Genomic DNA, 56,371 nt, shown 5'->3' with positions numbered 1-56,371 from the left:
AAAATTTCTCTAATTTCTCTTGAATCTGTTTGCTTGTGATCGATTTATAGGCTACATCCTTCTCTAACAAATTCATTTCCTTTGGTTCCAATAAAATTTCTCCACTTTTAATCATTTCTGGCAGAAAACTTTCTACATATTTCAATGACCGAGTGACCACTTTTTTTAGATCAATCGTCATATTGGTAGCCAAATTCCAATAAAAAGATAAATATTGGAATGTGCCAAAAAAGACGACTGCACACTCATAATAATAGTGCTTTCCCTCTTCTCCATAAATATCATTGAATCTGTTTTTTAACCAGGTGATTTCATGAAAGCGATGTTCTGCAAGAATTTCTTGCAACTCTTCATCATGCAAAAAGGAGATTTCTCGAAATAAAGGCATTAAGTTATATTTTTCTTTAATTTTTAATGTAGCGATTAATTGTTCAATCAAAACGTCTACATCCTCTTTTTTCTTGCCAACTAAAATTTCCTCTTTTAAAACATTTCGTTCTTGGCGATTTTGCTCTAATACGGCTTTCAGACATTCATTTTTAGATGAAAAATAATTATAAAATGTCCCTTTAGAAATATTTGCTTTATCTAAAATATCCTGAACCGATGTATGCTGATACCCTTTTTCAGTAAATAATTGTAATGTTGATTCGATAACGATTTGTTTACGATCTTTCATACATTTCTCCAATCTCAAAACACAATAACGAACATACTACAATTATACTAGGAAAACTAGATTTCTTAAACTATGCAAATTGAAAGCTAGATGTCCTCATTATGTAGCCCCACCCAAAATCGGTTAGCTTTTTCTAAAATGTATGGATAGTAAAGCACCTTCTGTACACACTACTTTTCGGGAGGTGATTTTTAATGGCGACTAATAATAACAACCAAAATTTCAATTCGAAAATTCCTAATGCAACCCCAAACGCAATGAATTCAATGAACGTTGAATTCGGGAATGAGACTGATGTTAATGAAATCAGACAACAAATCCAACAAGCTGAAGCGAAAAAGCAACAGGCTTCTGGTTCTATGAATGCAATGAAATCAATGAACGTTGAATTCGGGAATGAAACTGATGTTAACCAAATCAGACAACAAATTCAACAAGCTGAAGCAAACAAAAAATTTGCTTCAGGTAAATTTGCTAATGAAAACAATCCACAATAGCTTTCCTTCAACATCCGCAGCCGGCATCCTTGCCGGTTTTTTGTTTCCTAAAATAACGGTATCAACATGCACTTTTAGCAAATTTTTTCATGACCCCTCTCAAGATAAAACTCTCGCTTTAGATTTTAATTCAGGTAAGATGGTTATTTTTCATCATTAAACCCAGTTGACATACATCTAAAAACCAATTTGAGTCTTACTTTCATTTGTCAGCTCCCTTTATCTCTCCCTTTAACGTGATGTTTAAGTGTAAGTTTAGAAAATAAAAAATTTCCCGGGTAAGCGCAAGAAAAAACAAATTCAATCCTACATTCCTGCATCAAGCGACTGATTTCTTCATTATCCTTGCCTTTTAAAATGCTAATAGAGGGCATTCTGGGTTGGGACTATAATTATTTTCTGTTGAGTAGGTTCATCTTGAATACCTTCAATAATCAAGTAATCAGTGATAGCTATATTATTCCCCATCATCTTGAAATTTCGGGGTACATGCTTTTTTCAGTATGGCATTTTCGCACAAAAAAACACTCGTTATGTAAACGAGTGCTTCGTACTTATTATGACAACCACTTAGGTGGTGTATTTTTTTCCCAATAGATATCGCCAAGGTTGTAATGTGCCATGAAGTCGTCCTCAGCACTGTGGTAGTGGAAGTTGTAGTAGTAGCCTTCCTGTGGTCTTTTTTCTGTACGTACATGGAAACGGATTAAATCTGTGCCCGTTTCATTGTTGAAGACATTGAAAATTTTCTCACCATAATTACCACTTGGCCTTTCAGAGATGGTTAAAGATGCGGCAGTTTGATCATCAAGATTAGCCACCGTCATGGCAATGGCTTCTTCCATTTTTGGAAAGATGATGCTGTCGAATTCATTACTAATTTTAGGACCAATTTTTGTGCCAAATTTTATGTACGATTGTTCTCTAGCTGCATCCACGAGCAAGGTATTATAATCGATCGCTTCCTCTTGAATTTGCATCTGTTCGTCACTGCTATCATCACGTTCAGCAGCTAAAGCAGTGCTTGTCCCTGACTCAGGGCCGATGGATGCACGGTTCGAGGGATTTTGATCAAATGCTTCCCAAATCTCATGTGTAGGCGTTATTAAGCCAAATGTTAAAAACGCAACCATGATGACTATACTTTTCTTAACCCACGTTTTCATTTATTGTCACCTACTCTTTATGTACAAATTGGTAATTCTCCTATTATTATATACGTTCTCGCCATTAAAAGGTTTCATATTTCTATAATTCATTGTACAATATTTATGAATAATGTGTCGGTTTTTTAAAGGAGGTACAAAGCATGAGCATCGTAATGGGTATTGGTCTTTTATTAATGTTAGGTTATTTATCATCTTTATGTTTCACGGACTAATTTTTATATTTTGCAATATGCACTCATTAAGCCCTCAAAAGCCTGTTGTATACAGTCTTTTGGGGTTTTTCATTTTTCTTTACAATGCATATTAACACAAAATAATGCACACAGTTGGGACTAATATAATATTACTAATACTTGGCAGCGTGTTAAGCAAAATTTTTAATTTATTTAGTAATGAGTATTAACTTTTGGTTGCATTAACTGTCCATCAACGTAACCAGTTACCTTATCTCCTATTAGTATGATTTCTGCATCTAAATTGTACTACCCCACCCGTCTTGTCTTCGGTTGAATTTCGTATAATGCTCATTTTTTTACCTCTTTCGAGAAGCTGGAATACGTTTATCTAAAGCAAATTCTATTGGTGAAATCTTTTAAAATCAAATTTTATTTGTATATAATCCTTTAAAAAATTTCTGAGTATATGCATTAGACCATTTTATTTCTGAGTGGTCTATTTTAAATTTTTATTACTTTTTTAAGTATCAGAATAATAATTATTTCTTTCTCATATATTGCACGGATGCAATTTAATTACAGAAGGGAGGATTTCATGTCTTCGCAATATAAGTATTGGAAACCTTACATCGGTCCATTTGATCCATGCCCACCTATAAAAATTAAAGTTTATGCTACACCCCCGCAATTATATATGGGCTTTCAACCACCTGGATTACCTCAATTCCCAACCCCTCAAGAAGTACTTCGAGCTGGAACTTTATGGCCTCAATTGTTTAGTCCCTACCCACCACCAAAAGGAGGGATGAAAAGTGAGTAAAAAGATGCCACCTGAATTTTATACTCTACTTGAAGAAATACAAGCCATCGATTTTGTCATTGTTGAATTAAACCTGTACTTGGATACTCATCCCAATGATTATGATGCAATTCAGCAATTTAATGAAAACACTGAAAAAAGTATGAAACTTAAAGTCAATTTTGAGCAAAAATTTGGTCCACTAATGAATTTTGGAAGAAGTTATTCGGACTATCCTTTCAATTGGGTTGATACACCTTGGCCATGGCAAGTCTAAAATATGAGTCTAGGAGGAATAATTTTTGTGGTATTATGAAAAGAAACTCCAATATCCAGTTAAGGTTAGTACATGTAATCCAATGCTCGCAAAGTATTTAACTGAGCAATATGGTGGTGCAGATGGGGAATTAGCTGCAGCTCTTAGATACATGAATCAGCGCTATACCATTCCTGACAAAGTAGTAGGGTTATTAACTGATATAGCAACAGAGGAATTTTCACATTTAGAAATGATTGCTACAATGATTTATAAACTAACTAAAGACGCTACTCCAGAAATGTTAAAAGAAGCTGGTCTTGGAGACCATTATGTAAATCATGATAAAGCATTATTTTATGAAAATGCCTCAGGGGTACCATTTACAGCAACCTATATACAGGCTAAAGGAGATCCGATAGCTGATTTGTATGAAGATATTGCTGCAGAAGAAAAGGCGCGTGCCACTTATCAATGGATTATCGATTTATCTGATGATACGGATTTAAATGATAGCTTAAAGTTTTTACGTGAGCGAGAAGTTGTCCATTCTCAGCGTTTTAGAGAAGCCGTAGAAATTTTAAAAGATGACAGAAATCAAAAGAAAATTTTCTAACAATATGTTAGACCACTTTTTCGAGGTGGTCTCTTTTTAATTTTTTGGGCTTTTTAAGTCACTCAAAGTTTTTTTGTTTATAAAAACTATTCATATTTTTCTTCCTTTGAATAAATAAAGGTATTCTCGGATGACTGACTCTGGTTATAAAAACCAAAGCATAATAACTATCCTTTTGTGTAGAATTTATAATTTATACATTGAAAAAAGCTGCAACGTCGTCGCACGCTACAGCTTAAAATATGTTAATTAATTATTCATATCTTTAAGGCCAGGGCTGTGTTCATTTGGCATCTCTGGCATAACTGGTACAGAGAATCCTTCAGGCGGTGGTGTCACATTTAGTTCTCTACCATTTCTACTAGGAGTTTGTCCTTGGAAGATTTCACCGATACGAGTTGGATCTAATCTAAAGTTAAACTGAGCATTATGATAGCCCATTTCAACGAACTTCCTACATTCAGGATATTTATTGATATCGTAGTTCGGAACAGGGAATAGTTTTCCCCAATCTACTCCTAAAGTTTCCAATGCTTTGGCAAAAGCGTTTTGATGAGCATTGTCACGAACTATTAGAAAAGCAAGTGTTTCCCTAAATGTCTGATTAGAACTCATTTCATATATACGTGTTTTTTGAAGTACACCAGTTGACTCAAGAACTAAGTTATCTAATAAATCTGCGATGAGGTTTCCGTGTGCATACACCCAAGAGCCATTCCAAGGGTTACCTGCAGCGTCGACAGGTAAAGATGATTGTGCTCCCACAATATAATGGTGTGGGTTTGCATGTCTAACGGCCTCGTCTAAAGGAGCTTGGTCCATACCGTTATTTCCTGGTGCAGAAGATTCACCAGAATCATTTAGTAATTGGTTAATTGTGTTTTGTACGAGCTCTACGTGAGCAATCTCTTCTAAGAAAACGCCACGAAGTAAATCACGATATTGTGTTTCTTTGCCCCTGAAATTAGAACTTTGGAAAAAATATTGCATCATGGTTCTCATTTCACCATAATGGCCACCTAGTATTTCTTGCATGACACGTGCTGCTTGTGGATCCGGTTTGTCAGGTTTAATGATGTTAATTAATTCTTCTTTATAATAATACATTTACATTCCTCGATTCGGGGAAATTTGCTTTATTTTTCAGGATAATTAACATGTAATGGTGGTGGAACTAACCATCCTTTGTTTTTGTTAAGTCGCAATAATTTACCCCCGATTAGAGCTTTTGAGGCATGGAATTGACCATACATTAACGCGATATCTTCCCGAATAGATGTCCCCATTGCTTGGCTACACCCTACTAATCCTGCAGCTAGGTCCGCAGAAAGAGCAGCACTTATCTCAGGATCATTAAATTTAGCTCCAGCAGGAATATCCTCCATTCTAGCTACAGGTCGTTCAGGCGACGCAGGGGGTAAAGCGATTCCATTTGTTTTAAGGATTTTTTCTAATTGTTTTACTTCGTCCCTACAAAGTTCGATGATATCTTCAATAATTTTTTTTAGATCTTCATCACCAGCGTGATTATAAAATGTTTGATAGCCTGAAATCATACCATAGTCAGCAATTAAGCTTGACCAAACAGCAAATACTTCACCGTAATGTAACGGTTCATCTTTTGGATTTCCACCAAGAATACCCATACTAACACATCCTTTTCTTTTTTATGGCTAAAGCATGGTTAGTATGGGTGAAATAATAATTATCATTCACTTTTTATAAAAGTATATAAGGTTGAGGTTATAATAAAAATTAAAAGGACCACCTTCTTTTTCAGAAAGTGATCAAGTAATTAAGTGAATGTTAGGAGTAACAATTCCTAGGATTATAATATGTATCCAAAACTGACCAAGGTAGGCATTTAATAAAAAAGCCACAGCGAGTGAAATCTCTGCAACTCCTAAGTAGTTGATCCCTACGAATATTTATTTTGGCTTTTTATTAAGTTTTTATACATCTAATTTATATTAGTGAGGGTTTAAAGGTATAGTTCATTCCAATAAGGATACTTTAAAGCTTATTGGAGGTGAGTATTTTGAAAAAAGAGAAAAAGAATGAGTTCGCGCAAGAAGAGATTGCTATTGAGTTTACCCCTAAAAATTTGAAGAAATAAAAGAAGAAAAAGAGCAAAAGAAAGAACAACAAAAAGAAAAGAAGTAATAATTATGCCATAATCTAATGGTTGTAGGTCTCCCATAAATAAACACATATCAGTAATGATATGCATAAAGCACAACAACGATTTAATTATAGAAAGTAGAGGAGATAATATGAGCAAGGAATTGAATTATGGTGAAGACTATATATTTATCCCTGCAACTTCTATTGGAAGTGGTATAGGTATAGAAGTTGTACCTGATTTATATCAATATACTATTCAAATTGTAAATATTGTTCTTTATGGCGACCCAGATACTAAAGAATTTGTGTTAATTGATGCAGGGATGCCAAAATGTGCTGAGAAAATAATTTCAGTTGTTGAAGAACGTTTTGGACCGAATGCTCGGCCAAAAGCGATAATTCTAACTCATGGTCATTTTGATCATGTAGGAGGAATTATTGAATTAGTTGAACGTTGGAATGTCTCCGTCTATGCGCATACTTTGGAAATGCCCTATTTAACTGGACAACTAAACTATCCAGAACCTGATCCATCTGTAAGTGATGGTCTTGTTGCGAAAATGTCGCCTATTTTTCCAAACAAAGCAATTAATCTAGGAGCGAACATCAAAGCAATTCCGTCAGATGGAAGTATCCCATTTATGCCAGGTTTTCGATGGATCCACACTCCTGGGCACTCGCCAGGACATATTTCATTATTCCGTAAAAAGGATCGAGTACTTATTGCGGGAGATGCATTTGTTACTGTCAAACAAGAATCTCTTTATAAAGTAGTTACACAAACAAAAGAAATCAGTGGTCCACCTAGATATCTAACAACGAATTGGGATGCTGCTCAGGACTCTGTCGAAAAATTAGAAGCATTAAAACCTTCTATTGCTATCACTGGTCATGGATTACCAATGAAAGGCGAAGAATTGATAAGGAATCTTAGAAAACTTGTTGATAACTTTGAACAAATTGCACTACCAAAACAAGGTAAATATCTAAATTAAACTAAAAAGCCGCAGCGTTTGCAGACGCTACAGCTCGAATTGATTTATGCCCTTTGAATTATGGCTTAGTCATTAGCATTATACTACAACTTAGGAGGGCAAACCTATGTTAAAAGGGCTAACAACAGTTTCGAAAGAGAAATTGTTACAGTGGATTGAGAATTATCGTTGGATGATTGAAACGATTCAGGGAGCACGGCAGCCAGTAGCTAAGGTTGATAACAATATTTACATGTTACATTGGAGCTAAGCTAGTCTAATATGCCATTATAGGCAGATAAATGATTGAAAATTTCCTCATCCTCCTAAATAATATAATCAGCTAGCGTACGTATAAATGATATTATCTATCCATATGTTTCTATTTTTAAATTTCGTTTATCATTCCCCTACTTATCATTTTTTCCAGGACTAATACTTAGTTAAAATTGCAACTATATATTTATACAAGTAGTATTTATTCTAATTAAACATGAAAAATGCAGACACTGAAAACACCTCTAAAACAGAAAATACAATTCCTACAATCCTATTAGAATTGCACTTTTAAATTGTCCTAAATGTTATAGCCTTCGAATAAAATGCAAGTACATTTGATTATTGGAGGCTATTTTATGAATTCTATATTTACCTTTATCTTTTTAGGTATATCAATGGCTGCAACAATTGGACCTGTTAAGACTGTCCTATTAAATACAGGTTTAAAAAATGGCTTTTTTCATGCATGGTTTTTTAGTCTGGGTGCCATAGCGACCGACATTATTTATATGTTTATCGTATATTTTGGAATTGGCCAATTTATCAATTCCAGCTGGTTGAAAACAATACTTTGGTCTTTCGGCTGCTTTGTTCTTTTGTACACCGGTATAGAAAATTTACTTTCGCTACATAAAATTGAAATGGATTCGAAAACCAGTAAAAGAACACGACTGAGACAATCCCTCATGACTGGATTTTTCATGTCTTTTTTGAATCCGCTAACAATCCTTTTCTGGCTGGGAATATACGGCTCCATACTTGCAAAAACAGCTGGTATTTCTACAGGATATGAAATCATTTTAGTAAGTATCGCCATTTTGATTGGCATTATTTTAGTGGATTTTATTTACGCCTTTTTATCCAGTGTCGCTCGAAAATTATTATCTACTATGCTTTTGAAAACAGTCTCTTTTATCTCGGCCATATTAATGATTGGTTTCGGAATCTATTTTGGCAAACAGGCTTACCAAGTGTTATTCCAATAAACTCAACAACAGCGAATAAAATGTACATGAAAGGAAACCATACCTTTAAAAGAATATTAGTTGAGGTGTGGTAATGGACAAAGAGAGGCTAAATGTAAGTGTCTGGTGTATTGTAAGTTTGACTTCTATTCCACTCATCATGACACTGGGAAATTCGATGCTTATTCCCGTGCTCCCAATACTGAAAGATAAGGTCGGAATCACATCATTTCAATCTAGCATGATCATAACAAGTTATTCAGTCGCAGCCATTTTTCTTATCCCAGTAGCTGGCTATTTATCGGACCGCTTAGGCAGAAAAATAGTAATATTACCGAGCTTAATTTTAGCTTTAATCGGTGGTCTGATTGCTGGATTTGCTTCATGGAAAATGAATGATCCGTACGCAATCATTATTTCCGGAAGAATTATCCAGGGGATAGGGGCCGCTGGTGCCATGCCGATCGTATTGCCTCTTGTAGGTGATCTTTATCAGGATGATGACGAAAAAATAAGTTCTACATTAGGAATAATTGAAACGTCTAACACGTTTGGAAAAGTATTAAGTCCCATATTAGGTTCATTATTAGCTGCTTTTTTATGGTTTCTGCCCTTCTTTTCCATTTCAGCGCTTAGTCTGATTTCGATTATGCTCATTTTTTTCTTCGTTAAAGCCCCTAAAGATGATGATGAACCATTGAAGCTCAAAGAGTTTTTGCGTAATACAAAAAAAGTTTTCAAGGAGGAAGGAAAGTGGTTGTATACCATATTCCTTAACGGGATCCTTGTGATGCTCATATTATTTAGTATGCTATTTTTCTTGTCAGAAAACCTCGAAAAAGTTCATGATATAAAAGGTATTAAAAAAGGATTTGTCTTGGCCATCCCGCTTTTATTACTTTGTATAGCTTCATTTATTTCCGGTCGGAAAATTAAAGGAAACCTGGGAAGGATAAAAAAAATAATCATTGCCTCCTTGATTGCAATGTCTGTCAGTATTGTCTTCGTTGGGATTATAAGCAAAAAACTCATTCTTTTATTAGTCGTAACGAGTATAGTGGGAATTGCTATCGGTGCATTATTGCCTGCACTTGACACAATTATTACTGACAATATTAGAAAAGAGTTAAGAGGAACAGTATCCTCTTTTTACAGCTCAGCACGATTTATAGGCGTTGCAGCCGGCCCTCCTATTATGTCACTTGTCATGAAAAACTATCTCAATGCCAGTTATATTACGGCAGGTGTATTGGGCTTCATTCTCCTGTTTGTTGTCTTGAAGTTTATCAAAGTAGAAGATATTGAAAAAACCAATGAAATGACCTAAAAAATAAGGACCTCACAGCTATAGACATTGAGTGTCCTTTTTTATATCCAATTCACATTAATCTTCTAGAAAAGTGTTGCTCCCTTCTTCCATTAAATTGCCCATTTATGAAGATGTGTAGAATGAAAATAATGGAGGAAATTCAATTTTAAATCAAAGTTCTATTTGCTTTTCATACAGTTATTTCAACCAAACCGCCATTTATTTTCTAGCAATCAATATAGTTTTAGAAAGACAATTTAACCCAATCTAAGACGTTTTGTATAAATAGACTTACTACAGGGCAGACTTTTTAAAGAAAATTTTGGAGGTGCGAATTACGTGTTTGAGAAAAAATTAGCACTTCATGAAACCATGGAATTTCATGAAGTTATTAACTTTATGACAACTAGTTTACTTAAATCGAAACTGAGTCAAGGTGTGGTCTTTGATGATGATTTAAGAGCATTATTGGACAAGAATGTGAAATTATCTATCCCAGCACTCACTGCTATGGTTAAGCTCTACTCTAAATCGGAATTAGAATATTAGGAGGGCAATTGTATGGAAGACTATTTAGATCCTATAAATTCAATTGGTATGCCTGAACTAACTGATTCGGGGATTGCTCTTGAGTTTTTACTAACAACCAAGACGGGTATTAGAAATCTTTCAATTGCCTTAACAGAAACAGCTTCTCCTGTACTTCGGAAAATCATGAGGACTCAGCTGGATGTCATGGTTGATTTATACTTTGAAATTTCTGAACTGATGCTAAAAAAAGAATGGTTAAAACCTTATGATCTAGAAGGCCAAAAAGAACTGGATATTAAATCTGCCGAAAATGCGATTAGTATTGCACAGTTAGATTTATTCCCTAAAAGCATGAATCGAAAAGGTATGTTCCCTACCCCACCGAAAAAATAAAAGAAAAAGAGGGATTTTTTTAATGAAGGCTGTCACTTTTCAAGGAATAAAAAATGTTGAGGTTAAAGAAGTAAAAGACCCTAAAATAAAAAAAGCCGATGATATTATTGTTCGTTTAACCACTACTGCCATATGCGGGTCAGACTTGCATTTGATCCATGGAATGATTCCGAATATTGGACAGGACTATGTCATTGGCCATGAACCGATGGGCATTGTAGAAGAAGTTGGCAAGGGTGTGACGAAGGTAAAAAAAGGTGACCGAGTTGTCCTTCCTTTTAATATTGCTTGTGGGGAATGTTGGTATTGTAATCATGACCTAGAAAGTCAGTGTGATAATGCAAACGATAATGGCGAAATGGGTGCTTACTTTGGTTATTCAGACACGACAGGCGGTTTTCCGGGAGGACAGGCAGAGTATATGCGAGTTCCTTATGGAAATTTTATCCCTTTCAAAATTCCAGAGAAATCTGAAGTTCCTGATGAAAGTCTAGTTCTCCTTGCAGATGCTGCCTCTACTGCTTTTTGGAGTGTAGATAATGCTGGTGTAAAGAAAGGAGATACTGTTGTAATTATTGGCTGCGGACCTGTTGGACTATTAGCACAAAAATTTGCTTGGTTGAAAGGAGCAGAAAGAGTAATCGCAGTTGACTACATCAGATATCGTCTTAAACATGCAAAGAAGACAAATAACGTAGAAATCGTTAATTTTGAAGACCATGAAAATTGTGGTGAATATCTAAAAGAGATTACCAAGGGCGGTGCAGACGTTGTCATTGATTGCGTCGGGATGAGCGGAAAAATGACGCCTCTCGAATTTCTTGCAAGTGGCGTAAAGCTTCAAAGTGGTGCTATGGGAGCTATTGTCACAGCCAGTCAAGCTGTACGTAAAGGCGGAACTATCCAAATTACAGGTGTATATGGTGGTCGATACAACGCCTTCCCACTCGGAGATATTTTCCAGCGTAATGTAGCGATTCGTACTGGACAAGCCCCAGTCGTTCATATCATGCCTCATGTCTATAACTTAATCGCAGATGGTAAAGTGAACGCAGGTGATATCATTACACACGTCCTCCCTCTTGAAAAAGCAAAACATGGTTATGAAATATTCGATACAAAACAGGAAGACTGTATTAAAGTGGTTTTAAAACCCTAAATATAGCGTTTTGGTACTTTTGTCTCTCTATTGCAAAAGTACCTTTTTCAATTGATCCGGGACATTGAATCATTCTTAAAACCACTACCACCTATTTTAAATGAGTAATTTTGTAGAAAATCTAGGTTTCTCCACATAAACTACAGATAGCGTGGTTATAATGTCAAACTAGGCGGATATCAAATGAACTATAAAATTTTTGTAGTAGTAGACGATTTAAAAATTCAAGAATTAATTAAGCAGTTTTTGATGACACAAAAATATTATGTAGAAATAGTATCTGATGCAGACGAGGGAATAAAGAGACTAAAATCCCAATACTATGATTTGATTCTCCTCGATATAAAAATGCCCAAAAGGTTTGATGTGGTCAAAATGTTTCGCAGTCAATTTAATATACCCATTATATACTAACTGCTTTAGAAGTAGAACTAGGTAAAACAAAAGACTTTGATCTTGGGATTAACGATTATATAACAAGCCATTTCCATTTCATATGTTGATTAGACGAGTACAAGCAATACTTAGAAGAAGCAATAATACAAATTTCGAAAATTATTTGTATTTTGATCAACTTCAAGTTGATTGTAAAAGAATTAAAGTTTATGTAAATAAAGAGGAAATACAGTTAACCACACAAGAATTTAAAATTTTACAGCTACTACTTCGTAACGAGAAAAAGGTTCTTACTAGAAATACCATTATACAAAGGGTTTGGGATTATGAATATTCAGGAGAAACACGGAAGATTGATGCCCATATAAAAAATATAAGAAAAAAGTTAAATATACCCTATATTAAAACATTAAGAGGTATCGGATAAAAAATTGATGAATAGGATTGTAAAATCATGAAGAGGAATTCAACCAAATGATTTCTAAAACCACGCCTTTATATTAAATGAGGGTGTACAAAATATGGGCTTACTGGGATTTTACCGAATATACTTGTTTTAATGATGAGTTAGAGATGTAGATTATTATTCAAAAATGAAAATGAAAAAGCAAAATTAATTATTATTACTATAAAGATCTAACTTGGCTAATAGAAAGGTAACATCAAAATTTGGCTTAATCGTTGCTGGTGTATAAGTGAAAGTATGTTACAAACACAGCAAGTAAAGCCTCAAATCAGATTTAAAACTTGTAAAGACGGGATTCGATACCATCTTTCAAAACATTTCTGACATCTTCTGAAATCGAAGGATTCATTCTAGAAGTATGCAATGGGCGATTTATCACATCAATAAAAACAACAATCATTTCATCAGATTTTCGAGGTTGAACCTTATAAATATATTCGGCTGCTTTATCTTTATTATAAATAATCAAACTTTATTGCAAAGCTACAAAATCTGTTGCTTTGAAATAAAGTTTGAGCAATAATACCTCGCAAACCCTATTTTATGTTAAATAAGAAGAATCCCTTTTGAAAAAAGATTGATCAAAAGGGATTCTTCTTTAGCAGTATTAAGTTAGATTTTTATAAAAAAGTTTGATTATTTTCTACCTGTGTTGCTCCACAATCGCGCCCGATCGTATATGATAACGGTAGCCGGGGTAGAACGTTCGCGCCCGTGGGGCTAAGACCCCGTCCGCAAAACTGTTCGCCCCCTACTTGTAGAAACATGTTTGAGGCTGGTTGGGACAATGATCTCGTATAACAAGCGAAGCTATGACACTACAAAGAGGATTTAGGGGTTACCGGCAATTATCATTTTGAAGGAGGAATTATAATGAATCCAGTCATCGGTCTGGATGTAGCAAAAGGCGAAAGTCAGGTTCAAGCTTACTTGGAAAGAAAGAAGCGCTACAAGAAAAGTTTCAAAGTAAAACACGTCTGTTGATTAACTAGTTTTTACCATTAAAATCTAATAAAAAAGAGAGATTCCATGTAAAATGTAAGTTACCACACAAACTTTTACGAGGAGGAATCTCTCATGGCTAAGAATACCACGATTTTCACACTACTTCAAAACTTTATTTCACAAGAAGAAATCAATGGGATTCTAGCTGATCTTCAGTTTGAAGATACGGCTCGTAAATGTGATGTACCAACGCTTTTAAACTACTTGGTTGGCGCTGCTACATTTGAATGGAAAAGTTTACGTTACGCTGCGGATGTTGCACCAGGGCAAGGCTTGAAATCAGTGGATTATTCCACATTTTCAAAACGTTTAGGCGAACTAAATTATCTCATCGTCAAACGTATTTTTGAGCTGATTGTCAGCCGATTAAACCGAGCTGCGAGACGCTCACTTAAACTAAAAAAAGAGCTACTGGCGATTGATTCAACAACGATTACTGTCGGGAAAAATCGTTTACCTTGGGCGCTGTATCACGGTGAACGTTCAGGTATTAAACTACATATCAGCTTCACCAATCAAACAGGAATACCCCTTCAAATCGTTGAAACGATGGTCCTATTGGTGTCGAGCTGGAAGATAAGCGATTTATTTTAGTAGCGGACCGTGCTTATTTTTCCATTGATAAAGTCGATCGTTATGCGACAACAAAACAAGATTTCGTCATTCGTTTAAAGGATAATATTCAATTAAATCGCAAAAAATCGTTAAAAAGAGCAGCCGTTGAAGGGTCAAATATCGTTGGTGATTTCACTTGTACACTCGGTACTGCTCAAAAGCAAACAACGGAACGCCACCGTGTTGTCAAGTTCATCGATTACGAAGGTGCGATTGTACGCGTTGTCACAAATCTTCGTGATGTAACGGCCGAAGAAATCGCCGACATGTACAAGGAACGCTGGGCGATTGAGTCATTCTTTCGCTGGATTAAACAAAATTTAAATGTGCCAGTGCTATTTGGAACGACTAAAAATGCGGTATTTAGCCAACTTTTTTCAGCGTTAATTGCCTATGTGTTACTAAAATTAATCTTTCACTCTCCAACATTTAAACACCCTCTCCTTATTGGACTAAGAAACGAATTGTATTTTCTATTATATAGAAAGACAAAAAATATGAAACCTTTAACTGATTCCTTTACTAGTTGATGTACATAGTCTCCAAAGCGTCGTTTGGTAATCTTTCATAAAAAGTTGTTATTCAACAATCTGGCCCTATAATAAAAAAAACACCCATTTCTACATGAGTGTCTTAATTGAATGAAAGTTCTTTAAAAGTATTTACTGTATGAATCCTATCTTAGCTTTCCGCTTAGTTGAGCGTATATCTTTGTAGTCTCACTCTTTTCATGACCCAGTAAACTTTGAATGACATCAATTGGTGCACCGTTATTAATCATATGCGTTGCATAGCTGTGTCGTAATTGATGCGGATGTATACTCTTTTTTATACTAGCACGATTTGATATGCGCTTGATAATATATCTTAAATTATCAATGCTCATTCGTCTTTTCGGCCTTCTGTCCGTAATAAACAAACAAGGTTCCTTATCCTCTCGTTCATCTAAATACCTTTTTAACCAAATAGAACAGCGGGTATTAAAGTACACTTCCCTTTCTTTATCACCTTTCCCTTGTACAATTACTGAATTCGATTGAAAATCGATATCTTCTCGATTTAATTTTACAACTTCACCAATTCGGCATCCGGGTGAATACATAAACTCAAATAGTGCTTTCTCCATCGTTGTTTGACAAGCTTCCCTTAGATGTTCTATCTCTAATTCTGAGAGAAATTTAGGAATCCTTTTACCTAATTTTGGTTCTTTTAATTTAGCTGCAGGATTTTTTAGGATATAACCTTCTTCATGTGACCATCTAAAGAGTAATTTAACACAACGAACCCTATGTCCTAAACTAGATGGCTTTAAGTGGTCTCCTGATCGTATTAAATATTCTTTTAATCTATCTGTATTAAATTCGTTCATATCAATATCACCAAAAAATCGCAATAATAGATTGTATTGAAAACAATATGTTTTTAATGTAAGCGATGAATATCCCTCGATTTTTTTATCCTGTTGATACCTTTTCCATGCTTCGGATAATAACATGTGTCTTTCACTCTCCCACCTATAAATCTATTAATTCTAGATTCTATTATGTTCAATGAAAGATTTTTCCATACAAGGATATTCAACAAACTAAAAAAACATTTATAGTTCCGAACTCAAGTTAATCAAAAAGGCACTTTCCTTGTTTCCAGGAAAGCGCCCGATTGTTGAAGAAAAGGGCGAGTATCATTGTTTTCTAAAATTAAATTTATCATTTGACACATCTAACGTATGACCGTTTATTACCACTGTATTATTGTCTATCCAAATAATTTTTTCAGTTCCTTCATGATTGTTCCAGTTTTTTATATTTCTTTTATGATTAAATACCAACCCACAAATAGAATACGAAGTTGTAGCCCCCTTACAAGACTTATAAGAAAGGTAAATTAACTTGGCAGTATTAGTCATCCAATGGAACTTCGTAAAAACTAGGGATTGTAGAAAATGCCCCAAATTTTTTGTCAAGGATGAACGAGTTATATTTCGCATGTTTTAAAATCAATCAGCTTGTGCTTTTACTGGTGAAATAACTGACGAAGAAAATAAGGTGATTGGAATCATGAATGGAAAAGGTATTATTAGAAGAACTAAATCACTTATAAGATACCTCAATCTTTCTCACCTTTTTAACAAGGGTATTAACATAAATTCTCAACATTAATCTAAAAAAACGCTCAGATTTAACTCTGGGCGTTTTTAGATAAAATTATTTTAATTTTGTTGATTATCCAATTAAAAGTAAATTGATATATAACAAATAAAAATGTTAATTCAAGGCCATATAATATCGAACTAATAGGATTAAAGCTTGAAATAAAATACGAGTATATTGATCCGCTTATTATTCCTATGAGAACATAAGAAATAACATATGATGGAAATATAAACGTTTTTTTATTTTTAACCTTCATTATAATTAATCCATCAATCAGTATAGACAAAGGAAAAATGATGATGAAAAGAAATGTTAGATTAATAATCAACGTTATTGTAAATTCATAACCAAAATTAGAATAAAATTCATTGGTTCTTCCTTCACCTGCTGAAAAGTATTTAAATACTCCCAAAAATATTGGTATTGTGATAGCTGTGAAAATTGCAGAAAGGAATTTAATATAAGGTCTATGAAATGATGACTGCAGTGTTTTGTTTTTCATATTTACTCCAATTCTACTTAATAATATTTAAGTAATTTTATGATATTTTTCCAATAAATTTATTATATCATAAAATTTAATTATTAAAAAATCAAGTTTTTCTATTTTATATATGATAGTATATATTTGAGTTTAAAAATTTATTAAAAGGAAAAATTGCATGAAATTACCATTAACTCTTACTTTGTTACTAACTTTTGTAATGTTTTTTAGCTTTTCAGATATAATGGAAGCAAGTGCGTCCGATAAAACCATTCCATCAGTTAGTGTAACACCAGATTTCAACTCTATAGACGTACAATGGAATTTTAAAGGGGATTTATTTAAAATTATCGATAATAAAGGTGATATTATTTATAACGGAGACCAGAATAGTTATAAATTAGTTGATTTAGAGTCGAATAGTTTAGTTAGTTTTTATATAGTTGCTTATAATGACGGCAACATCACCAACAGCCAACATATTATTACAACTACTCTTAAAAATACAAATAAACTAAATATGAGAACTCTAGCATCCTCAACCGAAATTGATACTTCTATTACCAGCATTGCATCAAGTGAAGGGGTTAATCTAGACTGGAATGATATCCCTGGAGTTGAAGAATACCGTGTTTTCAGGAATCAAGAATTAATAGCTACTATAAGTGATAGTAATTATACAGACGTAAACATAGTTAAGAATTCTACATACACATATGAAATTGAATTCTCAATTCCTCTTTCCGATAGTGAAAAGGTAGAAACAAAGAATTTTCTATCAGACAATGAGCTTCTTGATCTTAGTGATAAAGAAATTGAACAAATGAGTCAAAGCAGACCAGTTAGCATAATTAGAATTGTAGATACAACTCCTCCTTCATTGCCAATTCAACCGCTAGCAACACCTACTACAAGTTTCTCATGGGTTTATAAAACATTCCTTCCAATGGATTATATTGAAGATCCTATTCCGTTAAATGGAATTGCATTCTTCGGAGGAGATAATAGGACTTTCAGTTTTGATTCGGAAAAATACCGAACAAAAATGTGGGGCAAAACAGTTTTCTCTTATGATTCAACGCATGATTTTAGTAAGAATGTAGGTAAGACAACTGCGTATGACGATAACAAAAAACTTATTTCTTCAAAAACAGCATCAGATGAATTAATGTATGGAGTAAAAAATACACATACTTATACAAAAGCTGACTATACTTATTATCATAAAGTCGGAAATCCCTATATACCAATATCCGGACATGAGATAGATATTCTCATGAGAGTTGTTACTAATAGTAATGGTACTTATAGCTTTGAAGGTAAGCATGACAGAGCTCCATCACATGAGCTTTATCTAACATTAAATAATGGGGTAAGTAATCGCCAGATTTTTGCTCATCCTAACGAAGGTCTTGGTTATTTAGGAGGACCAAGTACTTTAGCTAGAAGTTTTTCAATTACTGGGAGTTTGTAATGATTTATTGTTAATCGCAAACGCTATATAATATATTTCAAATCGCTTTATAAGCTTTAAAAGCCCACTTAATAATTTAAGTGGGCTTTAGTGTATTTTAGCTTTATTGAACTTATATATTCTACTAGGATAATTTCAGTTTCAAGTTACTTTTTATTAAGTACCTCCTACCTAATTAAATCTGATTAATATCTAAAGAGTTTCATACTTGAAGATCATTTCGCTCCATTTGTAGAAACGTAGTAACTATTAAGCTCAGAAAGATGTATAAATTTAAAAGCTTTTTAGTAAATTCATATAGTGAGGATTAAATTATTTTTTATCTTATTGTTACGTAGATTGGAGGGGGAAGTTATTTACTGCTGATATTCAACAATATGGCCCTTAAACTGAAAAAGACACATTTCTTATTAAAGAAATGCGCCCGTTTGTGGAATCCTTTTGGATTGACGTTCCTACTATATTGCCTAAACTAATTTATCATCTACATCTGAGGTATCTATATCATCGCCAAACCAATCTTTGAGTTTTTCTTTGGCTTGATTTTTAACATCAGTATCAATATATATTGATACTTGCCATAAAGCTGCAAGTAGTACTCCTATGTCATCAGTATACCCTACTCCCGGTGCTATATCTGGAATTAAGTCAGTAGGTAAAATAAAGTAGCCTAATGCTCCATATATAATCAATTTATTTTTCATAGGTACCTCTTCCTTTTGTAAGACAAAATAAAGAAGTAGTATGGCATATACTGAAGATGAACCGACTTTTTTAGAGTATTTCTTTATCTTCTTCCAAAGTCCATCTTCTGAATAATGCTTACTAAAGTTTTGAATTTTTTCTTCATCCATAGCTTTAGCTTTGCATTTTAAATCTTCAATTTCTTCATCACTAAGCTTTATTTCATCTACTTCTATTACTTCTGGTAGCTCATCTTCTTGTTTTTTCTTTCTGAATTTCTCAAACAATTTATATCCTCCTAGCCCTAAACAGATGTAGTTTTTATGAAAAAAATAACTTGGGGTTTAAGCATATTTTTTTACTGTATTTAATGACTTAGTTGAATTTGTAAATTTAGATTCTAAAAAACTTGTTATTGGATGTGGTATTGCTATTCCAGTTTTATAATCAATAAAACAAATAAAAGTCTTCATTGAAGTTACCATTTTATTCAATATATATTCATGTATTTCAATTTGTTTTACTACGAATCGTTTTTTCATTTCCTCACCTCAATAACACTAATTATATAGACGTATATATTTTTAGCAAATTAGAATTTCCACACATTAAATTTCATTGTGTTATAAAAACACTTAGTGATATCAATGTTTTTTTATAATTTTGTGTGATACTTTATTAAAACCAAATATTTGAATGTAGAATGGAGTCATGGACACATCCTGGTTAAGTAAGTATTATTATAACCAAGAGAGGACGTGTCTTTTTTATGAGTCAAAAAAGATTTAATAAAGAATTTAAACAAACTGTTGTGGAGCTTTATCACTCTGGTACACCAGTCAGTCAACTGTCTAGCGAATATGGCGTTTCTGAAGTAACTATTTATAAATGGATTAAGTTACATTCTCCAATCGAAGGTGCAGAAGAATTAACTGCAGCGGAAGTTTCTTCGATTCAAAAAGAAAATCTTCGGTTAAAGCAGGAGATTGAAATCTTAAAAAAGGCTATGACCATATTCGCGAAAAAGTAACAGAACAAGAACTCATTGACCATATTGAAAACGAAAGCGAACATTATCCTATTCAATTAATGTGTCGCGTTTTAAAGGTACCCAAAAGTACGTATTATCAGTCTTTCCACAAGAAACCAAGCGTGTACGAAGTTGAAAACAAAAAAATTACAGTACGTATTTGTGCCATTCACAAAGAAAGTGATGGACGATACGGTGCGCCGAAAATACATGCACAGTTACTCAAAGAAGGCGTGAAAGTTAGTATTAAACGCGTACAACGACTCATGAAAAAAGCTGGTATTCGCTCAAACATCACAAAAAAGTACCGTCCGACGCCAACACAAAAGCCCGTGGAAGAACGTGAAAATATACTTGAACAAGATTTCCATACAACGACGATTAATGAAAAATGGGTAGCTGATATTACGTATATCCATACAATCCGAGATGGATGGTGCTACTTGGCGTCGGTTCTTGATTTACATTCGAAGAAAATTGTAGGGTATAAATTCGGACGAAAAATGACCGTAGATTTGGTCGTTGAAGCATTGGATTACGCTGTACAAGCTCAAAATCCATCCTCAGGATTAATCATCCATACCGATTTAGGTACGCAATATACGAGTGAAACATTTCAAGAAAAACTAAAAAAACACGAAATGATTCCGTCGTTCAGCCGTAAAGGATGCCCGTATGATAACGCATGTATCGAGTCTTTTCATGCGACATTGAAAAAAGAAGAAGTCTATCGAACACGCTATGAAAATTATGAAACAGCTAGAGTGGCACTATTTCAATACATTGAAGGTTGGTACAATCGCAAACGAATTCACGGTGCTATAGGCTTTCTAACGCCTGATGAATGTGAAGATATGTGCCGAGCTATGGCGTAACATTTTGGAATACAAGAAATGTTCCCCTTCACATTTTTGATGCGCAACCTCCATGGATTTCTCGCTCTACATCCCGAGTAGTCTGTCAAAGGCTCTTTTCACTTTGACTGGCTACTCGGGATGTGGAACACTCCATAAATGGTGGTTGCTACAAAACAAAAACTTAACTTTAATGTGTCCGGAATCTTGACTTAGATCCAATTCAAATATAACTTTTAGGTTTTTATGTTTAACTAGATAATTTAAAAGCATAGGCATCCTTATACAAATAATTCATCAGGCTTAAAGACCCATTTTTACTTCCAAGATATTTTGATAAAATCAAAAATATATTGTTAAACTACAATAAATATGATTAAAGCACGGAGTGAAAGAATGAATACCTTTATAAAAGTTCTTTTAACTATACTTGGGGTTTCTGTATTATTGATCGCAAGTATCGCGTTATATTTTAGTGACTTTTCTGAAAAATGCAAGGTTAAAAAGTATGCAGAAGATACATATGGCTATGATGTAGAGATTAAACAATTATATAGAACAGGGATTGGTTCTGATTATGAATACGTTGTCTTTCCAAAAAATCATCAACATTTAGAATTCAAAATCATACTAAATCCTTATTCAGATACGATAACAGATAATCATGCAAGGGCCTTGGAAGCGGATAAAGCATTGCACAAATTGAATAAAGTGATTCCAGCTATTGAAGACCTCGGGTTTCAAGGTCCAGATTATACTAATAAGGAGATCAGAATACTCTTTTCGGATGAAACGAAAAAGCATGCTCTTTATTTATATACTGCTGCTCCAATTGAAAAGGCTACCTTTGAAAAAAATGAATTGGACCGTTTCTTTGAATTGCAAAATTTAATAAAACAAAGTGGCGCTCCCATTACCTATGTGGTCGTCGAAGACATGCGGGAACCTGCTGATAGCAACTCCATTTTGTTCTATATGAAAGATGTACAAAGTACTAACACGAAAGAAGATTTCTTGTTACAGTTAAAAAAAGATAACCACGATTTGAAGTGAGGTGAATATTATTTTACAACAGTCCTTTTCAGAAAAAGATATTAACAACTACATACGATTGTTTACTAAATAGACATACCCACAAAATGCATTACCTAAGTTTCTTCTAAGAAGTTACTTGGTAATGCATTTTATCAAACGTTGGTTAGCTTAGTATGTAAGCTAGACTGTCCTTTAAACACAATTATCTAGGTCGGTCCATATGACTATTTCTTGGGTGGTATTGCTCCACAATATGGCCCGATCGTAATATGAGGTTAACCAGTTTTTTCTGGTTGACCTTTTTCTTTTAGGTCTTATTATAACGGTAGTCGGGGTAGAACGTCTGGCCCGTGGGACTAGATCCCGTCCGCAAAACTGTTCACCCCCTACTTGTATAAACATGTTTCGAGCTGGTTGGGACAAGGATCCCGTTTAACAAGCGAACCTATGACATTACAAGCAGCTTTAGGGGTTACCGACGAATTTAGTTTTCTTTAGGAGGAGATGTAATTATGAATCCAGTCGTTGGTCTGGATGTTTCAAAAGGAGAAAGTCAGGTTCAAGCCTTTTTAGATAAAGGCAAACCATATCGTAAGAGCTTTAGTATTAAACATACTCTTGATGGTTTAGATAGTTTATTAGAATTTCTAAGGGAAATAGAGAAACTAGCTGATGGTGAGCAACCTTCGGTTATTTTAGAATCTACAGGTCAATATCATATGCCTGTCATTCAATTTTTGGAGGAGCAACAATACGTTTATATTATTGTAAACCCACTTATCTCTCATCGAGCTAGAAGTACAAATTTACGCAAAGTAAAGACCGATGCCATTGATGCCTATCAACTATGTGAACTGTATTACAAGGAAGAGTTAGAACCATATAAAAAAAGGGGCATACACCTCTTAAATCTTCGTAATCTCACTAGACAACAAGAAACAGTATCAAGCACAGCTGTACAAACAAAATTACAGCTACAATCAATCTTAGATCAAATATTTCCTGAATATAGAGGTGTCTTTGGGGATCTCTATTCAAAAATTTCGTTACAGATTCTATCAATCTTCCCAACCTCCAAAGAGGTTTTAAGTGTTAGCGAATCGGATCTTACTAATAAAATTGCAGAATTATGTACAACCCGTTCAGAAAAATGGGCAAAAGAAAAGGCAATTAAATTGAGAGAAGCTGCATTACGTAATCCTGTTCAAAACAACTTGTACCAAAGCCATATCTTTAACCTAAGAATGTTTATTAACATTGTTCTTCAATATCAAGAGCATCTATCGAAGTTAGCAGCAGAAATAGATGCCCTCGCTAAAGAAATTGAAGAATATGAGATAATCCAGTCTATCCCTAGTGTTGGAGAAAAGATTGCGGCAACAATCATCTCTGAAATTGGAGAGATAGAACGGTTTAACCATCCTAAAAAGCTAGTAGCATTCGCCGGGATAGATCCTAGCGTTTACTCTTCTGGCCGGTTTACTGCTTCCATCAATCGCATAACCAAAAGAGGTTCTAGCAGGTTAAGACAAGCGTTGTTTATGGCTGTACAATGCGGTAAAAGAGATGCACGTAAGCAAAAAACAAGTGAAGAAATAATCCCTAGAAATAAGAAATTAAGAGAGTTCTACAATAAAAAACGCGAAGAAGGGAAGCCTTTTAGAGTAGCCATAATTGCATGTGCTAATAAGCTTTTACATTGGATTTATGCCCTACTAAAAAGAAAAGAAGCCTTCCAAAATGCGGTTTAAAAATCACATTTAAGTACATTGAGAAAAACCTTCCAATTTTAAAGAGGAAGGCTTATTTGCTGTACCCTTTTTTAGTATATCATGCGAGTTTTACTTTTTTTATTAAAAAATCTTGACAACTATTAGCTGGTTTTGTGGAAATAAAAATTAATATCTATTCTCCTTTAAATAAGGGTTTTTATTTCATGTTTTTCTTTTTCCAATCTACTAACGTCATCATTTTTTCGTTATCAGGAAGTTCCATATCTAGTGGTGTTATTAATTCTAATGAATTGCAATCGGGATCATAAAAATAAACAGCAGCATGATGTGGATTATTTTTAAATACTAACAGTTGCATCTCTGGAGAGAAACCAAATGAAGTACGAACTTCAGTATTTACAGATTCTAACCACTCCTTTACTCTTTCAATTTCACACCTATCTACTTTATATGCTACATGACGAATGGATGGATGATATGGAAGATTTACTGTTTCATTTTCCCAAAGGCCTAACCAACTTTCCCCCTTTCCAATCCTCTTTGTTAAGAGTGTAATGATAATGAGTTTGTTCTTCAATTTCAATTTCTCTATTAAAACGAAATCCGCATTTTTGAATAACTTTATTTGAGCCTAAATTGTGAGGTAGAACAACTGTATTAAGCAGCTCTACATCTGTATTCTCAAACAAATATTTTATCAATCCTTTTACTGCATTTGTTGTGTATCCACGACAACTGTATTGCTTTGAAATTGCATAAACAATTTCTCGGTTTGGTTCACCTAGCTCTTCTTTTATACCTGTATTGCAGAAACCAATAAATTCTCCAGTTTCCTTCAATATAATTCCCAACTTCAAGTAATTAGCACCACTAATATTAGGTACAGCTAACAAAAACTTTTTATTGTCGGGTATTTCATAATTTGTGACCCAGTTTAATCGTTGTTCTTTTGTTGAACGCCAATCTGGCAGAAAATTATAAACCTCAGGTTGTGAGGTTAGCTCATAAATAGCATCAGCATCTTCAATTCTAAATTCTCTCAGTAATATATCACCACAATCTATTGTAAATAAATTGTTCATATTTCTCCCCCTATCCCTTTGCTAATATTCATTTTGCAAAAAAACAATTTCTTAAGTAACAATGTCCGCCCAATACATACTTCCACTTCTGTTCATTAATCTAGATAAATTACGTCTGGGTCTCAAAAATCAATTAAATGGTTCCCCTACCTATTATAAGAGTTGATTAGATTATATCTGACTTACATTACTTGAAAAAACCTCAAACTTATTTCATAAAAGAAAATAAGCCAATGCGGCATAAAACCACATTGGCTTATTTTAAAAATTTGTTCTTTTTCTTTTCTCTTTTAATACAATTCTTTGAATACTTTTTGATGACAAATAATATTTTTCACACAAAGAAGCTATATTCAACCCCGATAGATAATCATTATATATATTAGAATTTCTTAGATCCAATTCTCCTCTGGTAGCAGTACTGGACCCCCAACTCTTTTTACTATCATTTCTTCGTGGGATATAAATATATTCACCATCAACATATTTCTGTATTAACTCCACCAACTCAGTTGGAAGTATAAGTTTTGCTTTTTTATAGCTCATTTTTGCACTCCTAATTTTTAGTATTTCTTTTAGGAAGAGCAAAGGCTACTTTTTCAATTATTTTATTATGCAATAGCCTTTGCTATGCAAAAATAGTATTCCTTCTCATACACTCAATCCTCCTTGCAGTTTAGATTTTAATATAATTTCGCTTTACATTTAATACATATTATACCATATCTATTTTTGATTTATAAGAATCCAATCCCTTAATCTACTTCAAAAATTAGTTATTTCAAAATAAATATTAACTATTGTTAAAATTTACAACTTCTATAAATTGTTCTCTATGATAGTAAATTTGTTTAAATTCGTTACTAATAAAGAGCATAACACCATCCGTAAATATGGACAGTGTTAAATAAAGTTGTTCAATTTGCATTGTAAATTCTTTTTTATGCTAAAAATATATCGTTTAATTTGATAAGTAATGCAAAAATCACATTTATTGTGGAAAATTTTATTTCACGGATTATTAACTAGCTTTTTCCGTTTCTTTTATGTCATTTATCCTTCACTAAACACTTTATCCCTAGCATTCTCTACGATCTTTCCTAATTCTGTTTTAACACGTAAAAACGGGCTATCACCTTTAATATACATTCCAATAATAGTTTTTACTATAGGATCGAAATTGCTTTTGGAAAGCTATAAAACTTAGGAGAAGGTTTTGTCATGCAAGGATTTAAAGACAGATTTCTTGACAATCTTCTACGTGGATATTGTATTAGATAATGCGTGCCACGTGTCCTAAACAAGTTTGATACTGTGCATTAGGAAAGAGCGAAAAAATGGTACTTACTATGCCTTTTAAGCCAATAAAAGACTTCCATCCCTTTTATGAGTTCCGTGAGCTGGTCCTTCCCCCTGACCAATACCTACACCTTGAAATTAAAAACTATTTATTCAAATAATCATTCCATAATCCTTGGATTTTCTGTGGTATTTGTATACCTATTTCTGAAAATTTTTCTTTAATAAACTTATAACAATCTAAACTTTTTTTTCTTTTATTATGTTTAATTAAAAATTCTAATAGTAAAAACATATAATGTTCATTAAATTCATCTAACTCTAATAATTTCTGTAAACAATTATAGGTTATTAGAAAATCTTTTGAATTTGGATTTGTAATGTATCTTTCAAGTGCTTGAATTACTTTTTCTTTTAAATTTATTTTTAATTGAATGGACCACATATATTCATCTTGTGCTAAAAAATCATCTTCATAAAAATTAATAATTTTTTGAATAGACGCTCCATCATGACTAACTTCTTGCAGTAGTTGAATTAATTCATCATAATCACTATCGATTTTTAAAGTTAATTGGTAATGATTATTCGTCATTTGTATAGCTTTTTCAATGCCATTTTCCTTAAAAATCTTTCTTAATTGATATATAGAAGTATGTAAATTCTTTGTGGCTTTCTTTAAATCTAATTCTGGCCAAAGCTCTTCTATAAGTAAAGCACTTAATACAGGTTTTTTTTGATGACTCCATAAATAAAGGAACAATTCTCGCACTTTTTTAGTTCGCCACTTTACCACCTCATGTTTAACATCTAGTAAGTAAAAACTACCAAGAGTATGTGCATATAACATGCTATCTTTTAAATTCTTTCTAAGTGTTACTTCTTGTTTCCACTTTTTCTGAGACTTATTCAATGCTTTAATTAAACGCTTTTCATGTACAGGTTTTAATAAATAATCCATAGCCTCTATTTCAAATGCATCCACGGCAAATTGTGCATGGGCCGTCACAAAGATTATTTGTAAGAATGGGTGTTTTTGTAACAATTGTTTAGCCACTTGCATACCATGCATGTCGATCATTTCAATATCTAAAAAGACAAGGTCAACCGCCTCCTTTTCAAGGAAAAGAAAGGCGTCTACTGCATTTGTAAATGCCCCTTTGATGTCAATCTGAAATTGAGTAAGCCGTTTTAACATGATGCTTAGAACATCGATTGCCATTATTTCATCATCAACAATAATTATTTTCATACTCCACCACCCTCTGGTAATAAAACGACAATAGTAGTCCCCTTTCCTTCCTCGCTGTATAAACGTAAACTGGCATTTTTCATTAACTTGAATTTCTTTAAAGGATTCATAAAGCCAATACGTGTACTTTCTTCATTTATCAGCAGTTGAAGTTTTTCCTCAGGGATACCAACACCATTATCATAAATTTTAATGCAGACAAACTGCCCCTCACGCTGAACACTTATTTCCACAGTACCGCCCTCTTGTTTTTTAGAAATACCATGGAAAACAGCATTTTCAACTAAGGGCTGAATAGATAATGCAGGAATCATTAAATTAATGGATTCATCAATATCATATTTAATCGTTAAACGATCACCAAAACGCATCTTTTCAATATATAGGTATGCTTTTACCAGCTCCATCTCTTCATCAACAGAGACAAAACTATTGCGGTAATAAACATTGAGCTTGGCTCGGAAATATGTTGCCAAACAATAAAGTGCTTCCCGGGTATTGTCCATATCCGTATAGCTCAAACCAATAATTGTGTTAAGTGTGTTATACACAAAATGCGGCGTTACCTGTGAATACAAATAATTCATTTCCACTTCTATGGCATCTATTGAAGATTGACGAACAGCTAACAAAGATTCAATGCGAATAAATAATTCATCCGTTGAAACAGGTTTTTGTAAGTAATCATTTGCACCTACCTTTAAAGATAGCACTAAATCAGAATGCTTCATGATTGCTGTTAAAATAATGATTGGAAGTTCCAACATATCATAATGTTTGCGTACTCGTTTACATAACTCATAACCTGACATCCCATTCATCATTAAATCTATTAACATACAATCTACTTTATTATTTTTAATATAATCTACAGCATCAAAGCCATTATCAACAGCTATCACTGTATATCCTTTTACAGCTAAAGCGTCAGCTAAAGCTTTAATATTGATATGATTATCATCCACCACAAGTATTTTTTTATCATTTCCTTTACGAATAAGTGGTAAGTTAAGCTGGAGAACCTCAGTAGTTGTATGTGTGACAATTGGAGGTTGGTCCAGACTTACGTTTTCACCTGTTGCAAGTGGCATCGTAAAAGTAAATGTTGTCCCTTGTCCTAGTGTACTTGTCACATGAATGTCACCATTTAATTTTTCTACAATATTTTTAGTAATACTTAATCCCAAGCCAAGCCCTTCTTTTTTATGTTGATTATTTACTTGATAAAAGGCATTAAAGATTCGATCTAAATCTTGTGCAGGAATGCCAGCGCCTGTATCACTCACTTGGATCACCATATGCTCTGCACGGACATAAGCCGTAACTACAATTTCGCCATTTTCTGTGTATTTCATGGCATTGTGCAGTAGATTATAGAGCACTTGCTTAAAACGTAATTCGTCTGTCAATATAGCTGGCAACGATAAATCAACCTCATCATGTAAACTTACTTGACTATTTTTAGGCATCACACTACGAATTTCTTCTACTACCTCATTGATAACATCGATAGGTACATGACGAAGGGAAACCCTTACTTCACCAATCATTTGGTTAGATGAAAACAATAAATCCTCTACAAAATGTCCTAAACGCTGTGTCACATTATGAATCAAAATAACTTGCTCCTGTTGCGTCCGTTTCAAAGGTCCTTGCGCACCTTCCATCAAGGTTTTTGATAAATTTAAAATACCATTAAGGGGGGTACGTAGTTCATGTGATGTTTTTAGTAGAAATTCATCCTTCATTTGATTGTGTGCCAGCAATTCTTCTGATAAAGTTTGGATTTTCTCAAAAGCTTGATTAGCCCTGTAATTTAATAATGAAGCAAAGCCGAATAAGATCAGTAAAAACAGCACAAATTCTGTATAATCAATCGGTACACCAATTAAAAAATTAAAAACAAGTAAAATCGTATAACAACAAATAGCGGAAATAACGATTAACATATAACGGACACCTTCAAGTCGATTTAACATCACTTGGATCAGTATCCCTACATTATAGAAAACAATAGGAGCTGTAATACTGATATATATTATTTTTCTTAGGAACATTTCCAAATCAGAAGATGCTCTTTCATTTTTAGTAATTGGATTGTAAATACCGTAAAAAACAAACACAATACCGAGTAAGGCGACAATCATATAAACGACCTTTCTCTTTTGTAATTGTGGATACATCGAATAAATAAATAGTGTTAAAGATAGGAGCGCTATCGGAATCGAACCTAACTGTAAACGCAATTGATTGACAGTTTCAAAATCGGAAAATAATAGGAAAAAGATTTTTTGATTAATGAACGACATATAAAATCCTAATGAAATAGTAAAAAGCCCAAAGAACAATTCTTCAATGCGTTTGCGATTCTGTACATAGGTAAAGATATAAACGATTCCAATAACTATATGCCCAATGCTTACTAATGCATCTAAAAACACTTTCCAATTATAATACTGTTGAATAACCTCCTCCGTTCCAAATTCAATAGGATAAACAATACCAGACTGAGCAACATTGTAGTTCACCACATGTATGACAATATTTAATTCATTGTTATCACTTTTAGCATAGACAGTATATTTATCATCATTTTCAGCTTCATATTCACTTAACACCGTACTTGCTTTTCCTTTAGCCCCTACTTCTATACCGTTAATAAAAACACGACTAGCCTGTCGGATAGACCGAATATATAAGCCGTAAACTCCCTCCGTTGGTACCTTTATTTTGACGTGATAGGTGCCAACAGCAAGCCCTTCTTCATTTGGCTCTACATATTTGTCCCAATTAAAGGGGATATCTAGTGTAAGTTGTTTATTTTTATAGTTATCAAGCTTTTCCCACGAAGGAATTAAGACGTTTGGATAAAAAGCCCAATCTCCTTCTAGCTTTATTGGTTTTTGTAGTTGCTCCTCCTCAATTTTCACAACACCTTGGTGAACCATTTGAAGATTATTATTAGAGTAATAATGCCAATTGCTAAAGAAAAAAACCAAAACAAACAGCATGATAACACTCATAATAATTAGCATATTCTTTTTCATTATCACGCCTCCGTAGACGAGTAAATTCTTATGTATGTTAACATCTTATTGTTTATGATTCAATCAACTCCCGTTGGAATATTAACATAGAAAACATGAACAAAATCTGAACAATGGATTATTTTAATATTTATAGTTGAAACTATTTCCCTTCAAAATTAATAAGCAGGCTAAGAAAATTCTTCCTTGCCTGATTAAACTTTCATTACTTCGAAAGTTGATTCTTTACCATCCCCATCAACAAGATACATGTGAAAATTAGCTACTTCTTCGATTTCCTTAATTGCCCAATGTGTGACTTTGACATTCGGGAATCTTGGTTTTGTCACTCCATGTAATGGACAGCGTTCAAACATACGGTTCATCATCACGACAGGGTGTGCACGTGTTAAAGCTGCATTTGTTGCAAAGTTTCCATCTTCCAGACCGTTGAGGGTGCTACAGCGCGATTTGCTTCAATGATCCACTGTGTCTAGTGGCCTTTTGTATCCTTGAATGTAATCCAAAACCTTTTACTATAGAAAGCTGTTTAAAGTTGGCTGAAACTGCGACCATTTCAGCATGTGTGATGTTGGCATTTGCATGGAATTTATCATGTTGATCACCATTCATAAATGCCCTGTTCTTTGACTGAGGCAATCGCTCAAGCAGCACTATGATCTTTTTCCCCATCTTTGAATGGTGCTTTATTTACTGTTTGTCCTTCTGTAAAGCCTAAAATACGTGCCATCATGATGGCTACTTGTACACGTGTTACATTCTTATCAGGACCAATATTAAGAACCATTCGCTCAACCTCTTCAAAAGGTTTAAAATTGCCATGTTATACGCTAGCTCCTTTTTGACAAGAAAAAGGACTCACCAGTTTTGATGAATCCTTAACTTTGGATAGATTTTACGAATCTTGTCTGCATTAACAAGAAGTTTTAACACTAACGTTCATAAAATAATTTGCCTTGATTTCTATATGTTTTTTGTTCTTTCGTTAATATATTTTCTTGCTGCAGATAATCATTTATATCAGAAACAGAAAGATCATTCGCAAGTTTTTTTAAAGATATACCGCTATCAACTAGCCATATGAACTCCTCGTCAATGTTTTAGTTTTTATCTTTCATAACATTTTCATCAACTTCTATTACCGCAGTTATTTTTTTAGCCATACATAAATCTACCACTATAAAATGAAATAACGCTAGTCGTTCAACTCACTTCCAAAGATTCACCATTTTTGATGATTCCTGTTTACTCTAAAACTTAATTATTCTTTTCACTTTTTAAGGGCAAAATTCCAATGGGTATCAAACCAAATCTTTGTCTATTTTCGATTATTTGCACCTTCACAGTATTCCGAATTCAATTTAAAACCAACCTAGGAATGTTTTGTATTGTCATACGCTAAAGGTGTACTAATGCTCCCATGTAGCTATCTAACAATGTGTCACCTGGATTAGTGTAAGTTAGTAAAAGATACTCAAGCAGTGATAACGGTTTTTGTGTCGGGTGTCAAGTTTTACTGTCACTAGGAAAATCAAGTGCTGATTTAGGAATTTTTTTCTTTTCAGGATATGTGGCTTAGTTTCATTTCTATCTCTAAGTACTTTCATTTTATGAGAATTTTTTATTAATACAGGTTTTCAATATATCTTTAGAAAAACAAACTAATCAGTGCTAAAATAGCAGGTCCACCTTGTTTTAATAGAATCGATTTAGAGCTTGTTACGCTTCCGTACAAAGCGACAATGATCACAAAGATTAAAAACATGGCGACAATTTCAGTTTGCTGATGAGAGAAAAATAAACCATACAATAAGGCGATTGCAATCAGACCATTATAAACGCCTTGATTTTTGAAAAGAACTTGGACATTTACATTCTTCAATGTTTCATCAGACAGATTAAATGTTTTTGCTGTTCTTTTGGAAGTAGTTGCAAACGTTTCTAAATACATAATATACAAATGCTCAGCTGCTACGACTAAGCTTAAAATAAAAGTTAATGATGACATCCTATTCACTCCTAAAAAATCTTTAAAAAAGCAATGTCCGCAAAAGAATCAGGGACATTGCCTTATATTATTTATTAAACCTTACAATTCGATCTATTGGTAGGCGTGAAGAACCATACGCTGGGGCAGCTGCTTCACCAATGGCTAATAATAAAATAGGAATTTCATTTGCTGGTAATTCCATGTATTCAGCGAATTTCGCTTTATCAAACCCACCCATTGGAACGGTATCATAGCCCATTTCCTTCGCTAATAGCATGATTTGCATAGATACTAAGCCAGCATCAAAGTGTACGATGTTTTCTAATGTTTTTGTCGAAGCTGAGCCATACATTGCCAATGCATCTTGTGCAAGCTTATTGGCAATTTGTTCAGGCATGTAGCCTAATTCCACATTTTTTGCATAGATTTCCTCAGCATTTACGTACATTTCAATATCACCAATGACTGCAATTATGGCAGAGGCTGTTTCGATTTGCTCTTGATTAAATGAAAAGAAATTAATATTCTTTTGGATTTCTTTATCATCAATGACAAGAAAGCGCCATGGCTGCATATTACTTGAGGAAGGTGCTGAAGTAGCATCCTGCAACAGCTGCATGATTGTGTCACGCGAAATTTTAGTTTGAGCATTGTATTTACGTACAGATTTACGCATTTGCATCATTTGTTTTAGTGGTGTAGTGGATAACATGTACTTTCCCTCTTTTCGAAAATTAAACTGCTTTTATTGTTACATTGATATTGCCCATTGTGGCTTTTGAATAGGGGCATACCGTATGTGTGACCTCTAATAATTCCTGTGCTTCCTCCAGTGCTAAGCCTTCAATATGTCCTTCAATGTCAACGGCAAGCACATAGTCAAAAGAAGCTTGTTCCATTAATTTAACTGTTACTTTAATTGTTGATGCGTTTTTTAGTTTCTTTTGGCGTTTAATTAAATCCAATGCACTATTAAAGCAGGCACTATAGCCAGCCGCAAATAATTGTTCTGGGTTTGTCACATTGTCTAGTTTGGAGCCTGGTGGTGCAATTTTTAACGATAATGATTGATCTTCTGCATAGGATGTGCCACTACGGCCACCTTCATTAATCATTGTAGTTGCGTATAATTCTTTCATAATTAAAAACCCCTTATCTTTTGTTGTTAATTAAATTGTGTACAATCTAATTTTTACAAATTGAATTGTACACAATTTAATTGCGTTTGACAAGTAGGAACTTTATTTTTAATATAAATGGTAGTAGAAGAACTTTAAGAGGGGATTTTTATGCCTAATCATTTAGATAATCAACTGTGCTTTCTTTTATATGCAACATCAAAGGAAATCACTCGACAATACACCTTATTATTGAAGCCATACGATCTTACGTATACAGGCTATATTACTTTATTAGCTTTAGAGGAAAACGAACAGATAACCGTGAAAGAATTGGGACAACGTTTATTTTTAGATTCAGGAACATTAACACCATTATTAAAAAAATTAGAGGCAAAGAATTACATTTGTCGTGAACGTTCGAAGGATGACGAACGACTAATGAAAATATATTTAACGAATGAAGGCGCAAATGTACGAAGAAAACTTCCAGAAGTGTCTCGCCAAGTGATGAAGCAATCCAATATCTCGGAGCAGCAATTTGTACAACTGAAAAATGTACTTCAAGATATCGTATACAACGACTGGAAAATAAAAGATGAAAATTAAGAGAACTGTTTTTCGATGTTTAGGTTTGTCATAAGCAGCGTATGTATAAAAATGTGCAAGTAAGAAGAATCGGGGCTATATTGGCTTCGATTTTTTTGTTTTTCCCCACCCTCTTTGTGACTCGATTTAAAGTAATAATGGTTAAATTTTAGTATACTTACATTAGTGATTACTTTAATTTGCACCATAGATTGAGGCTAAACTAACGAAATAAATAATATTGGAAGTAGAGGTGTTTATTGATGAAAACATGGACGAAGACTATAAACATAAATGCCCCCATCGAAAATGTTTGGAAATTGCTTGATGGCTCTCTAGCTGATTTGCAGAAGATTATGCCACAAGTAATTGAAAACAAGCCTGTGAACATAACGGAAGAAGTGGTTGGTAGCGTTTATCGCCAAAAATATAAAGAAGGAAAACGTATCGAAGAGTATGATGTAGAAACATTTGAATATACGAATACACCCGATAAAAAAATATTGAAGGTAGGCTTTGTACTCGCTAATCTGTTTGAAATTACGGCTTACTATGAATTAAATAAAATAAATGAAACAGAGACTTCCTTTACTTATACCGTAACAAATAATGCGTTGAAATGGTTCGTCAAATTATTTTTATTGTTTGCTTCGGACAAAGTAGTCGTTGAATTTTTAGATCGTGTCAAAAAAGTCGCCGAAGCACAAGAATAGAATAGCACCTAAAAAAAATAAACCGTAGAACTCCATATGATGAGCTTCTACGGTTTATTTATGACTAAAAGTCTGAACCCGTAATTTCTTTTAATTTACCGTTTTCTTTAATCTTTTTAAGGCCTTCATTTAACTTATCTAAAAGCTCCTTGTTCCCCTTTTGGACCATGAAACCATAGTATTCTTTTTCAAACGAATCATCTTTGATTACTTTGATCTTGTCATTTGGATGTGCCTTGATGTATTCATAAACAACTGAATTATCACCAATTGCTGCCTCTACGTTGCCATTCAGCATCTCTTGAATAGCGATTGGTTGATTTTCGAATGCAAAAATGTTTGGACTAGATTCACCCTGTAGCTTGTTGGCAGCCATATGACCAGTAGCATTAATTTGTACGGAAATCTTTTTATCCTTTAATTCATCTAATGATTGGATCTTTGAATCTTCTTTCACCACGATTAATAATTGAGATTCGTAATACGGCTCAGTAAAATCAAATGTTTCCTTACGCTCGTCCGTAATTGTAATCCCTGCACCACCGATATCTGTTTCACCATTTTTAATTGTTTGGAATACAGGCTCCCAACCAATACTTTCCCATTTCACTTCAAAATCCATCTCATCTGCGATTGCTTGTAGTACATCCACATCAATCCCTACAATTTTCCCTTTATCGTCGAGTGATACGATCGGTGCAAATGTAGCCTCAGTACCTACCTTATAAACTTTTTTACTATCTCCATCACCTGATGATGTATTGTCCTTCGCGCCGCAACCCGCTAAAACTAGCGTGAAAGCTGCCATTATTGTAAGCAACACCATTATATTTCTTTTCATAGCCCATCCCCCTAGTTTGATATTTTTCCATAATGCGTATTATTTTTCGCAATTCGGAAATGTAAGACTATTACGTAAATTATAGTGACAATATTCTCTTTAGACAATACTTTTTTTGTATAAAAATAATCATTTCTTTATAAATAGAAATATTCAACCTTATTTTTAGTATAAAAAGAATTTATTGGTAAAAAACAAGGTGGATATCTATCCAATTCTTCCCTTAAATTAGATATGCAAAAAAAATCCTCCCAATGGAATCTTTCATAGTGTTGAAAAACAAAGTACTCAATAATATTTTTAGCAACGGTTTTCAAATAAAGTGAAGGTGTTCACTACTCTTTATGGCACTTTGCAGGACGCTGGCGGAGCGGAAATCAACCTCTCGCCTTACCAAAAGGTCTTTTCTGCTAGTGACATCATCTTTTTTCAACAACATGAAAAAGAATCCCCCTAAGGGAATTCTTTTTTGACCATTTGGACCTTCATCGTATCGGATTTTCGAAATTCCAATTCGTATAAATGGCAGCGGCCTGAACTGGGTGTGCGGAGGTATCTTCTGTATAGCCGCCGATTAAATTACCGACTCTAAATGTAGGCTCAAAAAACTGTTCTTCCTTAGGTGGCGCTGTCGGCCCATCTATTCCTATTTTGGTTTTGTCTGTAATGACTACTTCCATGCCATTATCCAACGTAAAGCTCAGCCCATCTTCTCCGACATCTGTAATGGTCCCTTCGATATTTACTAGCGCACTGGCTGCAGGAGCTGAGTGATCCGCAACAATTCTCTCCGTTAAATCTATCGGTGTATCATGATTTATATTGACCATAGCAAGGACAGCAATCACTGCACAGGCTACTAAGCTTCCTACACTTATTTTTACTTTTTTCATAAAGGCCCTCTTTTCTTTTTTCTCATATTCCATCATTTCTTTCTGCATCTTACGTTTAAATTCATCAGAAGCATGAATCTGCTTCATCACATTCTTATAAGCATTCATCACACTTTGCTCCCCTCTTCTAGAATCGTCTTCAGCTTCATGCGTGCCCTTCTCAGCTTTGAGCCTACTGTGTTGACGTTGATCTCCAATAAATGAGCAATTTCTGCCGTTGTGTAACCTTCGTAATAATGTAAATAAACAATGACTCTCTCTTCTGGAGGAAGCTCAAAAATTTCAGTGAGAACCATCTGCTCCTCTTTTGCTATAAAGGTCATTTCTTCTGTTATTGGTACCGTCTTCTTGACACGTGAGGACTTAAAATAATCCTTACACTTGTTAAATGTCACTTTAATGAGCCAAGCCTTTAAATGTGCTTCATGAGCGAACGGCTTTTTCTGTCTCATAAGTGTCAGATAAACCTCCTGCACGATATCCTCCGCTTCAGCCATATTTTTGGTCTGTTGCACAGCAATTCGTATAAGGGTGTCACTATATGTTTGAACAATTTCTTGCACACATAAGCCAGCAAACTTTATCATATTTTTCACCTAACCTCCTTCACGACATAATACGATTCAACTTCAATTATTCGTGCAACAGATACTTTTCAACTTACATTTTAATAAAAAAGAAGAGACCATTCATTAGACATCACAAATGAATCCTCCCTTCTTATCCGCTATTAGGTTACTGAAAAATAGCCATGCAAAAACCCACAAACCATAGAAGATTTGCGGGTTCTCTCTCATCATTGCCAAGCCTGATTGTCACACTGCCATTGCTTGAAAAATTCATCCTCAGCCAAAATAGCTTCATAAACAGGGTTAAAAAATTGTTTCAGAATCCCTGTTGACTCGAGCGTAGGATTTAGCTCGATTGTAAAATGATAACGATCAAATAAGTCCACAATATACGCCTGTAATTTTCGTCCTTCAATAGGTTGCGTTTGTAGCAATAGTTGTACTTCACCTATTGTTTTTTCAGTCTTTTCTAATGCTGGATACTGGTATATTTCGATAAATTTTTGTGCGATCACGAATTCCGTTGGATATGTATAAAGCACCGCTGCCTTACTGTCTAGCAAGCTCGGAAAAATAATGGTTTTCGGTGTTATTCGCATGTTTTCGTTAAAGGTAACCCTTACTTCTATGTATGATGCCATTTGGCCCAATGTAGCTGGAATGGTTAAATGAATACTGTCATTCGTTACAGTGGATTCGATTTGCTGTGCGTCCCATTCAATGCCATCCTCTGGTACTGCCATCGAGCAAATTTCTTTAAAGGCCTGTTTGACAATTTCATGTTGATGAACACTCGCTTGAGCTGTCAGTGTGACTTCTTTGGAAGGCTTCACCAATCCATTTGATAATACAAATAATAGTAGCTCTCCATCTAGATAAAATTGTTCGTCATAGGATGATGCTGATAGACGATAAAGTAGTCTTTCTTGGCAATAATGTGCTACTAGCTGATCCATATTGTCTTGCCGTGATGTAGCCATTTCTGTTAATTCTGTTACTACATTCGTAGATAGTGTGTCGATATTTTCCATAGACATCCCTCACCTTTTTGATTTTTCTGATATCTCCATTGAGAATTTAGATTTTTACTAAAATTCATGCTTTTATTATCACTTATTTATGGATGAGAGTAAACGGTAATGTATACCAAAAAAGCCTGTCATAGTTAGACATGACAGACTCTAAAAATTAGACAAGGGGCAGCCTCGCTGTTGCGAAACTACCCCTTTAGCATTTATAGGTAACATTCTCGTAAATTGTAAAAGTCTCAACCCAATCGTCTGGGGAATATTATCTTGAAACCAGATTCGTTTCATCACCGCGGTAAAATTCCACTGTGTGCCTTCTAACTTAAGCAACGCAAACCCTACCATCTTTTGCGTCCTTGCAGCCCCAAAGCATGCGCCAGTGTGAATAAGTATCTACAAAAACAAAAAGCAGAATGCCAGATTACGGAAATATGCTACCTAAAATAGCACGTTTCCTATTATAGCATCCTATTTTATAAATGTAAAGGTCAATATGTGATTACTACGGAATGCAAGCCAACACACCATTGACTAGAAGGCTTGTGCAGATCAGGGTTCGCATATCACGTTTTACACATTATCCCAATAATCTTTTATTACCCTATGCTAAAAAGAGGCTTGTCTCAAGAACAAGCCTTTATACGTCTAACACACCATAATGAAATTTTGCTGTTACCCGTTCATGCTGCTGAAAGCCATAGGTCGCAAACCACTCTGATCGAAAATGTGCCTTTAACACCACACGCTTTTTCGCCACACGCTTGGCTTCATGAACCCAATCATCGGTTAATGTCGCATGCTCCCCTGCTAGCCGTAGTGCCTGAAAATTATTGGCCTCTTCAATAACCTCCTCAAACATCGGGTCCATATAGACCACATCAAACATATTGTCTGGTAAGGTTTTTAAATAGTGAACAGCCTCAGACTGAACAACCTCAATGTGCCGCATACAGGCAGTTAACGGTAGCTCGGCTATATCATAGGTTTGCATCCCCTGTCTAACAATAAATGCCACATTCGGATTCGCTTCCAGTCCCACAACACGACCTGCTTCACCCACTGTATAAGCCGCTAACATAGCATCCGCCGCTAAACCTAACGTACAATCCAGCACCGAATCCCCCAGTTGAAGCTGTGCCGCTTCCAAAAAAGGCTCCGCCTCGCCACGGGCAACACGCTTTAATCGAAACGCCGCAGAATTGGGATGAAAGAAAAACGGCTCCTGTGCCCCATAGGCATAATACTCGTAGCGATTCTTCCCAGCGACCATCACTTGTGCCTGTAAGTCCTGTGAAATCTTGCGAACAGAGCGCTTTTTCCGTGGCTCAAACGAAGCACCTAATTCCTGACACGCAAAAGCAGCGAGCGCCATCGATATATCGTCTGGTCTGCCCGCTGTCGTCACAATCGTTTTTAGTTCTCGCATGTTTGCTCTAGCACGCCAGTTAAATGAGAGACAATTTGCTCCACAGGGAATCCCTCAATTTGTTCACGAGGAATAAAGTAAGCCAATTCCCCATCCTTTAAAATCGCCATAGATGGTGAGCTAGGTGGCACATCCTCAAAATAACCACGCATCGCCGCAGTCGCCTCTGGGTCCTGCCCCGCAAACACCGTCACAAGATGATCTGGCTTCACCGCTGCAATCGCCTCACGCGCTGCTGGACGAGCAAGCCCTGCCGCACAACCACAAACCGAATTAATCACCACTAACGAAGTCCCCTTCGTCTCCGCCATAAATTCATTCACCGCATCAGCCGTTGTCAGCTCTGTAAACCCAGCCCCCACAAGCTCCTCACGCATCGGCTTCACAACCTGCTTCATATATTCATCATAAGCGTTCATGCTTTTACCCTCTTTCATATGTATTCGCAAAGCTTATTATAGCAAGGTTTTGTGTGAAAGTACAAAGACATGCTTTTTGCCTGATTTCGTGAGTTTTCGGGGGAAATGTGACTTTTTCGTGATTTTGGTGACTTTTTTGTGTAACGGATAGTGGTTTTATTTGGGGTTGTTACACACCTGAAAATGGAACTAAATCGAATGTAAGTGGATCATAGAGGAAAAATGACTAGGCTTAATGATAATTAAATACCTGGTCACTTCTATTCAATATTGATTAAAAGCATATTCAATTTCAGCTATCCAAGTTTTCCCGCCATAAACGACAAAAGTTGTTTCATTACCTTTCCTATAAAAAACCTTAATTCTTTGAGAGATAAAAAGATTTAAATCATTCTCGACTCGATCTACATCCTTTAAACTAATTTCCCAATATAAATTAGGATTCATGTTTAGAGCGTGAGCACAAAAAATAAGGCGTTGATTGGTTAATAACAAACGGCCACCATCTGATTTAGTTGCACTATAATAGATGTTCGCTATGCCTGAACATATTGGTAATTCATTGTTACCCATCTCAATTTTGTGGAAAAAAATCTTTTTATAAGAAGGTTTAAATTCATTTAGATCGTATGTAAATTGTTTCGAATCAGTTGTGATGATGTAACTCCTACAGTATTCACATGACTTATCGCTTGGGTTAAATACTGCAGCACAGTTTGGACAATTCAAAGCTTTAACCATGCGTCATCTCTCCTATTATGTATTTATATAGAGTATAATCAGAATCCCAAAATATACCAAGAGCATCAAGTGGATAGGCTTTACAGTTTCAATGTTATGGCTAGTATTGTTTATTCTAAAACATGTAATAAAAAAGAAATGAATAAACAAAAAATGACCGGATACTCACTTTCAATTGAGCGCCCGGTCATTGTTCTCTAATGATTATAAAAATATCAATCACATTTAAAAATGATTTCTCCTGTATCCACTAACTTAATGAGTTTAGGTTTATTTTCTCCTGTGCCAATTTCAACATACTGATAATTATTAGTCACATCTATAATTAGTGCTACATGATACTCTTTATAATTTGCATCATCAAGTTCCAATCCGTTATCGGAATCGTAAAATGTATCAATTTCACATATGCTGGTCTTACCATTTTCCCATGTGATTTCTAATTTCGGTTTCTGTACACTATACTTAAGCAACTTTAAAACTGCATTGTCAATAACCATTTTCTATATTCCCTCCCCTTAAGGTTTTGAAGGAACAATATGAGCACCTGTTTTACTATAGTGTATTATACCATTTTGAGTAGTTAAATAATGATTTGTTTCAATATCAAAATAATCACCAATGTTTTTTCCGAAGTTCACTCTTTCTTTAGTTTCATTTATCATTGTACCTTTACCAGCATGGTTTTGTAATAAATCATCCGCATTTCCTCTAAGTATACTTTTACCTGTTTGAAAATTTGGGTGACCTAATATATGTTTACCTTGTTTACCTGTATGAATGTACAAAGGATGTGTTGCTACGTTATCAATGCCTTTATAAACCTTTAAAAATCTTTGTCCACCTACTAAAACAACTCTTGCAATTAAAGGAAGAATAAAAGGCTGGATTTCAGCTCCCTCAACTTGAGTAATATCCTCTGAATCAACCTCCTCTTCAACAACGAAATCTTCCTCTAAGTGTTCATTCTCTAATTCTTGTGTAACCTCACTTGCATTTACAAGGCTTGGCGATAAAATACTTAAAATTAATGTAAAACTTAATAATACGATTAAATTTTTAATGAATTTGTTTTTCAATATTATTTCCTCCATCTTTTAGTATTTTTAGATGTTATAACATTTCAATTACCCTCGAGTTATTAATATCCTAACATTAAGAAATACCCTTACCAATACTCTACCCACGCCAATTTTTGGCGTGAAATTTACGTTAAGTTTACAATAACCGCCACAGTACGCCATCTATCACGCTGAAAACTGGCGGTACTTATGCATTAAATTAGAACCAAAGTAATATTTTCAAAAATTCCCCTGGATTTTGTTTGACATTCTTATCAGGTAGTAAATTTCATTGCTTTTACAAATTCTTAACAATAATTACTATTAATTTCATTGCAAATAATTTGATTCTATGTTTGTAGAAATAAAAAAGCCCATTACCAATTAAGGTAACGGCCTTCGAATTACAAGAGAGTTAATATTATCATTTTACTTCATACAATTTAGTTGTTTTACTTTCGTTGTTTTAAACGAGTTTTAAACCTAAAAGATCGGCTAGCTCTTGTACTTGAACGTGTGTCCTACCATCTATAAACACTGCAGGAATAGTTTTTGTATCATTAAGCATAACTCTCGCTTCTGTAATTTGCGCCCCTTTTACTTCCTCCAAGCCATTTAAAATGTCTAGCTTGAATTGTGCCTCGGAGATTCCCATACTAGCTAAATAAGAATACGGATCTCTATTGTTGTACCTTTTAAATTATCTGTATAAGGCAGTTCTAATGATGAACCTATCTGACGACAAACGGCTATTACAAAAGGATCAAAAGAAGCGTTACCCACAACTTCTACTTCTAATCGGTCATCTTGAACATCAACTCCAGACGTCAATTCTAATACGTCCTTTGGTACTTCGCATTCATAGCAAATACGTCGAGAAATAAGTTTATCATGGTCTTGATCATTCGTCTTTTCTTCCCACGACTCACCAAGCGTTGTATTAACCCACGTTTTCAAGGTTTCTATACCTTTACGCTTTGCTTCTTTAAATTCATCTATAATCTTTGCCCATTTCTCCCAAGGAGATGCGAGGGCGTTTAAATGAAACCCACGTTTCTTCGCCTCAGTATTTCGAGCAATCCATTTACCAGAACGCGATTTCCATTCAACTTCTGTATGTTGCTCTTTACAATTTACACATTCAATCGTGACTGTTTCAAAACGTATTTGCGCCCAAACATAAGGCTGGAATTTCCCACAACTCAGACAGGAAACGCACCACTCTTCTTTTGTACTTTCCTCATATTCCGCTTCAATGCGTGATGCCCCTTTAACAGTTGGTGTTGAAACTGAAATCCATTTACTGTTCCAGAAGTCTTAGTTCGTTTTTGAGCTAAAGACAAAGGATCTCCTTCAGTTCCTGCTGAAGGTGGAAATCTGTCTACTTCATCAGCTAAAACAATACGTACTGGCCATGATGCTAAACTAGCAGGAGAATTGGCCCCTACTAAGGTTAGATGTCCACCAGCAAACTTCTTTTGAAGCAAAGTATTATTTCCATCCTTTGCTTTTGGACTATTAACTTTTTTTGGATAAGGTAGGTGTATCTCGTATCATGGCAGCAATACGATCCTTGGAATATGCTTCCGCCATTTCAAGCGTAGGTTGCATCAACAACATAGGCGAAGGATCATAGTCGATATGATAGCCAATGATGTTATTAACAATTTCCGATTTACCAACTTGGGCAGACGACATCACAACAATTTCCTCAGTCTCTGGATTATTGACTGCATCCATTGTTTCTCGTTGATAAGGAGCACGATCTGTATTCCATTTACCATGTTCTGCTGAAGATTCTTTAGATAATACCCTATGTTTATCTGCCCATTGTGAAACGGTTAATTTAGGCGGAGGTGCGACAAGTCCTGCGACTTTCTTAAACAGTTTCATGGTCTGTTTTCTGACCATCATCATCACCTACAACTTCTACTTCCTCATCACTATCTTCATTAAAGAACATAGCAGGATCATATTCTGCAACTCAATTAACGCTTGGCTTATATCTCTTTCTAATAAAGCCTCAATTACTTTAGGGTCGTCTTTACTGGCTAACAACAGCGAGACTTTAGATGGTAAAGATAGCATCTTGGATCGGAATGACATCACCATATGATTAAGGACCTTTTCAACTTCATCAGCCTCATATCACACTAGCTGTTGTTGTCTTTGAAAAAACTTATATCTTCTATCTTTAACATCCCAACGATAATATTTTAAACTTCCTAATCCAGAACCAGCTATTCTTGATAATAAATCTTGAAAGTCCATTTTATTTGTAATATCCAAATTATCAATTTGATGATAAAGAATAGTCCAATTTAGTAAGGCATCTTTCCATGATACCAATTCTTGATTTATGAAGAATATGTAATTGGGAGGTATAATTTTAAGATCTTTTCTTTCTCGTATATATTTTGTAAGTAATTGTTTATCTGTTCCGCAAGCTGATACAGCTAAAAATATAGGCTCTCCGTAGTTCTCCATACTTAGTACCGGTGCCATGCATTCAACAGTGTTTTCCCAATTTAAAAAGTCATTTCCTATAGCTAAGCCATCTTTATTTCCATGACAACTTATATGAATACATAGAGGCTCTTGCTCATCATCACTAAAACTATTAATTGATGAAATATATTCAAAAACTGCTTCGATTTAACAAAAAATGACGCTACATTGTGACCCATCATTTTACAAATCTGTTCCAAAGAGTCTTTCTCAGACGTTCCATGCATTAAATCCCACGGACTACTAGATTCAACAATTATAACTCTCACAACCATCACTCCTTTTATTCCATCTTATTCCTTATATTACCACATTAACATATCTTATATTCTGTTAACCTGCGAAACTCTTTAAAAACCTAGATTAATAAGTACTTTACACCCTATCTTGAAAATGAGTTTTTCATGCCCTTATTTTGTAAATGTCTTTAGTATGTGAAAGTGTTCGATACGTTTAGAAAATGTCCCATTTCCTAAAATGAGCAAAATAAAAATAGCACCTTTATCAGTGCTATTTTAAAATTTCAAACGTTTATTTAATTTTTGATAGGCTTTATCAATCGCATCTTGGTTTACTCCAATATATTTCAATGTGATATATGGTGCTGAATGATTAAAAATATCCTGTAGTAATGCAACATCTTTTTCTTCTTGATAAACATGATAGCCAAATGTCTTTCGCAAAGTATGTGTCCCTATTTCATCCAAATCATTTACTCGGGCAGCTGCTCGTAAAATATCGTAAGCCCTTACCCTAGTGATCGGTTTATTTTTACCTTGTCGGGATTTAAATAAATACTCTTGGTCTTCTTTTTCTTCGATATATGAAGCAATCATCTTTTGTAATTCATTTAAAATGGGGATACGTTTCGTCTTATTGAGTTTTTTCTTTTTCTGCACTTTTAACTCTTTTATATGTAATACGTTTTTATTACGAACATCCCCAACTTTTAAACGTAATATATCACTTATCCTTAGCCCAGTATATATTCCAAAACAAAATAGTAGCTCATCACGTGGATTGTCCTGCAATGTTCTTCTGACGTCTCGAACCTTTTCTAAATCACGTATCGGCTGGACAAAATTCATAGAACAGTCACCTCCTCCTCCTGATATACCTCAACTCTTAAAGCTAATGCTAATTTATACAAAGCTTGTGCTTTGATACGATAAAAAGTTCGTTCACTGATATGAAGCTCTTTTGAAATCTGATAATTAAACATTGGCACTTCTTCTAAACATGCCATGACGATAATCTGACGCTCTTTTTGGTTCAGCTTATAAAAACCTCTATTAAATCGTTCGAAAAACCTTTCAGCTTGCTTGTAATGTTCTACGTTTCGAATTGCAGCATTTTCAACTTTTGAATGGACTCCTCCAGTAAATGATGGCATTTCTAAAGTATATTTTGGTGTTATTGTTGGCAATAAATCCTCTGGTGTTGTTAGTTGATAAGTTCGATATTGTCGTAATACATTTTCAATTACTTTTTGTGTTGCCTTACCATCAATATTTTTTAGAATATCCACTATCTTTCACTCCTTTAAATAAAATAAAAAAGGACAACAAAAGATGGCAGCGTTTTGCTACTATCCGTTGTTGTCCTCCAGTGAGCTGGTAGAACTTATATTATACACTTCATATAGATTTTAAATAATTTCAATTATAAACTTATTAATTGGGCTATTCGATTAATTCCAAAACTTCACAATCATCATTCCAAATAAATTTATTTGTTAATAAGTGGTTATCGAAAAAATTACATTTAGTCAATTGTTCTTTACATTTTTTACCCTTCTCTGAGTAAGATACATTATAAAATAACATCATTAATTCATATGATGATAATTGGGCTCTTAAAATGCCACGATATTCTTTTTTCAAATCATTATTAATTAATTTAGACTCATTAATAAATTTAACAATTCTATATAAGTTTCTATTAATAGTGCCCAAATAAGTATTCATATTCAATATAGAACTTTGTGTAAATGATTTGCTTTTCTTCTAACCACTTTTCATCATTAATTAAATAATGATCCTTCAAAATTGCATGGTCACTATTAATATTTTTCAGTTTCGATAACCTAATAATCTCATTGGTTAATGTAGTGTTTTCAATTAAATCCATATATGTGAAATTTCTATCTCCTTCAATTTCAATGAAACTTGGATCAAAATCAGGAGTTTCTTTATTATTAATTTTCATCTCTTCATTTGCATAAGCCTCTTTTGTAAAATCCTTACCTTTTTCATACAACATATTTAAAAAGATATCTCTGGTTTCAAGATCAAAAAGATCTATAAAAATATGCTTTTTGGTTTCATCAGATATCTCATTTTCTATCTTATATTTTAAATATCCTTCTTTCCCTTCCTTTTCTAAAATATCAAATAAATTTTTTATTAAATCCCTTCCTATCAATTCTTTAAACTTCATATTACTTAATATTGTATGATGCAGATTTATCATATTAAAAAATGCGCTTTCAAATTGTTGACGTTTCATTGTCTCATTAGTAATTTCAACTTCTGCCCTAGCATCCTTTGCTTGGTTAACTGAAGCTTCTGTTTGCTTTACTAATTCAGTCAAACTTTCTTGACTTATTTTAATTTCTTTCCTTTGCATTATGATTGTAGCTAGAAGCATAAAAATACTTGCTGCAGTTAACAAGCCTACGGTTGTTCCACCAAGGAAATCACCGATACTACCTAAATCTCCTATATTTTTATATTCCGCTACTTTCTCCATGTAATATTTTCTAAGTGCAATTGGAAAAACAAATGCAGACAAGATGGATAGAATACCTAATACAAGAAATATATACATTAATACATTTGAAAAAATAGAACCTTTATTTATCTGACTCAAAACCCATCCTTCTTTTTCTAAATTATTTTTTCCTTCTTTTTGAGTGTCTATAATTATTGTTATTTTTATTGGTCCCTTTTTCATTTATACATTCCAACACTAGTTTGAGTAATAATTTATTTCTATCAATTTGCTTGGAAATGTATGTTATTGAAACAAGTAAAATGATCCAGACGACAATCACAACAGCAAGGTACCACATACTATTAACATTAGAAGTATTTAAACCATTTACAAAATTTATTATAGATGTAGTAATCAAAGCCATAAGAAGTGTTTGTGTAACAGTATTCAAAACCGTTAGTCTGGGGCTTTCAACTATTGTTTCTAGGTACAGTTTTAATGAAATTAATTTTTCCTTATTATCAAATTCTTTTTCTATCTCAAGTTTTATTAACTGAAAATTATCATGTAAAGTATCTTTATTGAATTCTTTGATATTGGATATTTCATCTAATAATTTAATCCATCTAACCTCCCCCATCCATTCATACAAATTATAGTTCTTCATTTTTCTTTTATCATATAATCTGATTAAATAATCTCCCAATTTGTTAAACAACTTCTCTATAACAAAGATAATTAAATTAAATACTCCTAGAATAATAATTGATACAATTACTAAGCTTATAGGCAAAATACCATTTTTTATCCCATTGTAAAATGCCATTGCTAAGAAAAGTATTATTAATAAATTAATAGCTATATATGAGAATAGCCTCAAAACTCCTCACCCTCATCCCACTTCACACGTTTTACCTGCCCTTGATGTGTCACAATCTTTGTTTCGGCAAACGCAGGAAGCTCAGCAACCTTTGTTTTTCCTTGTGACAAAATTATCACACAATTCTCAGGTAATTCCATTGTATCAACCTTTAGAATTCCGTCAATAGTCATATTCAATTCCTTCATACGCACAATAGCTTCCCCCTTATGCTATAATGGTTATACTGCTAGCAAGGGAGAACCCTTGTTATTGAAGAGCTATGGTTGCCGCCATAGCTTTTTTAATTGGTCATAATCAAATCGCTTAGAACATGATAGCACTTCTCTTTCTCGATAAAGCATTCATGCATGTCTCCATTTTCAATTTCGTAAAACTTATCTGTTTTTCGAATAGTATATTTATCGATAAGAATTTCTTCGTTATCATCAAGTTGATATAATGCCATATAAACAGGATCAAAAGAAAGGCCAATGATATCATAAATATTTACATTAACTATCTTCAACATCCTTCATCCCCCTAAGAAATTTTTCTCTTAAAAACATTTTTAGTATGAATAGCATTACTAATAATCACTAAACGACGCTCCAGAGACAACGATAACCATTTTCTAAATTTCATATACCTATTCCTCCCCAAATTACAACTCATCCAATGTTTTTAATAGCTGCTCGTCTGACATATTACGTAACATTTCCTACGCATAATTTTTACGGAGCATGATAATTGCAATGATCTCCTCACGTTCTTGCTTAGACAATACCTCTCACCCCTTTGTGCTGATCTAGACGATGCAAAATATATTGTCCTGCAGCTGCATGTCCGAGATAAGCAGGAAATTGTACGATGGTTTTGCGATGATCAATCAGTGGAATATGTATACCTAGATCAGCGAAATACATCACTTTAATCAATAGTCGATGGGCCTCCGTAATAGCTCCTGTACGTTCACCAAATTTCTCTCGGTGCATTACGCTAACTTCCAGTGGATTGCTGGCAAAGTAAAAGGCATATTGTGCAAAGCTTTTTACAACATAGAGCTTAAAACGACCAATACCAAGTGCGTTTCGCTCTGTCATTTCATGAACAGCAAGCTCATCATAGAGATTACAGAATCAATCCTATTTTTATCCAAATTGTCGAAGGTTAAATTCAATTTCAATTCTTCTTTTTAGTTCAACAAAGTCGTCAAGCTCAACCTTGGCGGCTTTAGAACTAAAATACATGTCTACAACTTGTTTAACTCGGGCCCATTCAAATTGTTTTAAACCAATTAACTGTTCTGCGAAAAGAGAAATTTTTTCTTCATTCATACCTCCACCCCCTTTCGAGTTGTTTTAAATCAAATTGTTTTAAGCAATCATTAGACAAAAGTTAAAGTTTTTTTTTGCTTCTGCTTGGTCATGCTCCACCGCAAACTTCCCACCTCCCCTTAAAAAGCTCAATCACTTTACTAGACATATCTATCGCTTCTTCTAAAGTACAATGGTTCCAAATGTTACAAGCATATGCCTCTTCCCTGCTCCTTACATTTGGTGGGTACTTTCGTAACGAGTACTCTTTGAAAGTTTGTTTACGCATCTTTCTTACCTCCTTTCGAGTATTTATTACATTTACTCCACATCGACCCGAAGTTATCTCTGCATATGCAACGAGAAAATAATCAATACTACCGTTAGGAAGTTCATTTTAACAACATATATATGAGTATCATGGTTTGAATTGCTATGAGAATTCGAAGGTACTTGTCCCTAAGTAATAAGGACTGCATATCTTGTTCAATCACATGGAGTATTTAAAAAAATTTCAGACTCTGTTCCAGCAGTGACTTCTTTTTGGGCTCTTTTATCTGGTTTTGTCTATCTCCATCCCAAACTTTTCATCTCTCTTTTAGTAAAATAAAGGTAACATTTAGTTGCATTTAGAATCAAAAAAACATCTTCAATTGTGGTTGAATAATAAACAGCAATTTTTCTAGCCAATGCTAGTGAAGGAGTTCTAGCATTATTTTCTATTGCACTTAACATTTGTCTTGTAATATTAAGATCTTTAGCTACTTCTGTTATTGTTTTTTCACCTCGAAGAATAATTAATTTCTCCCTCACACTTCACCTCTCCTTAGAAACTTTTAGTTACCTTATACCCACAATATAAAGCAATAAAATGTTACTGTAAAGAATCTACGTAACTTTTAGTTGCACACAGTAACTTATAGTTGCGCTATAATTAAAATTGTTTAATATTTACTATAAAAGGGGGATTACAATGCTCTCAATTCGATTAAAAGCACTAAGAACACAGCAACGTAAGACCCAACAGGAAATGGCTGACTTACTAGGCATCACTAGACAAGGCTATGCAAAGTATGAAAATAATTTAGGTGAACCTGACAATTCAACACTTTCTAAGTTAGCCGATTTTTTCGAAGTCAGTACAGACTACCTACTTGGTCGTACAGATAACCCAGCACATACACTAAAAGAAAAAGACGACGCTGATTTTCAAGCTTTCGCCAATGATCCAGAACTTAACGTATTTTATAGAGAACTTCCAGAATCTGATGAGGAAGCTGTTCGTAAGCTTCGAAATATTTGGGAAATTATTAAGAATGATAAGAAATAGGATAGGCTTTTTTATAAAAGCTTGTCCTAAAATAACCATCTATTCTGTTAATTTTATATTTTTTTTAGAATATCTTACAAAACGAAAGGATAATGTATATGAGTTTAGACACTATGACATCATTATTTACAATTATTGGAGGAACTGCTGGTGTTATTGGTACTGTTATCAGCGCTATTGCTCTATCCAGAAGTAAAAAAGCAAATAAAACTGCCAATGAAGCACTTAGTAAAATAACACAGTATACAACAGTTGGACAAGACAATATTAATGCTCAACAGCAAAAAATTGGGAAAGATAGTCGTGTTATAAATGGACATAATAATTCCATGTAAGGCAGGTTTGAAATGAGAAAATTTAAATCATATAATATTAATGCTCAACAGCAAACTATCGGAGATAACAGTAATGTTATTAATGGTCACAATAATATACTAAAGCAATTCTTTAATACATTTTCTCCGAAAACCGTCACTCCTAGTGATATACATAAAGTATGTGAAATTTTAGATGGAAATTTATCCGAAAATACTGATTTTACATTTACTAAAAACCCAGATTGGGTAGAAAAAATGAACTACAATTCTTTGTATCGTTATAGAAGTACATTTGAGGAGTATTGTATGTTTTATGAATCAGTAGAAGAAGTATTTACCTCAACTGCTATAGATGGTAATAGGCTATTAAGAGTAATTAATAATATTTATAAAGATGAATTAATCGATAATCCTGATTTAAAAAGTGATAAAATTGTTAGAAATACAATTAATAGCTTAAGAATAATTGTTGAGAATAGCTACAAAAGCACCTCTATGACTAGTGAACATATTGAAGATGTAATCATTAGTGTAGTTTTTTTTGCATTTACACGATGTAAAATTCTAGAGAAGCCACCCGAAAACAACAATTAACAGTGTTGAAGGGAGAATAAAAATGTTAATTATCAATGATTTAAAAAAACCTCAAAATACAGTTATATACTGTGCTGCCTGTATTCTCTTGATTCTTAATAAATTTGGTAGAAGCATGGGTGTAGATATAATTTTCAATTCTATTAGAGTAGAGTACAGCAAAAATATGGACTATACCGATTTTATATTAGCATTAGATTTTTTATTTTTGTTAGGAAAGATTAATTTTGATGAAAAGGAGAAAATATGTTTATTAGAAGATTAATCCTTCAAGAAACACATCCTAAGATAAAAATTATTAGGGATATTCCATTTAAGCTAGATATTAACCTTATTGTAGATGATAGTAAACACTCTGGTAACAACGTTGGAAAAACAACGCTTTTAAAGATAATCGATATTTGTTTAGGGCAAAAAGATAAGAGTTCTATCTATACTGACCAAGAAACAAATTTAATAAATCAACCTTTAAAAAATTATATTCATACTAATAAAGTAGAAGCTATTCTTGAGCTATCTAAAAGTATTGACAATCTGAATAACGTTAACCAAAAAGCTGATTATTTTATATCTGTCGGCTTATTTAGTCACGGTAAAAGGAAAATTAATAATGTAGAGAAAAATATAGATGATGAGTATTTACCAACATTAAAAGAGATAATTTTCGATTATGTTGAACCATACCCCCGATATACTGATTTAATAAAGAAATTTGTCAGAGTTGAAATAGATGCTGGATCATATAAACTTTTACGTTTCTCTCCTAACAAAATACTGTCTATTTTAACATATCGATTAATTTATAACTTTCTGTTTAATTTAATAGACACTGAAGATAATATAAAATTAGCCAATACACGTTTAAACTCTAAAAAATTTGATGAAGAGATTGCAAACTTTAACAAGTTTTTAGAAAAAAAGATATAAAAAATCTAGAACAGACAATCTTTAATCAAAGTATTTTTATAAAAAAGTTAACAAAACAAATTAAAGAAAATGTATCTGATGATAACTTCCTTTTAAAAATGGAAAGGTCAAAGAAATTAAAGAATGAAATAGGTTTAATAACCCAGTCTTTAGGTTCTCTAGAATTTCAAATAAATATGATTCAGCAAAATTTAGAATATACCTTCCAAAGTAAGAAGGATCTTAGTCCAGAAGTGCTACAAACTTTATATAATGAGACTCGAGAATTAAAAGTTGATTTAGAGAAAACGTTCAATGATTTGGTGATATTCAATGATTCCTTAGTAAAGAATAAAGTTAAATATTATGAATCTGTATTAAAAACGAAATCAAATGAATTTAAAGAAATACAAGAATACAAAAAATCGTTGAAGAAGGAATATAAATCACTTGCTTCAAGTATTGAAGAATATGATTTCGATAATGCTGATGAATTGTATAATAATTTAGTTCAAGAACAAGCAAGACTATTAGAGCTTCAATCCTTACAATTGGAATTAAAAAACCTAAATACTTCAAAAGAATCCAATCTAAACGATATAGCTGATTTAGAAACCACACTGAATTTTAACCCTAAAGAAGCCGATGATAATCTAGATATTTTTAATAAATATTTTCAAAAAAACACAAAAGATGTATTAAAAAATGAATATCACTTAGGTTACAATACAAGCATAAATGATTTTCCTTTGAGTCTTTTCGCAACAGATGAAAGTATAAGTATAGGAACGAAAAAGGGTCTTATAAGCGTTTTCGATATATCTTATCTACAATATGCTAAAGAAACTAACAAACAAGTCCCTTACTTTATAGTATATGATGTAATCGAAACTATAGAAAATGATATTTTAACAAGATTATTTCACCTAGTTAAAACAATGAATTGTCAATACATAGTTGCTGTACTTAACGAAAAAATTAAAGATATTGATGTAATTTCTGAAAATGATAAAATTCTTACTCTCTCTAAAGAAAATAAATTATTTATGATTTAAGGAAAGAGTTTATAATATGCCCATAAGCTCTAAATAAACTTATTATTAATACCCCTCATACCTAATAGAGGGGTATTATTGTGGATTCAAAAAGAACATTCGTTCCTTATTAAGAGGTCTTTTTATTGAAATATTTTACACACACGGAGGATTTTATTAAGAATCTATAAGTTCGAATTGGTATTTTAATACCAACGTATCTTAAATTCCAAAGTATATCCGATCAACTTGGAATACATGTGTTTTCCTGGGAAGATTCTAGTCAGGCCCTCTTTTCAAAAAATAATTCATTCATATTTTTAAATGAACAACTTACACCACCACAACAATGGCAAGATTTCTGCCATGAACTAGGTCATGTTCTCTTACATACTGGCAATCAACAACGCATGTATCCCCCTATTCCGTGAATACCAAGAATATAAGGCAAACAACTTTATGTACCATGCCTGTGTCCCCTCTTTTATGTTGGATGAACTAGAGCCTAGTGATCTTACTGTCGAAAATGTACAAAGGCTATTTAACGTTGAATATGACTTTGCATTCAAACGATTGGAGCAGTATCGCAGTAAAAAGTTGCTTATGCTGAATTGGAAGAGGCAGAACAATGACTCTACTTTATAGTTTGAAACAGAATGGTATATGCATTCAAAACTAATGAAATGAAGGTGAACGATTTTGAGTTTAGGTGAGCTATTAAAGGAACTACGTGGTGATGAATCTTTGCGTGATGCAGCAAAACGTATGGATATTACGTTTTCTTACCTGGCTATGCTTGAAAGAGGAACGGATCGTCGAACTGGTAATGTGATAAAACCTACGCCTGAAACATTGCAACAAATTGCTGCAGCCTATCAATATGATTACAGGTTGTTCAGGATTCAACATATGACTTAACACTCTTTTAGAATGGCTGGGACAACTGCTAAAACACTATCAATCGTAAATGTACGTTTGGCTCGCCTTGTAGGAATTGCCAGTAATTTTGATACGCCTCTTTGATACGTTGCCATCCTTAGCTAAGTACATCATATTTAAAAATTGGTTACGCTGCATTGCTTTAATCCGTTGTTCTTTCATCATTCCACACCGCTCAATAAGAACATTCGTTTGTATCATTTCAGAATATTAGTTTATGGAAATAATTACATATAGGAAATAGAGCAATACATTGTTAAGATTTTATAGGTCCAACATTCTATGGGGAAATTTCCAGAATTGAAATTGAGGTGAGTTAAATGACGTTCGCATCGTTTGGATTATTATGTATACCCATTTTTTATCTTTATCAAATTATCTTTTACTTCTTTTTCAGAAAAAAAGAACCTAAAGAATCCACCTTAAAGTATTACAAATTTACCTGCGTGACCAATTTCTTGATTTTTTGTGTCACTAGTCCATTAGGGCTTTTTATCGGTGTTATGGCAACTGATAGCGGAGAATTCCCTCTGATTTCATTCATTTTAGGATTTTTATTCATCACTGGTTTACCATTACTTTTCTTCATTTGGTCACTAAGAGATTTTCTAATTTTACATAAAAAGTAAGATAGGCAGTAAATAAAAACATAAAAAAGCCCATTACCAATTAAGGTAACGGGCATCTACTGTTTAGCGCTACGTTGTGCAATGATAATCATCAAACCTTCAAAATCACCATCCGTCAATGTACCAGCATCAAATTTATCTAGATGTGATTTATCAATAAGCCTTTTGTCCACTGCTTACTTAAGGTAATCACGAACTGCCGCTTTGAGTGTTTCATTTGTAAAGCGCATTGTATCATCATCCTTCCCTATCGATTTAGCTGTATTGTCCTCCACAATTAATTGCACTTGGTATTTGCTATGCTTGTCATAATGCAGTACTTTGTCATCGTAGCAAGTCTAAAATGTCTCTGGAATAGCTTTAATTTGTATATGGTGATATTGATGTCTGCTTTTTAATTAACGAGCACCAGTAGTAATCTGATAAATGGCACGCATTTTTGTCTTTTTTATTGGGAAAGTAGACATCCACTCCGTTTAAGCTCTCAGGATGAAGAAGCTTTAATCAAAAAAATCATTAATTTCATTCTCATTTAATAAATAGATTCCTGTGTCCGTTTGAATAACAAATTGATTTTTGTATTTCAAAAACTCAAATGGCTTTGAATTCAGGGCAATATAGGATTCAATTTTCCCGCTACTAGGATTAAAAATTACAATTCGTTTATTTTCCATATCACAAATAGAAAGCTTCCCATTCACATAAGAAATATATTCTGGGTAATCTAAACCTTCAAGCGCATGATCACAATAAATTACCTGAAGTTCATTCCTTATATCTTCTGTTTTTCGTGCAAGTTCTTCATCGGTCGTATAATGATAGATTTTTTCTATTTCAAAACTCGGAAATCTATACTTTACAACAGAATTCAAAGTCGGGGATACAGCCCAGACTCCTTGGCCATCTGAACAAATTTGATACAGTGTATCATAATAATCAGAGGTTTCCAGCACAATATATTGCACAAGCTCATCATGCTCATTAAAATGCAGTAGGATATTATGAGGCCAGAGAAGACAAATTGTTTCATTTCGTATAGTACAAGTCATAAGATTAGTAACGTCTGAAAAAATATTATTTGGTATGATACTAAAATCATAGTTATTTTCCCAATTTTCACCAAACGTATGATTATAGTAATCACTCAAACTAATTAGCTTTCTTTTTCCCGCTTCATTTACCCAACACTTCGCTATACTTTCAATATATAAAAAATTCGATTCTTCCAATTGACGAGATATACTACCCCATCTATTATCAAATTTACTATTCGCATACAATTCTCTTGAAATTTCCTTTAGA

At 33.8% G+C, this 56,371-nt stretch carries 71 protein-coding genes and 2 pseudogenes (2 of these 73 cut by a window edge); 27 read left to right on the top strand and 46 right to left on the bottom strand.

Going from position 1 to position 56,371, the window contains the following annotated elements:
- Nucleotides 1-679, bottom strand: the 5' portion of a protein-coding gene (locus tag MHB40_RS11205) for a TetR/AcrR family transcriptional regulator (protein WP_342443519.1). Its footprint begins 215 nt before the window's first position; 679 of the gene's 894 nt are visible here — the first part of the coding sequence; the start codon lies at nucleotides 677-679; its stop codon lies beyond the left edge, outside the window.
- A 194-nt stretch (nucleotides 680-873) separates the two neighbouring features.
- Here MHB40_RS11205 and MHB40_RS11200 point away from each other — a divergent pair, with 194 nt between their 5' ends.
- Nucleotides 874-1,176, top strand: a complete 303-nt coding sequence (locus tag MHB40_RS11200) for a gamma-type small acid-soluble spore protein (protein WP_342443518.1) — start codon at nucleotides 874-876, stop codon at nucleotides 1,174-1,176.
- Between the two features lie 557 nt (nucleotides 1,177-1,733).
- On the opposite strand, the gene MHB40_RS11195 is transcribed toward MHB40_RS11200, so the two are convergent.
- On the bottom strand, nucleotides 1,734-2,342 hold the full coding sequence (locus MHB40_RS11195) for a YpjP family protein (RefSeq protein WP_342443517.1): 609 nt from the start codon (nucleotides 2,340-2,342) through the stop codon (nucleotides 1,734-1,736).
- A gap of 774 nt (nucleotides 2,343-3,116) precedes the next feature.
- Here MHB40_RS11195 and MHB40_RS11190 point away from each other — a divergent pair.
- From MHB40_RS11190 to MHB40_RS11180, 3 genes are read left to right on the top strand one after another with little or no spacing between them, the layout of a single operon-like run.
- Nucleotides 3,117-3,341 carry a spore coat associated protein CotJA gene (locus MHB40_RS11190; protein WP_342443516.1) on the top strand — a complete coding sequence of 75 codons (225 nt, stop codon included), beginning with the start codon at nucleotides 3,117-3,119 and terminating at the stop codon, nucleotides 3,339-3,341.
- Nucleotides 3,334-3,597: a spore coat protein CotJB gene (locus MHB40_RS11185; RefSeq protein WP_082389563.1), complete on the top strand. Its 264-nt coding sequence runs from the start codon at nucleotides 3,334-3,336 to the stop codon at nucleotides 3,595-3,597. Before MHB40_RS11190 ends, MHB40_RS11185 begins: the two co-directional genes overlap by 8 nt.
- Nucleotides 3,598-3,622: 25 nt before the next feature.
- A complete protein-coding gene (locus MHB40_RS11180) occupies nucleotides 3,623-4,192 on the top strand; it encodes a manganese catalase family protein (RefSeq protein WP_150907669.1) in 570 nt (189 codons plus the stop codon).
- Nucleotides 4,193-4,441: 249 nt separating this feature from the next.
- On the opposite strand, the gene MHB40_RS11175 is transcribed toward MHB40_RS11180, so the two are convergent.
- Nucleotides 4,442-5,299, bottom strand: a complete 858-nt coding sequence (locus tag MHB40_RS11175) for a manganese catalase family protein (RefSeq protein WP_342443515.1) — start codon at nucleotides 5,297-5,299, stop codon at nucleotides 4,442-4,444.
- Nucleotides 5,300-5,328: 29 nt separating this feature from the next.
- Nucleotides 5,329-5,838 (bottom strand): DUF3231 family protein, encoded by a 510-nt coding sequence (locus MHB40_RS11170; protein WP_342443514.1) that lies wholly within the window; start codon nucleotides 5,836-5,838, stop codon nucleotides 5,329-5,331.
- Between the two features lie 627 nt (nucleotides 5,839-6,465).
- Between MHB40_RS11170 and MHB40_RS11165 the strand changes: the two genes are divergently transcribed.
- The 8 genes and pseudogenes from MHB40_RS11165 (at nucleotide 6,466) to MHB40_RS11130 (ending at nucleotide 12,749) form a co-directional block, all read left to right on the top strand.
- Nucleotides 6,466-7,311, top strand: coding sequence for an MBL fold metallo-hydrolase (locus MHB40_RS11165; RefSeq protein WP_342443513.1), 846 nt, complete (start codon nucleotides 6,466-6,468; stop codon nucleotides 7,309-7,311).
- A gap of 106 nt (nucleotides 7,312-7,417) precedes the next feature.
- Nucleotides 7,418-7,561 (top strand): hypothetical protein, encoded by a 144-nt coding sequence (locus tag MHB40_RS11160; RefSeq protein WP_342443512.1) that lies wholly within the window; start codon nucleotides 7,418-7,420, stop codon nucleotides 7,559-7,561.
- A 364-nt stretch (nucleotides 7,562-7,925) separates the two neighbouring features.
- Nucleotides 7,926-8,555, top strand: a complete 630-nt coding sequence (locus MHB40_RS11155; RefSeq protein ID WP_342443511.1) for a LysE family transporter — start codon at nucleotides 7,926-7,928, stop codon at nucleotides 8,553-8,555.
- Nucleotides 8,556-8,628: 73 nt separating this feature from the next.
- Nucleotides 8,629-9,861 carry an MFS transporter gene (locus MHB40_RS11150; RefSeq protein WP_342443510.1) on the top strand — a complete coding sequence of 411 codons (1,233 nt, stop codon included), beginning with the start codon at nucleotides 8,629-8,631 and terminating at the stop codon, nucleotides 9,859-9,861.
- Between the two features lie 321 nt (nucleotides 9,862-10,182).
- Nucleotides 10,183-10,392, top strand: a complete 210-nt coding sequence (locus MHB40_RS11145) for a spore coat protein (RefSeq protein ID WP_342534612.1) — start codon at nucleotides 10,183-10,185, stop codon at nucleotides 10,390-10,392.
- Nucleotides 10,393-10,404: 12 nt separating this feature from the next.
- Nucleotides 10,405-10,767, top strand: a complete 363-nt coding sequence (locus MHB40_RS11140) for a spore coat protein (RefSeq protein WP_342534611.1) — start codon at nucleotides 10,405-10,407, stop codon at nucleotides 10,765-10,767.
- Between the two features lie 22 nt (nucleotides 10,768-10,789).
- A complete protein-coding gene (locus MHB40_RS11135; RefSeq protein ID WP_342534610.1) occupies nucleotides 10,790-11,926 on the top strand; it encodes a zinc-dependent alcohol dehydrogenase in 1,137 nt (378 codons plus the stop codon).
- Nucleotides 11,927-12,109: 183 nt separating this feature from the next.
- Nucleotides 12,110-12,749 (top strand): annotated as a pseudogene (locus MHB40_RS11130) (response regulator transcription factor).
- A gap of 313 nt (nucleotides 12,750-13,062) precedes the next feature.
- Here the strand turns inward: MHB40_RS11130 and MHB40_RS11125 are convergent.
- Nucleotides 13,063-13,257: a hypothetical protein gene (locus MHB40_RS11125; RefSeq protein WP_342534609.1), complete on the bottom strand. Its 195-nt coding sequence runs from the start codon at nucleotides 13,255-13,257 to the stop codon at nucleotides 13,063-13,065.
- A 608-nt stretch (nucleotides 13,258-13,865) separates the two neighbouring features.
- On the opposite strand from MHB40_RS11125, the gene MHB40_RS11120 reads away from it, so the two are divergent.
- Nucleotides 13,866-14,387, top strand: a complete 522-nt coding sequence (locus tag MHB40_RS11120; RefSeq protein ID WP_342443507.1) for a hypothetical protein — start codon at nucleotides 13,866-13,868, stop codon at nucleotides 14,385-14,387.
- A complete protein-coding gene (locus tag MHB40_RS11115; RefSeq protein ID WP_342443726.1) occupies nucleotides 14,351-14,938 on the top strand; it encodes an IS4 family transposase in 588 nt (195 codons plus the stop codon). Before MHB40_RS11120 ends, MHB40_RS11115 begins: the two co-directional genes overlap by 37 nt.
- Before the next feature lie 146 nt (nucleotides 14,939-15,084).
- On the opposite strand, the gene MHB40_RS11110 is transcribed toward MHB40_RS11115, so the two are convergent.
- The 3 genes from MHB40_RS11110 to MHB40_RS11100 form a co-directional block, all read right to left on the bottom strand.
- On the bottom strand, nucleotides 15,085-15,903 hold the full coding sequence (locus tag MHB40_RS11110; protein ID WP_342443506.1) for a tyrosine-type recombinase/integrase: 819 nt from the start codon (nucleotides 15,901-15,903) through the stop codon (nucleotides 15,085-15,087).
- Between the two features lie 186 nt (nucleotides 15,904-16,089).
- Complete coding sequence (locus MHB40_RS11105; RefSeq protein WP_342443505.1) at nucleotides 16,090-16,314, bottom strand: DUF5412 family protein; 225 nt, start codon at nucleotides 16,312-16,314, stop codon at nucleotides 16,090-16,092.
- A 272-nt stretch (nucleotides 16,315-16,586) separates the two neighbouring features.
- Nucleotides 16,587-17,063, bottom strand: coding sequence for a hypothetical protein (locus tag MHB40_RS11100; protein WP_342534608.1), 477 nt, complete (start codon nucleotides 17,061-17,063; stop codon nucleotides 16,587-16,589).
- Nucleotides 17,064-17,223: 160 nt separating this feature from the next.
- On the opposite strand from MHB40_RS11100, the gene MHB40_RS11095 reads away from it, so the two are divergent.
- Nucleotides 17,224-18,519: a hypothetical protein gene (locus MHB40_RS11095; RefSeq protein WP_342443504.1), complete on the top strand. Its 1,296-nt coding sequence runs from the start codon at nucleotides 17,224-17,226 to the stop codon at nucleotides 18,517-18,519.
- 467 nt (nucleotides 18,520-18,986) lie between these two features.
- Here MHB40_RS11095 and MHB40_RS11090 read toward each other — a convergent pair whose 3' ends face one another.
- Nucleotides 18,987-19,490: a YkvA family protein gene (locus MHB40_RS11090; protein ID WP_342443503.1), complete on the bottom strand. Its 504-nt coding sequence runs from the start codon at nucleotides 19,488-19,490 to the stop codon at nucleotides 18,987-18,989.
- A gap of 482 nt (nucleotides 19,491-19,972) precedes the next feature.
- Here MHB40_RS11090 and MHB40_RS11085 point away from each other — a divergent pair.
- From MHB40_RS11085 to MHB40_RS11075, 3 genes are all read left to right on the top strand, one after another.
- Nucleotides 19,973-21,108 (top strand): IS3 family transposase gene (locus MHB40_RS11085; RefSeq protein WP_342532494.1). Its coding sequence is split into 2 segments (ribosomal slippage): nucleotides 19,973-20,195 and nucleotides 20,195-21,108, totalling 1,137 coding nucleotides; the frame shifts between segments, so codons are not numbered across the junction.
- Nucleotides 21,109-21,483: 375 nt separating this feature from the next.
- A complete protein-coding gene (locus tag MHB40_RS11080) occupies nucleotides 21,484-22,140 on the top strand; it encodes a hypothetical protein (RefSeq protein WP_342443502.1) in 657 nt (218 codons plus the stop codon).
- 494 nt (nucleotides 22,141-22,634) lie between these two features.
- Complete coding sequence (locus MHB40_RS11075; protein ID WP_342443501.1) at nucleotides 22,635-23,873, top strand: IS110 family transposase; 1,239 nt, start codon at nucleotides 22,635-22,637, stop codon at nucleotides 23,871-23,873.
- 178 nt (nucleotides 23,874-24,051) lie between these two features.
- Here MHB40_RS11075 and MHB40_RS11070 read toward each other — a convergent pair whose 3' ends face one another.
- The 11 genes from MHB40_RS11070 to MHB40_RS11020 all read right to left on the bottom strand — a co-directional run bounded on the left by MHB40_RS11070 (nucleotide 24,052) and on the right by MHB40_RS11020 (nucleotide 33,664).
- Nucleotides 24,052-24,213, bottom strand: coding sequence for a hypothetical protein (locus MHB40_RS11070; protein WP_342534607.1), 162 nt, complete (start codon nucleotides 24,211-24,213; stop codon nucleotides 24,052-24,054).
- Nucleotides 24,214-24,349: 136 nt separating this feature from the next.
- A complete protein-coding gene (locus MHB40_RS11065; protein WP_342534606.1) occupies nucleotides 24,350-24,937 on the bottom strand; it encodes a GNAT family N-acetyltransferase in 588 nt (195 codons plus the stop codon).
- Between the two features lie 261 nt (nucleotides 24,938-25,198).
- Complete coding sequence (locus MHB40_RS11060; RefSeq protein WP_342443498.1) at nucleotides 25,199-25,483, bottom strand: CD3324 family protein; 285 nt, start codon at nucleotides 25,481-25,483, stop codon at nucleotides 25,199-25,201.
- A gap of 898 nt (nucleotides 25,484-26,381) precedes the next feature.
- Nucleotides 26,382-27,488, bottom strand: coding sequence for a response regulator (locus MHB40_RS11055; RefSeq protein ID WP_342443497.1), 1,107 nt, complete (start codon nucleotides 27,486-27,488; stop codon nucleotides 26,382-26,384).
- On the bottom strand, nucleotides 27,485-30,535 hold the full coding sequence (locus MHB40_RS11050) for an ATP-binding protein (protein WP_342534604.1): 3,051 nt from the start codon (nucleotides 30,533-30,535) through the stop codon (nucleotides 27,485-27,487). Before MHB40_RS11050 ends, MHB40_RS11055 begins: the two co-directional genes overlap by 4 nt.
- Nucleotides 30,536-30,729: 194 nt before the next feature.
- Nucleotides 30,730-30,903 carry a hypothetical protein gene (locus MHB40_RS11045; RefSeq protein ID WP_342534602.1) on the bottom strand — a complete coding sequence of 58 codons (174 nt, stop codon included), beginning with the start codon at nucleotides 30,901-30,903 and terminating at the stop codon, nucleotides 30,730-30,732.
- A 70-nt stretch (nucleotides 30,904-30,973) separates the two neighbouring features.
- Nucleotides 30,974-31,147, bottom strand: a complete 174-nt coding sequence (locus MHB40_RS11040; protein WP_342443494.1) for a hypothetical protein — start codon at nucleotides 31,145-31,147, stop codon at nucleotides 30,974-30,976.
- A 31-nt stretch (nucleotides 31,148-31,178) separates the two neighbouring features.
- A complete protein-coding gene (locus MHB40_RS11035) occupies nucleotides 31,179-31,322 on the bottom strand; it encodes a hypothetical protein (protein ID WP_342443493.1) in 144 nt (47 codons plus the stop codon).
- A gap of 861 nt (nucleotides 31,323-32,183) precedes the next feature.
- Nucleotides 32,184-32,543 (bottom strand): DUF1304 domain-containing protein, encoded by a 360-nt coding sequence (locus MHB40_RS11030; protein WP_342534601.1) that lies wholly within the window; start codon nucleotides 32,541-32,543, stop codon nucleotides 32,184-32,186.
- 67 nt (nucleotides 32,544-32,610) lie between these two features.
- Nucleotides 32,611-33,237 (bottom strand): nitroreductase family protein, encoded by a 627-nt coding sequence (locus MHB40_RS11025; protein WP_342443491.1) that lies wholly within the window; start codon nucleotides 33,235-33,237, stop codon nucleotides 32,611-32,613.
- Between the two features lie 22 nt (nucleotides 33,238-33,259).
- The gene (locus MHB40_RS11020; protein ID WP_205443224.1) at nucleotides 33,260-33,664 is read right to left on the bottom strand and encodes an Ohr family peroxiredoxin; all 405 of its coding nucleotides are present in this window, start codon (nucleotides 33,662-33,664) and stop codon (nucleotides 33,260-33,262) included.
- A 144-nt stretch (nucleotides 33,665-33,808) separates the two neighbouring features.
- Here MHB40_RS11020 and MHB40_RS11015 point away from each other — a divergent pair, with 144 nt between their 5' ends.
- The gene (locus MHB40_RS11015; RefSeq protein WP_342443725.1) at nucleotides 33,809-34,252 is read left to right on the top strand and encodes a MarR family transcriptional regulator; all 444 of its coding nucleotides are present in this window, start codon (nucleotides 33,809-33,811) and stop codon (nucleotides 34,250-34,252) included.
- 242 nt (nucleotides 34,253-34,494) lie between these two features.
- On the top strand, nucleotides 34,495-34,944 hold the full coding sequence (locus MHB40_RS11010) for an SRPBCC family protein (protein WP_342443490.1): 450 nt from the start codon (nucleotides 34,495-34,497) through the stop codon (nucleotides 34,942-34,944).
- A 64-nt stretch (nucleotides 34,945-35,008) separates the two neighbouring features.
- Here the strand turns inward: MHB40_RS11010 and MHB40_RS11005 are convergent, their stop codons facing one another.
- From MHB40_RS11005 to MHB40_RS10890, 24 genes are all read right to left on the bottom strand, one after another.
- Nucleotides 35,009-35,785 carry a basic amino acid ABC transporter substrate-binding protein gene (locus MHB40_RS11005; RefSeq protein ID WP_205443204.1) on the bottom strand — a complete coding sequence of 259 codons (777 nt, stop codon included), beginning with the start codon at nucleotides 35,783-35,785 and terminating at the stop codon, nucleotides 35,009-35,011.
- Nucleotides 35,786-36,270: 485 nt separating this feature from the next.
- A complete protein-coding gene (locus tag MHB40_RS11000) occupies nucleotides 36,271-36,786 on the bottom strand; it encodes a hypothetical protein (protein ID WP_342534600.1) in 516 nt (171 codons plus the stop codon).
- Nucleotides 36,786-37,265, bottom strand: coding sequence for an RNA polymerase sigma factor (locus tag MHB40_RS10995; RefSeq protein WP_205447471.1), 480 nt, complete (start codon nucleotides 37,263-37,265; stop codon nucleotides 36,786-36,788). The genes MHB40_RS11000 and MHB40_RS10995 overlap by 1 nt, the downstream gene beginning before the upstream one ends.
- 209 nt (nucleotides 37,266-37,474) lie before the next feature.
- Nucleotides 37,475-38,278 (bottom strand): nucleotidyl transferase AbiEii/AbiGii toxin family protein, encoded by an 804-nt coding sequence (locus MHB40_RS10990; RefSeq protein ID WP_342534599.1) that lies wholly within the window; start codon nucleotides 38,276-38,278, stop codon nucleotides 37,475-37,477.
- Between the two features lie 634 nt (nucleotides 38,279-38,912).
- Complete coding sequence (locus tag MHB40_RS10985; protein WP_342534598.1) at nucleotides 38,913-39,701, bottom strand: class I SAM-dependent methyltransferase; 789 nt, start codon at nucleotides 39,699-39,701, stop codon at nucleotides 38,913-38,915.
- Nucleotides 39,689-40,120: a BrxA/BrxB family bacilliredoxin gene (locus tag MHB40_RS10980; protein ID WP_205443200.1), complete on the bottom strand. Its 432-nt coding sequence runs from the start codon at nucleotides 40,118-40,120 to the stop codon at nucleotides 39,689-39,691. The genes MHB40_RS10985 and MHB40_RS10980 overlap by 13 nt, the downstream gene beginning before the upstream one ends.
- Nucleotides 40,121-40,384: 264 nt before the next feature.
- Nucleotides 40,385-40,861, bottom strand: a complete 477-nt coding sequence (locus MHB40_RS10975; RefSeq protein ID WP_342534597.1) for a PH domain-containing protein — start codon at nucleotides 40,859-40,861, stop codon at nucleotides 40,385-40,387.
- Nucleotides 40,862-41,076: 215 nt separating this feature from the next.
- Complete coding sequence (locus MHB40_RS10970; protein WP_342534596.1) at nucleotides 41,077-41,361, bottom strand: hypothetical protein; 285 nt, start codon at nucleotides 41,359-41,361, stop codon at nucleotides 41,077-41,079.
- Nucleotides 41,362-41,379: 18 nt separating this feature from the next.
- The gene (locus tag MHB40_RS10965) at nucleotides 41,380-41,940 is read right to left on the bottom strand and encodes a polymorphic toxin type 50 domain-containing protein (RefSeq protein WP_342534595.1); all 561 of its coding nucleotides are present in this window, start codon (nucleotides 41,938-41,940) and stop codon (nucleotides 41,380-41,382) included.
- 448 nt (nucleotides 41,941-42,388) lie between these two features.
- Entirely contained in the window at nucleotides 42,389-42,577 is a 189-nt protein-coding gene (locus MHB40_RS10960; RefSeq protein WP_342534594.1) for a hypothetical protein, read from the bottom strand.
- Nucleotides 42,578-42,582: 5 nt separating this feature from the next.
- Nucleotides 42,583-43,002, bottom strand: a complete 420-nt coding sequence (locus tag MHB40_RS10955; RefSeq protein ID WP_342534766.1) for a terminase gpA endonuclease subunit — start codon at nucleotides 43,000-43,002, stop codon at nucleotides 42,583-42,585.
- Between the two features lie 122 nt (nucleotides 43,003-43,124).
- A complete protein-coding gene (locus MHB40_RS10950) occupies nucleotides 43,125-43,409 on the bottom strand; it encodes a phage terminase large subunit family protein (RefSeq protein WP_342534593.1) in 285 nt (94 codons plus the stop codon).
- A gap of 31 nt (nucleotides 43,410-43,440) precedes the next feature.
- Nucleotides 43,441-43,839: a phage terminase large subunit family protein gene (locus MHB40_RS10945; RefSeq protein WP_342534592.1), complete on the bottom strand. Its 399-nt coding sequence runs from the start codon at nucleotides 43,837-43,839 to the stop codon at nucleotides 43,441-43,443.
- Nucleotides 43,840-44,070: 231 nt separating this feature from the next.
- A complete protein-coding gene (locus MHB40_RS10940) occupies nucleotides 44,071-44,409 on the bottom strand; it encodes a hypothetical protein (protein ID WP_342534591.1) in 339 nt (112 codons plus the stop codon).
- A gap of 536 nt (nucleotides 44,410-44,945) precedes the next feature.
- Nucleotides 44,946-45,518 (bottom strand): tyrosine-type recombinase/integrase, encoded by a 573-nt coding sequence (locus MHB40_RS10935; protein ID WP_036164176.1) that lies wholly within the window; start codon nucleotides 45,516-45,518, stop codon nucleotides 44,946-44,948.
- The gene (locus MHB40_RS10930) at nucleotides 45,515-45,958 is read right to left on the bottom strand and encodes an ArpU family phage packaging/lysis transcriptional regulator (protein WP_342534590.1); all 444 of its coding nucleotides are present in this window, start codon (nucleotides 45,956-45,958) and stop codon (nucleotides 45,515-45,517) included. The genes MHB40_RS10935 and MHB40_RS10930 overlap by 4 nt, the downstream gene beginning before the upstream one ends.
- 413 nt (nucleotides 45,959-46,371) lie before the next feature.
- The gene (locus MHB40_RS10925) at nucleotides 46,372-47,385 is read right to left on the bottom strand and encodes a hypothetical protein (protein ID WP_342534589.1); all 1,014 of its coding nucleotides are present in this window, start codon (nucleotides 47,383-47,385) and stop codon (nucleotides 46,372-46,374) included.
- Nucleotides 47,324-48,025: a hypothetical protein gene (locus MHB40_RS10920; protein WP_342534588.1), complete on the bottom strand. Its 702-nt coding sequence runs from the start codon at nucleotides 48,023-48,025 to the stop codon at nucleotides 47,324-47,326. Before MHB40_RS10920 ends, MHB40_RS10925 begins: the two co-directional genes overlap by 62 nt.
- Nucleotides 48,022-48,213 (bottom strand): XtrA/YqaO family protein, encoded by a 192-nt coding sequence (locus tag MHB40_RS10915; RefSeq protein WP_342534765.1) that lies wholly within the window; start codon nucleotides 48,211-48,213, stop codon nucleotides 48,022-48,024. The genes MHB40_RS10920 and MHB40_RS10915 overlap by 4 nt, the downstream gene beginning before the upstream one ends.
- Before the next feature lie 95 nt (nucleotides 48,214-48,308).
- Nucleotides 48,309-48,536, bottom strand: coding sequence for a hypothetical protein (locus tag MHB40_RS10910; RefSeq protein WP_342534587.1), 228 nt, complete (start codon nucleotides 48,534-48,536; stop codon nucleotides 48,309-48,311).
- Between the two features lie 244 nt (nucleotides 48,537-48,780).
- The gene (locus MHB40_RS10905; protein ID WP_342534586.1) at nucleotides 48,781-49,107 is read right to left on the bottom strand and encodes a hypothetical protein; all 327 of its coding nucleotides are present in this window, start codon (nucleotides 49,105-49,107) and stop codon (nucleotides 48,781-48,783) included.
- Nucleotides 49,108-49,155: 48 nt separating this feature from the next.
- Nucleotides 49,156-49,341, bottom strand: coding sequence for a hypothetical protein (locus MHB40_RS10900; RefSeq protein WP_342534585.1), 186 nt, complete (start codon nucleotides 49,339-49,341; stop codon nucleotides 49,156-49,158).
- Nucleotides 49,342-49,429: 88 nt separating this feature from the next.
- Nucleotides 49,430-49,609, bottom strand: coding sequence for a hypothetical protein (locus tag MHB40_RS10895; RefSeq protein ID WP_342534584.1), 180 nt, complete (start codon nucleotides 49,607-49,609; stop codon nucleotides 49,430-49,432).
- A 278-nt stretch (nucleotides 49,610-49,887) separates the two neighbouring features.
- Nucleotides 49,888-50,133 carry a helix-turn-helix domain-containing protein gene (locus tag MHB40_RS10890; protein WP_342534583.1) on the bottom strand — a complete coding sequence of 82 codons (246 nt, stop codon included), beginning with the start codon at nucleotides 50,131-50,133 and terminating at the stop codon, nucleotides 49,888-49,890.
- A 160-nt stretch (nucleotides 50,134-50,293) separates the two neighbouring features.
- Here MHB40_RS10890 and MHB40_RS10885 point away from each other — a divergent pair, with 160 nt between their 5' ends.
- The 7 genes from MHB40_RS10885 to MHB40_RS10855 all read left to right on the top strand — a co-directional run bounded on the left by MHB40_RS10885 (nucleotide 50,294) and on the right by MHB40_RS10855 (nucleotide 54,419).
- Complete coding sequence (locus MHB40_RS10885) at nucleotides 50,294-50,650, top strand: helix-turn-helix transcriptional regulator (protein ID WP_342534582.1); 357 nt, start codon at nucleotides 50,294-50,296, stop codon at nucleotides 50,648-50,650.
- Nucleotides 50,651-50,748: 98 nt separating this feature from the next.
- Nucleotides 50,749-50,985: a hypothetical protein gene (locus MHB40_RS10880; RefSeq protein WP_342534581.1), complete on the top strand. Its 237-nt coding sequence runs from the start codon at nucleotides 50,749-50,751 to the stop codon at nucleotides 50,983-50,985.
- 12 nt (nucleotides 50,986-50,997) lie between these two features.
- Nucleotides 50,998-51,561: an ABC-three component system protein gene (locus tag MHB40_RS10875; RefSeq protein WP_342534580.1), complete on the top strand. Its 564-nt coding sequence runs from the start codon at nucleotides 50,998-51,000 to the stop codon at nucleotides 51,559-51,561.
- A 22-nt stretch (nucleotides 51,562-51,583) separates the two neighbouring features.
- Nucleotides 51,584-51,826 carry an ABC-three component system middle component 6 gene (locus tag MHB40_RS10870; protein WP_342534579.1) on the top strand — a complete coding sequence of 81 codons (243 nt, stop codon included), beginning with the start codon at nucleotides 51,584-51,586 and terminating at the stop codon, nucleotides 51,824-51,826.
- A complete protein-coding gene (locus tag MHB40_RS10865; RefSeq protein ID WP_342534578.1) occupies nucleotides 51,808-52,488 on the top strand; it encodes a hypothetical protein in 681 nt (226 codons plus the stop codon). The genes MHB40_RS10870 and MHB40_RS10865 overlap by 19 nt, the downstream gene beginning before the upstream one ends.
- Nucleotides 52,489-52,586: 98 nt before the next feature.
- Nucleotides 52,587-53,522 carry a DUF2326 domain-containing protein gene (locus tag MHB40_RS10860; protein WP_342534577.1) on the top strand — a complete coding sequence of 312 codons (936 nt, stop codon included), beginning with the start codon at nucleotides 52,587-52,589 and terminating at the stop codon, nucleotides 53,520-53,522.
- A gap of 678 nt (nucleotides 53,523-54,200) precedes the next feature.
- Entirely contained in the window at nucleotides 54,201-54,419 is a 219-nt protein-coding gene (locus tag MHB40_RS10855; RefSeq protein WP_342534576.1) for a helix-turn-helix transcriptional regulator, read from the top strand.
- On the opposite strand, the pseudogene MHB40_RS10850 reads toward MHB40_RS10855, so the two are convergent.
- Together MHB40_RS10850 and MHB40_RS10845 are read right to left on the bottom strand one after the other, a co-directional pair.
- Nucleotides 54,416-54,602 (bottom strand): annotated as a pseudogene (locus tag MHB40_RS10850) (transcriptional regulator). The gene MHB40_RS10855 and the pseudogene MHB40_RS10850 overlap by 4 nt on opposite strands.
- A gap of 967 nt (nucleotides 54,603-55,569) precedes the next feature.
- A protein-coding gene (locus MHB40_RS10845; RefSeq protein WP_342534575.1) for a hypothetical protein crosses the window boundary here: on the bottom strand, nucleotides 55,570-56,371 show its 3' portion. It continues 116 nt past the right edge of the window; the window shows 802 of its 918 coding nt (coding positions 117-918); its start codon lies off the right edge, out of view; it ends in the stop codon at nucleotides 55,570-55,572.

The organism is Lysinibacillus sp. FSL K6-0057 (assembly GCF_038630885.1).
GTDB classification, from domain to species: domain Bacteria; phylum Bacillota; class Bacilli; order Bacillales_A; family Planococcaceae; genus Lysinibacillus; species Lysinibacillus fusiformis_F.
Note: the sequence above shows the minus strand (reverse complement) of the source record. Positions and strands in the feature narration are given on the sequence as shown.

Coding starts and splice junctions, on each gene's coding strand:
- MHB40_RS11200 (WP_342443518.1), top strand. CDS start 874: ATGGCGACTAATAATAACAACCAAAATTTCAATTCGAAAATTCCTAAT.
- MHB40_RS11195 (WP_342443517.1), bottom strand. CDS start 2,342: ATGAAAACGTGGGTTAAGAAAAGTATAGTCATCATGGTTGCGTTTTTA.
- MHB40_RS11190 (WP_342443516.1), top strand. CDS start 3,117: ATGTCTTCGCAATATAAGTATTGGAAACCTTACATCGGTCCATTTGAT.
- MHB40_RS11175 (WP_342443515.1), bottom strand. CDS start 5,299: ATGTATTATTATAAAGAAGAATTAATTAACATCATTAAACCTGACAAA.
- MHB40_RS11170 (WP_342443514.1), bottom strand. CDS start 5,838: ATGGGTATTCTTGGTGGAAATCCAAAAGATGAACCGTTACATTACGGT.
- MHB40_RS11165 (WP_342443513.1), top strand. CDS start 6,466: ATGAGCAAGGAATTGAATTATGGTGAAGACTATATATTTATCCCTGCA.
- MHB40_RS11160 (WP_342443512.1), top strand. CDS start 7,418: ATGTTAAAAGGGCTAACAACAGTTTCGAAAGAGAAATTGTTACAGTGG.
- MHB40_RS11155 (WP_342443511.1), top strand. CDS start 7,926: ATGAATTCTATATTTACCTTTATCTTTTTAGGTATATCAATGGCTGCA.
- MHB40_RS11150 (WP_342443510.1), top strand. CDS start 8,629: ATGGACAAAGAGAGGCTAAATGTAAGTGTCTGGTGTATTGTAAGTTTG.
- MHB40_RS11140 (WP_342534611.1), top strand. CDS start 10,405: ATGGAAGACTATTTAGATCCTATAAATTCAATTGGTATGCCTGAACTA.
- MHB40_RS11135 (WP_342534610.1), top strand. CDS start 10,790: ATGAAGGCTGTCACTTTTCAAGGAATAAAAAATGTTGAGGTTAAAGAA.
- MHB40_RS11120 (WP_342443507.1), top strand. CDS start 13,866: ATGGCTAAGAATACCACGATTTTCACACTACTTCAAAACTTTATTTCA.
- MHB40_RS11110 (WP_342443506.1), bottom strand. CDS start 15,903: ATGTTATTATCCGAAGCATGGAAAAGGTATCAACAGGATAAAAAAATC.
- MHB40_RS11105 (WP_342443505.1), bottom strand. CDS start 16,314: ATGACTAATACTGCCAAGTTAATTTACCTTTCTTATAAGTCTTGTAAG.
- MHB40_RS11100 (WP_342534608.1), bottom strand. CDS start 17,063: ATGAAAAACAAAACACTGCAGTCATCATTTCATAGACCTTATATTAAA.
- MHB40_RS11095 (WP_342443504.1), top strand. CDS start 17,224: ATGAAATTACCATTAACTCTTACTTTGTTACTAACTTTTGTAATGTTT.
- MHB40_RS11080 (WP_342443502.1), top strand. CDS start 21,484: ATGAATACCTTTATAAAAGTTCTTTTAACTATACTTGGGGTTTCTGTA.
- MHB40_RS11075 (WP_342443501.1), top strand. CDS start 22,635: ATGAATCCAGTCGTTGGTCTGGATGTTTCAAAAGGAGAAAGTCAGGTT.
- MHB40_RS11070 (WP_342534607.1), bottom strand. CDS start 24,213: ATGCAACTGTTAGTATTTAAAAATAATCCACATCATGCTGCTGTTTAT.
- MHB40_RS11065 (WP_342534606.1), bottom strand. CDS start 24,937: ATGAACAATTTATTTACAATAGATTGTGGTGATATATTACTGAGAGAA.
- MHB40_RS11060 (WP_342443498.1), bottom strand. CDS start 25,483: ATGAGCTATAAAAAAGCAAAACTTATACTTCCAACTGAGTTGGTGGAG.
- MHB40_RS11055 (WP_342443497.1), bottom strand. CDS start 27,488: ATGAAAATAATTATTGTTGATGATGAAATAATGGCAATCGATGTTCTA.
- MHB40_RS11050 (WP_342534604.1), bottom strand. CDS start 30,535: ATGAAAAAGAATATGCTAATTATTATGAGTGTTATCATGCTGTTTGTT.
- MHB40_RS11045 (WP_342534602.1), bottom strand. CDS start 30,903: ATGATGAACCGTATGTTTGAACGCTGTCCATTACATGGAGTGACAAAA.
- MHB40_RS11040 (WP_342443494.1), bottom strand. CDS start 31,147: ATGAATGGTGATCAACATGATAAATTCCATGCAAATGCCAACATCACA.
- MHB40_RS11035 (WP_342443493.1), bottom strand. CDS start 31,322: ATGGTTCTTAATATTGGTCCTGATAAGAATGTAACACGTGTACAAGTA.
- MHB40_RS11030 (WP_342534601.1), bottom strand. CDS start 32,543: ATGTCATCATTAACTTTTATTTTAAGCTTAGTCGTAGCAGCTGAGCAT.
- MHB40_RS11025 (WP_342443491.1), bottom strand. CDS start 33,237: ATGTTATCCACTACACCACTAAAACAAATGATGCAAATGCGTAAATCT.
- MHB40_RS11020 (WP_205443224.1), bottom strand. CDS start 33,664: ATGAAAGAATTATACGCAACTACAATGATTAATGAAGGTGGCCGTAGT.
- MHB40_RS11010 (WP_342443490.1), top strand. CDS start 34,495: ATGAAAACATGGACGAAGACTATAAACATAAATGCCCCCATCGAAAAT.
- MHB40_RS11005 (WP_205443204.1), bottom strand. CDS start 35,785: ATGAAAAGAAATATAATGGTGTTGCTTACAATAATGGCAGCTTTCACG.
- MHB40_RS11000 (WP_342534600.1), bottom strand. CDS start 36,786: ATGAATGCTTATAAGAATGTGATGAAGCAGATTCATGCTTCTGATGAA.
- MHB40_RS10995 (WP_205447471.1), bottom strand. CDS start 37,265: ATGATAAAGTTTGCTGGCTTATGTGTGCAAGAAATTGTTCAAACATAT.
- MHB40_RS10990 (WP_342534599.1), bottom strand. CDS start 38,278: ATGGAAAATATCGACACACTATCTACGAATGTAGTAACAGAATTAACA.
- MHB40_RS10985 (WP_342534598.1), bottom strand. CDS start 39,701: ATGCGAGAACTAAAAACGATTGTGACGACAGCGGGCAGACCAGACGAT.
- MHB40_RS10980 (WP_205443200.1), bottom strand. CDS start 40,120: ATGAACGCTTATGATGAATATATGAAGCAGGTTGTGAAGCCGATGCGT.
- MHB40_RS10975 (WP_342534597.1), bottom strand. CDS start 40,861: ATGGTTAAAGCTTTGAATTGTCCAAACTGTGCTGCAGTATTTAACCCA.
- MHB40_RS10970 (WP_342534596.1), bottom strand. CDS start 41,361: ATGGTTATTGACAATGCAGTTTTAAAGTTGCTTAAGTATAGTGTACAG.
- MHB40_RS10960 (WP_342534594.1), bottom strand. CDS start 42,577: ATGGGAATCTCCGAGGCACAATTCAAGCTAGACATTTTAAATGGCTTG.
- MHB40_RS10945 (WP_342534592.1), bottom strand. CDS start 43,839: ATGATGATGGTCAGAAAACAGACCATGAAACTGTTTAAGAAAGTCGCA.
- MHB40_RS10940 (WP_342534591.1), bottom strand. CDS start 44,409: ATGGAGAACTACGGAGAGCCTATATTTTTAGCTGTATCAGCTTGCGGA.
- MHB40_RS10935 (WP_036164176.1), bottom strand. CDS start 45,518: ATGAATTTTGTCCAGCCGATACGTGATTTAGAAAAGGTTCGAGACGTC.
- MHB40_RS10925 (WP_342534589.1), bottom strand. CDS start 47,385: ATGAAAAAGGGACCAATAAAAATAACAATAATTATAGACACTCAAAAA.
- MHB40_RS10915 (WP_342534765.1), bottom strand. CDS start 48,213: ATGAAGGAATTGAATATGACTATTGACGGAATTCTAAAGGTTGATACA.
- MHB40_RS10910 (WP_342534587.1), bottom strand. CDS start 48,536: ATGTTGAAGATAGTTAATGTAAATATTTATGATATCATTGGCCTTTCT.
- MHB40_RS10905 (WP_342534586.1), bottom strand. CDS start 49,107: ATGACAGAGCGAAACGCACTTGGTATTGGTCGTTTTAAGCTCTATGTT.
- MHB40_RS10900 (WP_342534585.1), bottom strand. CDS start 49,341: ATGAATGAAGAAAAAATTTCTCTTTTCGCAGAACAGTTAATTGGTTTA.
- MHB40_RS10895 (WP_342534584.1), bottom strand. CDS start 49,609: ATGCGTAAACAAACTTTCAAAGAGTACTCGTTACGAAAGTACCCACCA.
- MHB40_RS10885 (WP_342534582.1), top strand. CDS start 50,294: ATGCTCTCAATTCGATTAAAAGCACTAAGAACACAGCAACGTAAGACC.
- MHB40_RS10880 (WP_342534581.1), top strand. CDS start 50,749: ATGAGTTTAGACACTATGACATCATTATTTACAATTATTGGAGGAACT.
- MHB40_RS10875 (WP_342534580.1), top strand. CDS start 50,998: ATGAGAAAATTTAAATCATATAATATTAATGCTCAACAGCAAACTATC.
- MHB40_RS10870 (WP_342534579.1), top strand. CDS start 51,584: ATGTTAATTATCAATGATTTAAAAAAACCTCAAAATACAGTTATATAC.
- MHB40_RS10865 (WP_342534578.1), top strand. CDS start 51,808: ATGTTTATTAGAAGATTAATCCTTCAAGAAACACATCCTAAGATAAAA.
- MHB40_RS10860 (WP_342534577.1), top strand. CDS start 52,587: ATGGAAAGGTCAAAGAAATTAAAGAATGAAATAGGTTTAATAACCCAG.